54 protein-coding genes and 6 tRNA genes (2 of these 60 only partly in view) are annotated in these 56,505 nt (G+C 61.3%); 17 read left to right on the forward strand and 43 right to left on the reverse strand.

Annotation, left to right across the window (positions count from 1 at the left end):
• From flgK to ACF8Q6_RS01800, 13 genes are all read right to left on the reverse strand, one after another.
• A protein-coding gene (flgK, locus tag ACF8Q6_RS01740; protein ID WP_392491407.1) for a flagellar hook-associated protein FlgK crosses the window boundary here: on the reverse strand, window positions 1-576 show its beginning. The gene continues 1,467 nt to the left of window position 1, outside the view; 576 of the gene's 2,043 nt are visible here — the first part of the coding sequence; the start codon lies at window positions 574-576; its stop codon lies off the left edge, out of view.
• Between the two features lie 12 nt (window positions 577-588).
• Complete coding sequence (flgJ, locus tag ACF8Q6_RS01745; RefSeq protein WP_392491408.1) at window positions 589-1,743, reverse strand: flagellar assembly peptidoglycan hydrolase FlgJ; 1,155 nt, start codon at window positions 1,741-1,743, stop codon at window positions 589-591.
• 11 nt (window positions 1,744-1,754) lie between these two features.
• Window positions 1,755-2,864 carry a flagellar basal body P-ring protein FlgI gene (locus ACF8Q6_RS01750; protein WP_004575771.1) on the reverse strand — a complete coding sequence of 370 codons (1,110 nt, stop codon included), beginning with the start codon at window positions 2,862-2,864 and terminating at the stop codon, window positions 1,755-1,757.
• Between the two features lie 12 nt (window positions 2,865-2,876).
• Entirely contained in the window at window positions 2,877-3,572 is a 696-nt protein-coding gene (gene flgH / locus ACF8Q6_RS01755; protein WP_185279620.1) for a flagellar basal body L-ring protein FlgH, read from the reverse strand.
• A gap of 36 nt (window positions 3,573-3,608) precedes the next feature.
• Complete coding sequence (gene flgG, locus ACF8Q6_RS01760; protein WP_010955100.1) at window positions 3,609-4,394, reverse strand: flagellar basal-body rod protein FlgG; 786 nt, start codon at window positions 4,392-4,394, stop codon at window positions 3,609-3,611.
• 47 nt (window positions 4,395-4,441) lie between these two features.
• A complete protein-coding gene (gene flgF, locus ACF8Q6_RS01765) occupies window positions 4,442-5,182 on the reverse strand; it encodes a flagellar basal-body rod protein FlgF (protein WP_010955101.1) in 741 nt (246 codons plus the stop codon).
• 160 nt (window positions 5,183-5,342) lie between these two features.
• The gene (locus ACF8Q6_RS01770; RefSeq protein ID WP_003254464.1) at window positions 5,343-5,534 is read right to left on the reverse strand and encodes a hypothetical protein; all 192 of its coding nucleotides are present in this window, start codon (window positions 5,532-5,534) and stop codon (window positions 5,343-5,345) included.
• Window positions 5,535-5,604: 70 nt separating this feature from the next.
• Window positions 5,605-6,927, reverse strand: a complete 1,323-nt coding sequence (gene flgE / locus ACF8Q6_RS01775; protein WP_014590122.1) for a flagellar hook protein FlgE — start codon at window positions 6,925-6,927, stop codon at window positions 5,605-5,607.
• Between the two features lie 28 nt (window positions 6,928-6,955).
• Window positions 6,956-7,657: a flagellar hook assembly protein FlgD gene (flgD, locus tag ACF8Q6_RS01780; protein WP_392491409.1), complete on the reverse strand. Its 702-nt coding sequence runs from the start codon at window positions 7,655-7,657 to the stop codon at window positions 6,956-6,958.
• Window positions 7,658-7,669: 12 nt separating this feature from the next.
• Window positions 7,670-8,113, reverse strand: coding sequence for a flagellar basal body rod protein FlgC (gene flgC / locus ACF8Q6_RS01785; RefSeq protein ID WP_003254469.1), 444 nt, complete (start codon window positions 8,111-8,113; stop codon window positions 7,670-7,672).
• A gap of 2 nt (window positions 8,114-8,115) precedes the next feature.
• Window positions 8,116-8,526: a flagellar basal body rod protein FlgB gene (flgB, locus tag ACF8Q6_RS01790; RefSeq protein ID WP_010955103.1), complete on the reverse strand. Its 411-nt coding sequence runs from the start codon at window positions 8,524-8,526 to the stop codon at window positions 8,116-8,118.
• 472 nt (window positions 8,527-8,998) lie between these two features.
• Window positions 8,999-9,826, reverse strand: a complete 828-nt coding sequence (cheR, locus tag ACF8Q6_RS01795) for a protein-glutamate O-methyltransferase CheR (protein ID WP_004575768.1) — start codon at window positions 9,824-9,826, stop codon at window positions 8,999-9,001.
• Between the two features lie 52 nt (window positions 9,827-9,878).
• The gene (locus ACF8Q6_RS01800) at window positions 9,879-10,808 is read right to left on the reverse strand and encodes a chemotaxis protein CheV (RefSeq protein ID WP_010955104.1); all 930 of its coding nucleotides are present in this window, start codon (window positions 10,806-10,808) and stop codon (window positions 9,879-9,881) included.
• Window positions 10,809-10,885: 77 nt separating this feature from the next.
• Here ACF8Q6_RS01800 and flgA point away from each other — a divergent pair, with 77 nt between their 5' ends.
• The 4 genes from flgA to ACF8Q6_RS01820 all read left to right on the forward strand — a co-directional run bounded on the left by flgA (window position 10,886) and on the right by ACF8Q6_RS01820 (window position 13,457).
• Window positions 10,886-11,638: a flagellar basal body P-ring formation chaperone FlgA gene (gene flgA, locus ACF8Q6_RS01805; RefSeq protein WP_392494416.1), complete on the forward strand. Its 753-nt coding sequence runs from the start codon at window positions 10,886-10,888 to the stop codon at window positions 11,636-11,638.
• Between the two features lie 164 nt (window positions 11,639-11,802).
• On the forward strand, window positions 11,803-12,117 hold the full coding sequence (gene flgM / locus ACF8Q6_RS01810; protein ID WP_003254479.1) for a flagellar biosynthesis anti-sigma factor FlgM: 315 nt from the start codon (window positions 11,803-11,805) through the stop codon (window positions 12,115-12,117).
• 49 nt (window positions 12,118-12,166) lie between these two features.
• The gene (locus ACF8Q6_RS01815; protein WP_010955106.1) at window positions 12,167-12,634 is read left to right on the forward strand and encodes a flagella synthesis protein FlgN; all 468 of its coding nucleotides are present in this window, start codon (window positions 12,167-12,169) and stop codon (window positions 12,632-12,634) included.
• 79 nt (window positions 12,635-12,713) lie between these two features.
• A complete protein-coding gene (locus ACF8Q6_RS01820; protein WP_012051591.1) occupies window positions 12,714-13,457 on the forward strand; it encodes a flagellar brake protein in 744 nt (247 codons plus the stop codon).
• 92 nt (window positions 13,458-13,549) lie between these two features.
• On the opposite strand, the gene ACF8Q6_RS01825 is transcribed toward ACF8Q6_RS01820, so the two are convergent.
• The 3 genes from ACF8Q6_RS01825 to bkdR all read right to left on the reverse strand — a co-directional run bounded on the left by ACF8Q6_RS01825 (window position 13,550) and on the right by bkdR (window position 16,981).
• Complete coding sequence (locus ACF8Q6_RS01825; RefSeq protein ID WP_392494412.1) at window positions 13,550-14,890, reverse strand: MFS transporter; 1,341 nt, start codon at window positions 14,888-14,890, stop codon at window positions 13,550-13,552.
• 131 nt (window positions 14,891-15,021) lie between these two features.
• Window positions 15,022-16,263, reverse strand: a complete 1,242-nt coding sequence (locus ACF8Q6_RS01830; RefSeq protein ID WP_392494418.1) for a glutamine synthetase family protein — start codon at window positions 16,261-16,263, stop codon at window positions 15,022-15,024.
• A 232-nt stretch (window positions 16,264-16,495) separates the two neighbouring features.
• Window positions 16,496-16,981: a Bkd operon transcriptional regulator BkdR gene (bkdR, locus tag ACF8Q6_RS01835; protein WP_003254485.1), complete on the reverse strand. Its 486-nt coding sequence runs from the start codon at window positions 16,979-16,981 to the stop codon at window positions 16,496-16,498.
• A 198-nt stretch (window positions 16,982-17,179) separates the two neighbouring features.
• On the opposite strand from bkdR, the gene ACF8Q6_RS01840 reads away from it, so the two are divergent.
• From ACF8Q6_RS01840 to lpdA, 4 genes are read left to right on the forward strand one after another with little or no spacing between them, the layout of a single operon-like run.
• A complete protein-coding gene (locus ACF8Q6_RS01840) occupies window positions 17,180-18,412 on the forward strand; it encodes a 3-methyl-2-oxobutanoate dehydrogenase (2-methylpropanoyl-transferring) subunit alpha (RefSeq protein WP_003254486.1) in 1,233 nt (410 codons plus the stop codon).
• Between the two features lies 1 nt (window position 18,413).
• Window positions 18,414-19,472 (forward strand): alpha-ketoacid dehydrogenase subunit beta, encoded by a 1,059-nt coding sequence (locus tag ACF8Q6_RS01845; protein WP_392494410.1) that lies wholly within the window; start codon window positions 18,414-18,416, stop codon window positions 19,470-19,472.
• Entirely contained in the window at window positions 19,473-20,744 is a 1,272-nt protein-coding gene (locus ACF8Q6_RS01850; RefSeq protein ID WP_392494408.1) for a dihydrolipoamide acetyltransferase family protein, read from the forward strand.
• Between the two features lie 2 nt (window positions 20,745-20,746).
• Entirely contained in the window at window positions 20,747-22,126 is a 1,380-nt protein-coding gene (lpdA, locus tag ACF8Q6_RS01855) for a dihydrolipoyl dehydrogenase (protein WP_003254489.1), read from the forward strand.
• 272 nt (window positions 22,127-22,398) lie between these two features.
• Here lpdA and ACF8Q6_RS01860 read toward each other — a convergent pair whose 3' ends face one another.
• Window positions 22,399-23,397 carry a diguanylate cyclase gene (locus tag ACF8Q6_RS01860; protein WP_161773996.1) on the reverse strand — a complete coding sequence of 333 codons (999 nt, stop codon included), beginning with the start codon at window positions 23,395-23,397 and terminating at the stop codon, window positions 22,399-22,401.
• A gap of 215 nt (window positions 23,398-23,612) precedes the next feature.
• Between ACF8Q6_RS01860 and ACF8Q6_RS01865 the strand changes: the two genes are divergently transcribed.
• Entirely contained in the window at window positions 23,613-24,140 is a 528-nt protein-coding gene (locus ACF8Q6_RS01865; protein WP_392489678.1) for a hypothetical protein, read from the forward strand.
• A gap of 304 nt (window positions 24,141-24,444) precedes the next feature.
• Window positions 24,445-25,827, forward strand: coding sequence for an amino acid permease (locus ACF8Q6_RS01870; RefSeq protein ID WP_392489677.1), 1,383 nt, complete (start codon window positions 24,445-24,447; stop codon window positions 25,825-25,827).
• 82 nt (window positions 25,828-25,909) lie between these two features.
• Here ACF8Q6_RS01870 and ACF8Q6_RS01875 read toward each other — a convergent pair.
• The 3 genes from ACF8Q6_RS01875 to ACF8Q6_RS01885 all read right to left on the reverse strand — a co-directional run bounded on the left by ACF8Q6_RS01875 (window position 25,910) and on the right by ACF8Q6_RS01885 (window position 26,966).
• A tRNA-Arg gene (locus ACF8Q6_RS01875) sits at window positions 25,910-25,986 on the reverse strand.
• Between the two features lie 111 nt (window positions 25,987-26,097).
• Window positions 26,098-26,691 (reverse strand): phosphonate metabolism protein/1,5-bisphosphokinase (PRPP-forming) PhnN, encoded by a 594-nt coding sequence (phnN, locus tag ACF8Q6_RS01880; protein ID WP_392489676.1) that lies wholly within the window; start codon window positions 26,689-26,691, stop codon window positions 26,098-26,100.
• A gap of 71 nt (window positions 26,692-26,762) precedes the next feature.
• The gene (locus ACF8Q6_RS01885; protein ID WP_392498194.1) at window positions 26,763-26,966 is read right to left on the reverse strand and encodes a hypothetical protein; all 204 of its coding nucleotides are present in this window, start codon (window positions 26,964-26,966) and stop codon (window positions 26,763-26,765) included.
• Between the two features lie 69 nt (window positions 26,967-27,035).
• Here ACF8Q6_RS01885 and ACF8Q6_RS01890 point away from each other — a divergent pair, with 69 nt between their 5' ends.
• Window positions 27,036-27,362, forward strand: a complete 327-nt coding sequence (locus tag ACF8Q6_RS01890; protein ID WP_003254499.1) for an Arc family DNA-binding protein — start codon at window positions 27,036-27,038, stop codon at window positions 27,360-27,362.
• 106 nt (window positions 27,363-27,468) lie between these two features.
• Here ACF8Q6_RS01890 and mgtE read toward each other — a convergent pair whose 3' ends face one another.
• The gene (mgtE, locus tag ACF8Q6_RS01895) at window positions 27,469-28,911 is read right to left on the reverse strand and encodes a magnesium transporter (protein ID WP_003254500.1); all 1,443 of its coding nucleotides are present in this window, start codon (window positions 28,909-28,911) and stop codon (window positions 27,469-27,471) included.
• A 193-nt stretch (window positions 28,912-29,104) separates the two neighbouring features.
• Here mgtE and ACF8Q6_RS01900 point away from each other — a divergent pair, with 193 nt between their 5' ends.
• Window positions 29,105-29,299 carry a hypothetical protein gene (locus tag ACF8Q6_RS01900; protein WP_392489675.1) on the forward strand — a complete coding sequence of 65 codons (195 nt, stop codon included), beginning with the start codon at window positions 29,105-29,107 and terminating at the stop codon, window positions 29,297-29,299.
• 7 nt (window positions 29,300-29,306) lie between these two features.
• Here ACF8Q6_RS01900 and ACF8Q6_RS01905 read toward each other — a convergent pair.
• From ACF8Q6_RS01905 to acs, 21 genes are all read right to left on the reverse strand, one after another.
• Window positions 29,307-29,383, reverse strand: a tRNA-Arg gene (locus ACF8Q6_RS01905).
• A 72-nt stretch (window positions 29,384-29,455) separates the two neighbouring features.
• Window positions 29,456-29,532: transfer RNA gene (locus tag ACF8Q6_RS01910), tRNA-Arg, on the reverse strand.
• Window positions 29,533-29,606: 74 nt separating this feature from the next.
• A tRNA-Arg gene (locus tag ACF8Q6_RS01915) sits at window positions 29,607-29,683 on the reverse strand.
• 71 nt (window positions 29,684-29,754) lie between these two features.
• Window positions 29,755-29,831: transfer RNA gene (locus ACF8Q6_RS01920), tRNA-Arg, on the reverse strand.
• Between the two features lie 106 nt (window positions 29,832-29,937).
• Window positions 29,938-30,028: transfer RNA gene (locus ACF8Q6_RS01925), tRNA-Ser, on the reverse strand.
• A 72-nt stretch (window positions 30,029-30,100) separates the two neighbouring features.
• Window positions 30,101-30,289, reverse strand: coding sequence for a carbon storage regulator CsrA (gene csrA / locus ACF8Q6_RS01930; protein ID WP_003254503.1), 189 nt, complete (start codon window positions 30,287-30,289; stop codon window positions 30,101-30,103).
• A 166-nt stretch (window positions 30,290-30,455) separates the two neighbouring features.
• Window positions 30,456-31,691: an aspartate kinase gene (locus ACF8Q6_RS01935; protein ID WP_003254504.1), complete on the reverse strand. Its 1,236-nt coding sequence runs from the start codon at window positions 31,689-31,691 to the stop codon at window positions 30,456-30,458.
• Between the two features lie 102 nt (window positions 31,692-31,793).
• Window positions 31,794-34,418, reverse strand: coding sequence for an alanine--tRNA ligase (gene alaS, locus ACF8Q6_RS01940; RefSeq protein WP_392491351.1), 2,625 nt, complete (start codon window positions 34,416-34,418; stop codon window positions 31,794-31,796).
• A 384-nt stretch (window positions 34,419-34,802) separates the two neighbouring features.
• Entirely contained in the window at window positions 34,803-35,810 is a 1,008-nt protein-coding gene (gene astE / locus ACF8Q6_RS01945) for a succinylglutamate desuccinylase (protein ID WP_392491637.1), read from the reverse strand.
• Window positions 35,811-35,820: 10 nt separating this feature from the next.
• Window positions 35,821-36,111 (reverse strand): topoisomerase II, encoded by a 291-nt coding sequence (locus ACF8Q6_RS01950; protein WP_003254508.1) that lies wholly within the window; start codon window positions 36,109-36,111, stop codon window positions 35,821-35,823.
• Between the two features lie 14 nt (window positions 36,112-36,125).
• On the reverse strand, window positions 36,126-37,475 hold the full coding sequence (gene astB / locus ACF8Q6_RS01955; protein ID WP_004577068.1) for an N-succinylarginine dihydrolase: 1,350 nt from the start codon (window positions 37,473-37,475) through the stop codon (window positions 36,126-36,128).
• Window positions 37,476-37,498: 23 nt separating this feature from the next.
• Window positions 37,499-38,962, reverse strand: coding sequence for a succinylglutamate-semialdehyde dehydrogenase (gene astD / locus ACF8Q6_RS01960; RefSeq protein ID WP_004577069.1), 1,464 nt, complete (start codon window positions 38,960-38,962; stop codon window positions 37,499-37,501).
• Window positions 38,963-39,991 (reverse strand): arginine N-succinyltransferase, encoded by a 1,029-nt coding sequence (astA, locus tag ACF8Q6_RS01965; RefSeq protein WP_003254513.1) that lies wholly within the window; start codon window positions 39,989-39,991, stop codon window positions 38,963-38,965. It lies immediately after the preceding gene.
• A gap of 78 nt (window positions 39,992-40,069) precedes the next feature.
• On the reverse strand, window positions 40,070-41,089 hold the full coding sequence (gene aruF, locus ACF8Q6_RS01970; protein WP_012051578.1) for an arginine/ornithine succinyltransferase subunit alpha: 1,020 nt from the start codon (window positions 41,087-41,089) through the stop codon (window positions 40,070-40,072).
• 147 nt (window positions 41,090-41,236) lie between these two features.
• Entirely contained in the window at window positions 41,237-42,457 is a 1,221-nt protein-coding gene (locus ACF8Q6_RS01975; protein ID WP_392491639.1) for an acetylornithine transaminase, read from the reverse strand.
• Between the two features lie 336 nt (window positions 42,458-42,793).
• Entirely contained in the window at window positions 42,794-43,774 is a 981-nt protein-coding gene (argR, locus tag ACF8Q6_RS01980) for a transcriptional regulator ArgR (protein WP_004576734.1), read from the reverse strand.
• Between the two features lie 98 nt (window positions 43,775-43,872).
• Complete coding sequence (locus ACF8Q6_RS01985; protein ID WP_233691502.1) at window positions 43,873-44,637, reverse strand: ABC transporter ATP-binding protein; 765 nt, start codon at window positions 44,635-44,637, stop codon at window positions 43,873-43,875.
• A 22-nt stretch (window positions 44,638-44,659) separates the two neighbouring features.
• Window positions 44,660-45,358, reverse strand: coding sequence for an ABC transporter permease (locus tag ACF8Q6_RS01990; RefSeq protein WP_003254520.1), 699 nt, complete (start codon window positions 45,356-45,358; stop codon window positions 44,660-44,662).
• A complete protein-coding gene (locus ACF8Q6_RS01995) occupies window positions 45,355-46,044 on the reverse strand; it encodes an ABC transporter permease (protein ID WP_003254523.1) in 690 nt (229 codons plus the stop codon). The genes ACF8Q6_RS01990 and ACF8Q6_RS01995 overlap by 4 nt, the downstream gene beginning before the upstream one ends.
• A gap of 88 nt (window positions 46,045-46,132) precedes the next feature.
• The gene (locus tag ACF8Q6_RS02000; protein WP_012051577.1) at window positions 46,133-46,918 is read right to left on the reverse strand and encodes an ABC transporter substrate-binding protein; all 786 of its coding nucleotides are present in this window, start codon (window positions 46,916-46,918) and stop codon (window positions 46,133-46,135) included.
• A 536-nt stretch (window positions 46,919-47,454) separates the two neighbouring features.
• Window positions 47,455-49,416, reverse strand: coding sequence for an acetate--CoA ligase (acs, locus tag ACF8Q6_RS02005; RefSeq protein ID WP_003254525.1), 1,962 nt, complete (start codon window positions 49,414-49,416; stop codon window positions 47,455-47,457).
• Between the two features lie 397 nt (window positions 49,417-49,813).
• Here acs and ACF8Q6_RS02010 point away from each other — a divergent pair, with 397 nt between their 5' ends.
• A complete protein-coding gene (locus ACF8Q6_RS02010) occupies window positions 49,814-50,068 on the forward strand; it encodes a DUF2790 domain-containing protein (RefSeq protein ID WP_003254526.1) in 255 nt (84 codons plus the stop codon).
• Between the two features lie 153 nt (window positions 50,069-50,221).
• On the opposite strand, the gene ACF8Q6_RS02015 is transcribed toward ACF8Q6_RS02010, so the two are convergent.
• Window positions 50,222-51,781: a sigma-54-dependent transcriptional regulator gene (locus ACF8Q6_RS02015; protein ID WP_392491280.1), complete on the reverse strand. Its 1,560-nt coding sequence runs from the start codon at window positions 51,779-51,781 to the stop codon at window positions 50,222-50,224.
• Between the two features lie 257 nt (window positions 51,782-52,038).
• On the opposite strand from ACF8Q6_RS02015, the gene phhA reads away from it, so the two are divergent.
• From phhA to ACF8Q6_RS02035, 4 genes are all read left to right on the forward strand, one after another.
• Window positions 52,039-52,827, forward strand: coding sequence for a phenylalanine 4-monooxygenase (gene phhA, locus ACF8Q6_RS02020; protein ID WP_392491281.1), 789 nt, complete (start codon window positions 52,039-52,041; stop codon window positions 52,825-52,827).
• Between the two features lie 39 nt (window positions 52,828-52,866).
• Window positions 52,867-53,223, forward strand: coding sequence for a 4a-hydroxytetrahydrobiopterin dehydratase (locus tag ACF8Q6_RS02025; RefSeq protein ID WP_003254532.1), 357 nt, complete (start codon window positions 52,867-52,869; stop codon window positions 53,221-53,223).
• A gap of 189 nt (window positions 53,224-53,412) precedes the next feature.
• Window positions 53,413-53,541 (forward strand): hypothetical protein, encoded by a 129-nt coding sequence (locus ACF8Q6_RS02030; RefSeq protein ID WP_003254533.1) that lies wholly within the window; start codon window positions 53,413-53,415, stop codon window positions 53,539-53,541.
• A gap of 157 nt (window positions 53,542-53,698) precedes the next feature.
• On the forward strand, window positions 53,699-56,505 hold the 5' portion of the coding sequence (locus ACF8Q6_RS02035) for a deaminase domain-containing protein (RefSeq protein ID WP_392491282.1). It continues 1,393 nt past the right edge of the window; only the first 2,807 of its 4,200 coding nucleotides appear in the window; it begins with the start codon at window positions 53,699-53,701; the stop codon falls past the right edge of the window.

Consider the following 56,505-nt stretch of genomic DNA (forward strand, 5'->3'; position numbering starts at 1 on the left):
GGTGTTGCCGGAGGCGCTGGCCGCGGTGATCTGCTTGTTGTACTCGGCAATGTTGGCGGTGAGCTTGTTCACCTGGCCGGCCATGGTGTCGAGCTGGGAGTTGATCGTGGCGTTCTGCTGGGTCAGCTGGGTGCTCACCGCGTTGAAACGGTTGCTCAGGGTTTGCGCCTGGGTCAGCAGCAGCTGACGCGAGGCAACGTCACCCGGCTTCGCCGCTGCAGTCTGCAGCGCCGAAAAGAAGGCGGTTAGGACCGAACTGATACCGGTGTCACGGTCAGCCAGCAGCTTGTCGACGCTGGTGATCTGATCCTGGAACGTCACCGAGTCTGCCTGCAACGAGGTGGCCGTCTGCAGCTGGTTGTCCAGATAGGAGCTGTAGATGCGACGCACATCCGCCAGCGTGGTCCCGGTCCCCAGGAACCCTGCGCCTATGTTGTGCGAAGGCCCCGCCGCCTGAACCGTCTGCTGGCGCGAGTAGCCACTGGTCGCGGCGTTGGCGATGTTGTTACTGGTTACCGACAAGGCCGCCTGGCTGGCACTCAGGCCACTCAGGCCGATGGAAATCAGGCTCGACATGATTTAGTCCTTTTATAAGTTCGTGGTTCTGCCAGCCATGGCGTATTGCGGGGTTGACTGCATTTGCTGGGCGATGCTGATGATCTTCTTCGCATAGCCCGGGTCGGTCGCATAACCTGCTTTTTGCAGCTCTCTTGCAAACTGCTCAGGGTTATCGGCCGCATCCAGCGCACCTTGATAGCGAGCATTGCTCTGCAGCAAGGTAACGAGATCGTGGAAGCTGTCCTGGTAGGAGTCGTAGCTGCGGAACGCCGCGGTTTCCTTGACGAACTGGCCATCGCGGAATTCGCTGGTGATTGCCCGCGCCTGCTCGCCTTGCCAGCTGCCGGTGGCTTTGATGCCGAACAGGTTGTGGCTGCTGCTGCCGTCGCTGTTGCGCATCACCGACTTGCCCCAACCGGTTTCCAGCGCGGCCTGGGCCACCAGGTAGCGTGGGTCGACACCAATGCGCCGGGCGGCCTGTTCGGCCATTGGCAGCATGGTGGCGACGAAGGCGTCGCTGTCGCTGAAAGCCTTGTTCGGCGCCAGCGGTGGCTGGGCCACGGCACGGCCGACAATGCGCAGGCCGTTGTCCGGCACGGCGAAGGCCTTGGCGACTGCCTGACCGTCACGGGCAGGCACGGCGGCGTTATTGGCAGTTTCCGCCGACGGTACGATACCGGCCAACAGGCGGTCGGTGAGCTTGCTGGGCAGGGCCAGGCGCCGCGCGTTCAGTGCAGCAACGTCATTGCGCGTAGCGGACGAGGCCATGGCATGCGCTGGCTCCGCCACCTTGTTGCCCCACAATGCCGGGCCACCGCTATCGACGCGCGGGAACGGGCTGGTATTGATCGACGCACTGCGGCCCTTGGTCAGCTGGCGCACCAGCACGTCCTGCAGGCCGATACCGCCACCTTCGCGAGACATGCTCACGGCCAACTGCTGGTCGTACATGTCGCGGTACTGCTTGACCGTTTCGGTGTTCATCGGGTTGTCGTCGGCCAGCACGTCACTGGCCTTGCGCGAGGCCTTGAGCATTTCGCTGATGAACAGCGACTCGAATTCCTGGGCCACCTTGCGCACATTGGCTTCGCTGTCGCGGTCGCCGTGCTTGAGGGCACTCAGGCGGTTGAGGTCGGTATAGGCGCCGCTGTCGGCACTACCGGATACCTGGCTTTTGATATTCATCCGCGCCGTCCTCAGATCACGATCAGGTCGGCCTGCAAGGCGCCGGCCTGCTTCAAGGCTTCGAGGATCGCCATCAGGTCGCCGGGCGCTGCGCCCACCTGGTTCACCGCGCGGACGATTTCATCCAGCGTGGTGCCCGGGCCGAACTTGAACATCGGCTTGGCTTCCTGCTCGGCATTGACCCGCGAGCGTGGCACCACGGCAGTCTGGCCATTGGAGAAGGCCCCCGGCTGGCTGACGATCGGGTCTTCGGTGATGGTCACGGTCAGGCTGCCGTGGGTCACCGCCGCCGGCGACACCTTGACGTTCTGGCCGATGACGATGGTGCCGGTACGCGAATTGATGATGACCTTGGCCACCGCCTGGCCCGGGTCGATTTCGAGGTTTTCGAGGATCGACAGATAATCCACGCGCTGGCTGGGGTCCATCGGCGCGCTGACCCGTACCGAACCACCATCCACGGCCTGGGCCACGCCAGGGCCGAGCAGGTCGTTGACCTTGTCCACGATGCGCTTGGCGGTCGTGAAGTCGGGGCGGTTGAGGTTCAAGGTCAGGGTATTGCCCTGGTTGAAGCCGCTCGGCACCGCACGCTCGACACTGGCACCACCCGGGATACGGCCAGCCGACGGCACGTTGACAGTGATCTTCGAGCCGTCACGGCCCTCGGCGTCAAAGCCGCCGACGACCAGGTTGCCCTGGGCAATGGCGTAGACGTTGCCGTCGATACCCTTGAGCGGGGTCATCAACAGGCTGCCGCCGCGCAGGCTCTTCGAGTTACCGATCGACGACACGGTGATGTCCACCACCTGGCCCGGCTTGGCGAACGGTGGCAGGTCGGCATGCACCGACACTGCGGCAACGTTCTTCAGCTGCACGTTGCCGGAACCGGCAGGCACCTTGATGCCGAACTGCGACAGCATGTTGTTGAAGGTTTGCAGGGTGAACGGCGTCTGGGTGGTCTGGTCACCCGTGCCATTGAGGCCCACCACCAGGCCGTAACCAATCAACTGGTTGGAACGTACGCCAGAAATGCTGGCAATGTCCTTCAGGCGCTCGGCCTGGGCAGCGAAGGCGCAGGACAAAAGCAGGGTTGTGGCAATCAGCTGCCTCACGTTGAACATGGTCATCCGTACTCAGAAAGGCCAAAGCGGGCTGATGAAGAAGCGGTCCAGCCACCCGGGCTGGCTGGCATCGGCGAACGAACCGGTGCCGGAGTAGGTGATGCGCGCGTCGGCCACACGGGTGGACGGCACGGTGTTGTCGGTGGCGATATCGTCAGCGCGAACCATACCGGCAATGCGCACCAGCTCTTCGCCGGTGTTCAGGGTCAGCCACTTCTCGCCGCGCACGGCGATGATGCCGTTGGGCAGCACCTCGGCCACGGTGACGGTGATCGAACCGGTCAGCGTGTTGCCCTGGGTGGCCTTGCTGTCGCCCTTGGTGGCGCGATCGCCGCTGTAACCGGCCTCCAGCGAAAGGTCGCCGCCACCGAACGGATTATTGGTGTTGGGCGTGGTACCAAACAGCGAAGTCAAGCCGATGTCGGTCTTGCTGGTCTTGGCGATCTGCGAGCCCGCGTTCTTGCTGGCGGACGTGCGCTCATTGAGCGTGATGGTGATGATGTCACCCACCCGGAACGCCTTGCGGTCGCTGTACAGGTTCTGCTCGAAACCGGCCTGGTAGATCGAACCGTTGTTGGCCGCTGCCGGCAACGGGGTGCGCGGCAACACCGGCGCATAGTACGGGTCGTTGGGCTTGGGCGTCGGTGCGACGCAACCTGCCAGCAACACCGCCCCCCCCAGGGCGAAAACGGACAACAGACGATTCATGACACTTACCTCACGGGCGCAGCTGAGTGACAGGGCTTAGAGCTGTTGAGTAACGAACGACAGCATCTGGTCGGCCGTGGAAATGACTTTGGAGTTCATCTCGTAGGCACGCTGGGTGGTGATCATGTTCACCAGCTCTTCCACGGTGCTGACGTTGGAGTTCTCCAGCGTCTGCTGCAGGGTGGTGCCAAAACCGTTCAGGCCTGGAGTGCCGACCTGAGGCGCGCCACTGGCGGCGGTCTCGAGGAACAGGTTGTCACCGATCGCCTGCAGGCCGGCCGGGTTGATGAAGTCGGCGGTCTGGATGTTGCCGATCACCTGTGCAGCCGGGTTGCCGGCGGTGGTGATCGACACGGTGCCGTCCTGGCCAACGGTGAAGGTCTGCGCGTCGTTAGGCACGACAATGGCAGGCTCCAGGGCGTAGCCGTTGTCAGTGACGATCTGGCCGTCGGAGTTCAGGTGGAAGGTACCGTCACGGGTATACGACACGGTGCCGTCCGGCTGCAGGATCTGGAAGAAACCGCGGCCGTTGACTGCCATGTCCAGCGGGTTGTCGGTGGTTTGCAGGCTGCCGGCAACGAAGCTTTTCTGGGTGCCCACGATACGCACACCGGTACCGACCTGCAGGCCCGAGGGCAGCTCGCTGTCCTGGGTCGACTGGGCACCAGGCTGGCGCTTGATCTGGTAGAGCAGGTCTGCGAATTCGGCGCGATCACGCTTGAAGCCGGTGGTCGAGACGTTGGCCAGGTTGTTGGAAATGACCGTCAGGTTGGTGTCCTGAGCGGACAGGCCGGTTTTAGCGACCCAAAGAGCCGGAAGCATGTGAGTTCTCCTCGTGCGCCTGTTTTACGGCACCCGTTCAAAAGTGATTAGCCGATTTGCAAAACCCGAGCCATGGCTTCGTCGCCTTCCTTGGCCGTATTCATCATCTTGACGTGCAGTTCGAACTGGCGGGACAGCGCCAGCACCGAGGTCATTTCCTCGACAGCGTTGACATTGCTGCCTTCCAGGAAGCCAGCCACCACCCGCACGTTGACGTCGGCATCGGCCGGCTGGCCGGAAGTGGTATGGATCAGACCGTCCAGGCCCTTCGTCAGGCCTTTGGTGTCCGGGTTGACCAGTTTGATGCGGTCGACCTCGGCCATCACCCGCGGGTCTTCACCCATGGAGCGGATGCTGATGGTGCCGTCGGCACCCACTTCCACTTTCTGCTCCGGCGGGATGGCGATCGGGCCACCGTTGCCGATCACCGGCATGCCATTGCCGGCACGCAGCACACCGAGGGCATCAATGTTCAGGCTACCGGTACGCACATAGGCTTCGCTGCCGTCCGGCGCCTGCACGGCGATAAAGCCTTTGCCGGTCACCGCGACGTCAAGGTCGCGGCCAGTTTCGACCAACGGGCCTTCACTGAAGTCCGTGGCCGGGCGCTCAGTCATGGCGAAGGCGCGCGCCGGAAAGCTGTCACCGAACACCGGCATCGAGCGGGCCTGCTCCAGGTCGCGCTGAAAACCGTTGGTGGAAATGTTCGCCAGGTTGTTGGCGTGGGCCTTCTGCGCCAGCGCGTTCTGGCTGGCGCCGGTCATGGCCACATAAAGCAACTTGTCCACAGTTTCTCCTCTGCGCGTAGCTGCCGCGCTGTCACTGGGCAGGTTCCAAGCAATAATTGAACCAAGTCTGAAACACCCGGTTTACGGGGCTTTCAGCGCGGCAAGGGGCAATAACCGTCAGTTTGTCGGCGGATGTTTGCCGCCTGCGGCAAGGGCTTGCTCAATGGGCGCGGCAGGCGGCGTTGTTGTAGGGGCCAGAGTGGCGCACCCAGCCTTTGCCCGGGTTGTGGGCCGAACACAGGTAGCGGCCGGTGACCAGGCTTTGCCATTGATAGAACGGGGCGGGGGCAGCGGGGGCCGGCAGAACCAGCACCAGCAAGGGGAACAAGGCCAGTAACGACAGCCGCTTCATTCGCGTGAACCTTCACATTCTTGGGGCCGCTTTGCGGCCCCAATTACAAACACCAAAGCCAATACAATCATCAGGTCATCTGAATGATGGTCTGCATGATGGTGCTTTCAGTGGAAATGGTCTTGGCATTGGCCTGGTAGTTGCTCTGCGCCTTGATCAGGTTTACCAGCTCGCCGGTCAGGTCGACGTTGGAGTCTTCCAGGGCACCACCGGAAATCTGGCCGAGGGTACCGGTGTCCGGAGCGCCGATCACCGGCACGCCCGAGGCGTAGGACTCTTTCCAGTTTGTGCCGCCAATCGGCGTCAGGCCCTGCAGGTTGGCGAAGTTGGCAATCGCCACCTGGCCGATCACCTTGTCCTTGCCGTTGGTGAAGCTGGCAAACAGGTAGCCGTTCTGGTCGATGCTCAGCCCCGACAGCTCACCGGTGGCGAAGCCATCCTGGGTCTTGGCGATTTCTGCGGACGACGCGTTGTACTGGGTGGCACCCAGCATATCCAGCTTCACACCGTCCGCGTTGGCGATGGCGCCGTTGGCCGACCACTCTCCAGCGGCGTTTTTCTGCGCCGGGATCCAGTCGTTGAGCTGGAAGATCTTGTCTTCGCCAATGCTCAGGCCGCCCGCGACATCACCCGCAGTCATTGCATCCTTGTCCAGCGTACCATCGGACTTGAACGGCACGGCATTGACCAGCGGTGTGGTGGAAGCCGGATTGGCAGGGTTGCGGCCATCGATAGTGGTGTGCATGGACCAGGTATTGGTCGCGTCGTCCTTGATGAAGTACTGATTCATCTGGTGTTCATTACCCTGGCTGTCGTACACCGGGGTATTGAACGTGAAGTTGTAGGAACTGGCATTGGTGGGATCGAAGGGCGTCACCGACGGGGAGGTCGCGGCCGAGTTCAGGTTGATTTTCTCGGTGATGAGGCTGGTCGGCTTCGGCGTCAGGTTGGAAGTATCGATCTGCAGGTCAGTCAGGATGCCCTGGATGATCTTGCCATCCTCGCCAACCGCATAACCCTGCAGGTTGGCACCCGAAGCATTCACCACATAACCGGCCTTGTCGCTGTAGAAAGCGCCCGCACGGGTGTAGATCTTCGAGCCGTTGTCGTTCAGGGCAAAGAAGCCGTTGCCATCGATAGCCATGTCCAGCGCCTGGCCGGTGGCGTTGATGTTGCCTGGCGTGAACAGCTGCGAAACCGCGGCGGTCTTTACCCCGGTACCGATCACGGTCTTGCCTGCGCTGGTGCCGCGAATGGAGTTGGAGTACTGGTCGGCAAACTCGGCACGCGACGACTTGAAGCCAGTGGTGGCAACGTTGGCAATGTTGTTGCCGGTAACGTTCAGGGCCTTGTTTGCTGCATAGAGGCCGCTAAGGCCGATATTGAAAGACATGTGTAACTCCTGTCGTTTTGTTCAGGCCCTAGATGCCGATGCTTTGAATTTTGGAAAGCGCAACACTGCCCAGCCCGGCCAGGTTGAGCGTCATCTCCGAACCGTTGCTACCCATGGTCACACTGGTAACCGAGGCCGGCAGGTTGGTGGTCATGGCCGTGGCCTTGCCATCGATCGAGGCGGTGGCCTTGAAGGTGTAGGTCCCGGCGGCCGCGACTTCACCGTCATCGTTCAGGCCATCCCAGGTAAAGTAGATGCTGCCAGCCTTCTGGGTACCGAGCTCGATGGTGCGCACCAGCTTGTCGTCCTTGTCGTAGATCCCCACCGAGGTGGAGGTACTGGACGACGTCAGGTTGACCGAGCCCTTCATGTCCTTGCTGGTATCGACCACAGCCTTGTCGGTCTGGACAATGACGTTGCGCCCTACCAGCGAGGAGGCCTGCAAGGCCTGGGAAGATTGCAGCCCAGCCGCGATGTAGGTCACTGCGTCGTTCAGCGACTGCATGCTTTCCAGGCTGCTGAACTGTGCCAACTGGGCCACGAACTCGCCGTTTTCCTGCGGGTCGAGCGGGTTCTGGTTCTGCATCTGGGTGACCAGCAACTGCAGGAACGCGTCCTTGCCCAGCGCGCTGCCGGCGGCACCGGTAGAGCTGTCAGTCTTGGACGTCTGCTTCTGCAGCGAGCTCAGGTATGCGCTGCCGACGTCTGTAGTGGAATTGGTGGTGGTCATGTCGGCTTCCTATCACTGCCCCAGGGTCAGCACTTTCTGCATCATGTTCTTGGCCGTGTTCATCAGTTCAGCGTTGGTCTGAAACGCGCGACTGGCGGAGATCATGTCCGCCATCTCCTCGACCACATTGACGTTCGGGTAGTAGACGTAGCCGTCCTTGTTCGCCGCAGGATGGTTCGGCTCGTAGCGTGCTTCAAGGGTGCTCTGGTCTTCGACGATGCCTTTTACCTGCACGCCCTGCCCTGCCTCGCCCTGGTCTTCGAACAGCGACTGGCTGCTGCCGGCCTGTGCATTCTGGAAAGTGGTGGCGAACACCGGGTGACGGGCGCGGTACGTCTGGTCGATGCTCGAAGACACGGTCTCGGCGTTGGCGATGTTGGACGCCACGGTGTTCAGACGCGTGTTCTGTGCGCTCATGCCGCTACCGGCAATGTTGAAGACACTGGAAAGGGACATGGTCATTCTCCCCGCAGGGCGGAAACCAGCCCTTTGAATTTACTGTTGAGCAAGGTGAAGCTGGCCTGGAAGCCAATCGCGTTTTCGGTGTAGTTCGATTGCTCGATCTGCGCATCCACGGTGTTCTGGTCAATCGACGGCTGCAGCGGCGTACGGTACTTGAGGGTTTCATCGGCCATGGCCAGGCCCTCAGCTTCGATGTGCCGGCTGTTGGTCCGGTCAAGATTGAAGCGGCCGCCGCTCTGCTGCTTGTCGCTTTCGGCTGCGAGCACCGAGGCGAAGTCCATGTCACGGGCCTTGTAGTTGGGCGTGTCGGCGTTGGCGATGTTGTTGGCCAGCACTTCAGCGCGCTGGGCGCGGAAGCCCAGGGCCTTTTCGTGGATACCAAGCGCCTTGTCGAAACTGATGCTCATGTCGGGGAAACCTTCAGAGGTTGACCGGAATTTCGTTGAGCAAGGTATAGCAAGGGCTGTGCCAACCACTGGAAGGTCCGTATTTATGGGGTTTTGCGGCGCAGTACTGTCAGATTGATGCCAGAAAAGCGGCAAAGGCCTTCCGCCTGAGGTGACAAAAGCGGCAATTGATGGGCGGCAAAAGCGGCAAAACAAAAAATTGACGTCAGTGTTTTCCTGGGCGGGCCTCTTCGCGGGTAAACCCGCTCCTACACGCGGCCTGTGCCCAACCACCGACCGATGTCCACCCCCGATCCGTCGTAGGAGCGGGTTTACCCGCGAATACGGTAGCGCCAGCAACGGTGAACGGCGGGTGGAAATTGGCCAGCAGGGCCGGCCTCTTCGCGGGTAAACCCGCTCCTACGGGGAGCTCGGCAGGAACAGCGGATAGGCAAACAAAAAGGCCGGCATCTCTCGATACCGGCCTTCGTGCTTACTTGGCCTGGTAGATGATCCCCGGGCTGCACTGCACCATCTGGTAATGGTCCGGCAAGCCGTTCAGCGCTTCCGAGGCGCCGAGGAACAGGTAGCCACCTGGCTTGAGGGTACTGTGAATGCGCAGCAGGATGTCCTTCTTCACCTGCGCCGAGAAATAGATCAGCACATTGCGGCAGAACACGATGTCGAACTTGCCCAGACTGGCATAGCTGTCCAGCAGGTTGAACGAGCGGAACTCGACACGGCTGCGAATCGCTGGCTTGACCGCCCAACGCCCCGGCCCCTTGGGGTCGAAGTAGCGCTGCAGGCGCTCCTGCGACAAGCCGCGGGCAATCGCCAGGCTGTCGTATTCGCCGGTCTTGCAGTTGGTCAGCATGGTGCCGGAGAGGTCGGTGGCGACGATCTGCGCCCCCATCTTCAACTGACCGAGGTTGCTGCGCTCGAACTCGTCGATCGCCATCGAGATGGAATACGGCTCCTGCCCCGACGAACAGGCCGCCGACCACATGCGCAGGCGCTGGCCGGGGTTGTTGCGGATGAACTCGGGGATCACCTTGTTCTTCAATACCTCGAAGGGGTAGGTGTCGCGAAACCACAGGGTCTCGTTGGTGGTCATGGCATCGACCACCTGCTCGCGCAAACCGCCGCGCGGCTGGGCCTGAATGCGCTGCACCAGCTCACCCAGGCTCTTGATGCCCTGTTGTTCCATCAGCTTGTTGAGACGGCTGGAAACCAGGTACTGCTTATTCTCGCCCAGCAGGATGCCACAGGCTTTCTCCAGGAAGACCCGGAACTGTTCGAAATCCAAATTACCCGTAGACACTACTGCCGCCTCTTTTCAATCACTGGTGCCGGGGGGCATGCCCCCGGCTGCTTCAATGCGCTGCCTTGATCCGGTCGACCACCCGCTGGGCCAGGTCGTCCGGCTTGAACTTGGCCAGGAAGTCATCGGCACCGACCTTCTTGACCATTGCCTGGTTGAACACCCCGGAAAGCGAAGTATGCAGGCAGATGTGCAATTTTTGCATGCGCGGATCGCTGCGAATCTCCGCCGTTAGCGTATATCCGTCCATTTCCGGCATTTCAATGTCCGAGATCATCATCAGGAACTCTTCTTCCGGCTTTTTGCCCTCATCCACCAGCTGACGCAGGTAGTTGAGCGCCTGACGGCCATCATTGAGCGCCACCACCTCGACCCCTACGGTCTGCAGGCAACGGCTGACCTGCTTGCGCGCCACTGACGAATCGTCAACGGTCAGCACCCGCATCAACACCGCCTTGTCCTGCACTTCGGCATCGATCACACCGGCCGATACCGACTCGGACGACGGCGACACTTCGGCCAGCACCTTCTCCACGTCGATGATCTCGACCATGCGGTTGTCCACCCGGGTGACCGCGGTGAGGTAGTGATCACGGCCGGTACCCTTGGGTGGCGGATGGATCTCTTCCCAGTTCATGTTGACGATGCGCTCCACCGAATGCACCAGGAAACCTTGGGTCTTGGTGTTGTACTCGGTGATGATCACGAAGCTGTTGCGTGTGTCTTCCTGCAGCGGCCGCAACCCGGTGGCCATCGACAGGTCGAGGATCGGGATGGTCGCCCCGCGAATATTGGCAACGCCACGCACCACAGGGTGCGCCTTGGGCAGCAGGGTCAGCGCAGGGCATTGCAGTACTTCCCTGACCTTGAACACATTGATGCCGTAAAGCTGTTCGCCATTGAGGCGGAACAGCAGCAATTCCAGGCGATTCTGCCCCACCAGCTGCGTGCGCTGGTTGACCGAATCCATAACACCCGCCATGCCAGACTCCTTAACGTTTCAGCCTTTCGTTGCAACTCAGGTAGCGAGTCGGCACGGGCTTTGCTTTTTTGAGTGTCATGCACACGAAAACGACATTTTCCCGACGATTGACACGCCTGCTGACTGGCCCGCTGGCCACGCTGTGCCTGCTGATGCCCGGCGTTCGCACGGTGGCGAACGCGTTCACCTTGCCTGAACAGCTTATCGGTGTCACCCAAGGGTTTCTTGAATTCACCGTTGAAGATTATCTGTCCACCACCCAGACTGCCGGCCGCTATGAAATCCAGGTCAACCCACTGGACCCACGCCTGCGCATGCCGTTGTGCAGCCAGCAGCTGGACGCCTCACTGGAAAGCCCGTCCCAGCCGCTGGGCCGGGTGACGGTACGGATACGCTGCAACGGCGCAGCACCGTGGACGGTCTTTGTGCCGGCCACCGTGCGACTTTTCCGCGACGTGGTGGTAGTGACCCGTCCGCTCAAGCGCGACAACACGGTCGGCGAAGGTGACGTGGCCCTGCGCGAGCGCGATGTCGGCACCCTGGGCCAGGGCTTTCTGACCGAGCTGGACCAGGCGGTGGGCATGAAGATGCTGCGCCCCACGGTGATCGACCAGGTGCTCACCCCGCAACACCTGGAACAGGCCGAGGTGGTGCGCAAGGGTGACCAGGTGGTGATCATCGCCCGCAGTGGCAGCCTGAGTGTGCGCATGCCGGGCGAAGCCCTGAGCAAGGGCGGCCTGAGCGAGCAGATCCGGGTACGCAACCTCAATTCAAAACGCGTGGTCAAGGCCAGGGTGACCGGCCCGGGCCAGGTTGAGGTCAGTATGTAGGCTGGCCACCAGATTGCGCTGGCAGTGAGGAACCGCTTTTCCTAAACTGTGTCAGAACACGGGTTCGCGGGCTTGCCGACAGGCGGCAATGCATTTGTGCCTAAAGTTTATATCGGGTTGGCCGAAAACAAGGCAAGCGTCCAAATACCCAGAGGTTTCTGATCATGGTCATCGACTTCAGTCGTTTGAATAACTCTCCGTCCGTCACGGGCGGCGTGCGCGGCAACACCGCGTCCGGCAGCGCCGAAAAACCGGCAGCCAGCCAGGAAGCGGTGAAAGACACCAGCGCCAGCGGAGAGGCGGTACACCTCAGCCAGGAGGCACAGCAGTTGCAGAAGATCAGCGACAAGCTGCGCGACGAGCCCGTGGTCAATAGCGCCCGTGTGGCCCAGTTGAAGCAGGCAATCGCCGACGGCAGCTACCAGGTCGATGCCGGCCGGGTCGCCAGCAAACTGCTCGATTTCGAAGCCCAGCGCTGACCGTACGGCGCGCTGACTTCACGGACGCCAGAAAAGCCAAGAGTTAGCCATGCACGACACCACCTTGCTGCAACTGATCGAAGATGACATTGCCCCGATGCAGGAATTGCTCGACCTTCTGCACAAGGAAGCAATCGCCCTGCATGGCCGCGACATGCCGCTGCTGGAGCAAATCCTGGCGCGCAAGCAGTCGTTGATCATCTTGCTCGAGCAGCATGGCCAGCGCCGCAGCCAATTGCTCGGCAGCCTGGGCCTGAGTGCCGACCGCACCGGTGTGCAGGCTGTAGCCGCGCAGTCACCTCATGGTGATGTGATGCTGCAGCGGCTCGACATGTTGTCGCAACTGATGGACGACTGCCAGCAGGTCAACCAGACCAATGGCCGGATCATCCAGGTGCAGCAACACGTCACCAATAACCAGATCCGCATCCTTCAGGGCGGCGATTCGCCTTCGCTCTACGACAGCCGTGGCAGCACCTCGCCTCTGGCCAAGCCGCGCGCGCTCAGCCAAGTGTGATTTTTCTATCAAGGCACGGAACATAGTGGCAAAATGCCGTTACTTGCGTGTGTCGCTTTTGCCTGGAGAACGATAAGCTGTGTTCAATGAATCCGATGCCCCGCAACCACCCAAGGTGTTGAGCACCCCCTTGGAGATTGCGGCCAACTTGCGGCAGCTGCAGGAAAGCCACGACCCCCTGATCATCACCTTCCATGACCGCAGCCAGCGCTTCCAGAGCTATGTGGTGCACGTGGACCGCGAAAGCAACACCCTGGCACTGGATGAGATGATCCCCCGTGACGGCGAGAAATTCATCGAGAACGGCGAGCACTTCCGTGTCGAAGGCTTCCACGATGGTGTACGCATCGCCTGGGAATGCGATCACGCCCTGAAAATCAGCGAAGTCGACGGCCACCGTTGCTACAGCGGCGCCCTGCCGCAAGAGATGACCTACCACCAGCGCCGCAACGCCTTCCGCGCCGCGCTGAAGCTATCGCAACTGGTCGATATCATCCTCGACGGTGCTCACCTCAAGGGCAACGGCGCCATGCGAGGCAAGCTGCTGGATATCTCGGCCACTGGCTGCAAACTGCGCTTTGAAGGCAATGTCGAAGACCGCCTGCAACTGGGCCAGGTGTATGAGCGTTTCAAGGCGGGCAACCCACTGGGCCTGGTGGACACCATGGTCGAGCTGCGTCATCTGCACTATGAAGAGCGCATCAACACCACCTTTGCCGGCGTACGCTTCCATAACCTGAGCGGCCAGGCGCAGCGCAAGATCGAGAGTTTCGTGTACCAGCTGCAGCGTGAAGCGCGGCGGTTCGACAAGGACGATTATTGATCGTCGGTGGTAAAACAGAAAACGCCACCTGCTGAGGTGGCGTTTTCATTTGTGTTTCTGCTGGGCTGGCCTCTTCGCGGGTAAACCCGCTCCTACACCGACTTGCTGACCTCTTCAGGTTCAGGCGCCTGTTGCTGCGCGCCCTTCTCTTCATCCTCGGTGTCTTCAGCCGCCACCGGCGCCTGCATCACGTCCTGCACCGTCTGCTCATCCACTCGCGGGTCCAGCGCCGCCGACAATGGCGAACCGGCCGCCGGCATCGCCACGTGGCCCAGCGGTGCATCCTGTACCTGATGCAGGCCGGTAACCGCTTTCGGCCGAATGCGCCAGACCAGCACCAGGGCAAAGAATACGAAGAAGGCATACAGCATCTGCGCGCCCAGCACTTTCATCAGAACCCCTGCCGCCAGCGGGCCGACGCATGCACCCACACCGTAGGTCACCAACAGCATCGCCGTCAGCGATACCCGGCGCTCGCTTTCCACGTGGTCATTGGAAAAGGCAACCGCCAGCGGGTACAGGCAGAACTGCAGCAACGAGATCAGGAAGCCGATACCGAACAGCAACTCCAGCGGCACACTGGGCAGTACTGCCAATGGCGCAGCCGCCAGCGCCAGCCCCACTGCCACACTCCGAATCAGCACCGCCCGGTCATAACGGTCAGACAACCAGCCCAGCGGCCACTGCACCAGCAGGCCGGCAAAAATGCAGCTACCCATGAACAGACCGATCTGCTCGGTACTCATCCCCTGGCTTGACGCATATAAAGGCGCCAGACCGTAGAACGAGCCGACAATCAGCCCCGAGCCCAAAACCGTACTGAGCGACTGCGGCACGCGCTTGATGAAGAACTTCGGCTCCATCGGTGCCGGGCGCAGGGGCGCCGGGTGAATACGCCGGGTCATCGCCACGGGCACCAGGCACAGGGCAAAGCACATCGCCACCAGCATCAGCAACTCAGGGCCGAGCTGCGGGTGCACCACCAGAATCAACTGGCCAAGCACCAGGCCCAGGTACGAGGCAATCATGTAGCCGCTGAACACCGCGCCCCGGTGCTTCACATCGGCCTGCTCATTGAGCCAGCTCTCAATGACCATGTATTGGCACATCATCCCCAGGCCGACGATCACGCGCAGCCCGACCCAGGCCGGCAGCCAGCTGGTCAGGCCATGACCGAGCACCGCAGCGCCGACGATACCGGCACAGGTGGCATAGGCGCGTATGTGCCCTACCCGTCCGATCAGCCGGTGGCCAACCTTGCCGCCAACCGCCAGACCAAAGTAGTTGGCCGCCATCAACGCCCCCACCCACAGGCTGTCGACGTGGTCGGCAGCCAGGCGCAGGGCCAGGTAGGTGCTGAGCAGGCCCGAGCCGATCAACATCATCAGCGCGGCGAAATACAACGACTGAAAAGGCTTCCATACATTTCGCATACGTCCCGTGGAGCTCCCTGGTCAGGTGGCAGTTTTGGGTGCTAGCAGCATAAAGGCAAAAACCGCCTGGCGCAGGCCCCCGACAGCTATTTGGCATTGCGGGGGCGTGCCCGGTGCAGGTTGTGTCGCGCTCAGGCCTGTGCCGCCAGGACCCGGCGCTCCCACGGCGTGATCTCGTCGAAGAAATCGCTCAGCTCAAGCGTCTTGCTCGCAATGTAGCCTTCGATGAACTCGCTGCCGAACAGTTCCCGCGCCAGCGTGCTGCGCTTGAGCCTTTCAAGGGCTGCGTGCAGCGTGCACGGCAGGCTCAGGTGCTCGGGCACTTCGAATTCGCCCTGGATGGCTGGCGATGGCTGCAAGCGCTGCTCGATGCCATGCAGCCCGGCGGCCAGGCTGGCAGCAATGGCCAGGTACGGGTTTGCATCGGCCCCAGGCAGGCGGTTTTCCACCCGTCGCGCGACCGGTGCACTGGCCGGAATGCGCAAGCCAGCGGCGCGATTGTCCTCGGACCAGCACGCATTGTTCGGCGAGGCATAGGGGTGGCACAGGCGCTGGTAGGAATTGACGTTGGGCGCGAACAGGGCGGTGAAGTCGGCCATGCACGCCTGCAACCCGCCGATGAAATGGTGGAAGGTGTCTGTCGGCAGGCCCTGCTCGTCACTGAACACGTTACGCCCGCTGCCGGCCTCGACCAGGCTCTGGTGAATGTGCATGGAACTGCCGGGCGTACGCGCCAGCGGCTTGGCCATGCAGACCACATTCAGCCCGTGCTTGAGCGCCACTTCCTTGAGCAGGTGCTTGAACAGGAAGGTCTGGTCGGCCAACAGCAGCGGGTCACCGTGCAGCAGGTTGATCTCGAACTGGCTGACACCCATTTCGTGCATGAAGGTGTCACGTGGCAGGCCGAGCGCGGCCATGCAGTGGTACACCTCCTTGAAGAACGGGCGCAGGCCGTTGTTGGAACTGACACTGAACGCCGAATGGCCCAGCTCGCGGCGGCCATCGCTGCCTACAGGCGGCAGGAACGGTTGCTGCGGGTCGGTGTTGGGGGCGAAGACGAAGAACTCCAGTTCGGTTGCCACTACCGGCGCCAGGCCCAGTGCCGCATAGCGGGCTATCACGGCCTTCAGCTGGCCCCGGGTGGACAGTGCCGAGGGCCGGCCATCCAGCTCGTTGGCATCGCAGATGGCCAAGGCGCGGCCGTCATCGCTCCAGGGCAGGCGGTGGACCTGACTGGGTTCGGCCACCAGTGCCAGGTCGCCGTCATCACTGCCGTAGAATTTCGCTGCTGGGTAGCCGCCCATGATGCACTGCAGCAGCACACCCCGGGCCATCTGCAGACGACGGCCTTCGAGGAAGCCGTCGGCGGTCATCACCTTGCCGCGCGGAACACCGTTGAGGTCGGGGGTGACGCATTCGATTTCATCGATGCCCTGGAGCTGAGCGGTGCTCATGACGCTTGTCCTTGTTGTTGTAGGCTGACATCAACATAGGCTGCGGGTGTTTAAAATATCAAGCAGCCTATATAGGCGCCTGTGTCGGCCTCTTCGCGGGTAAACCCGCGCCTACAGGTGGTGCGACCCGCGAAGAGGCGGGCACAGCCCCCTACTCCCGCAAGGTCATGCCATTGGCCGGCAACGGCAATGCCGTTTTGTAGCGCACCTGCTTCAGGGCAAAACTCGAACGAATATTGGCCACCCCCGGCAAGCGCGTGAGGTAATCGAGAAACCGCTCCAGCGCCTGGATGCTCGGCAGCAGCACCCGCAACAGGTAATCCGGGTCCCCGGTCATCAGGTAGCACTCCATCACCTCGGGCCGCTCGGCGATCTCTTCTTCAAACCGATGCAACGACTGCTCCACCTGTTTTTCCAGGCTGACATGGATAAACACATTCACATCCAGCCCCAGCACCTCAGGCGACAGCAAGGTCACCTGCTGGCGGATTACCCCCAGTTCTTCCATGGCCCGCACCCGGTTGAAACACGGCGTGGGCGACAGGTTCACCGAGCGTGCCAGCTCGGCATTGGTGATGCGGGCGTTCTCTTGCAGGCTGTTGAGAATGCCGATATCAGTACGATCGAGTTTGCGCATAAGACAAAATCACCGGTTTTTTGTGTTTATGCGGAATGTTTATCTGCCTCGCTCGGCAAAGGCAATCAACTTGAGAGAAAAATTCTCCTGCCGGGCCACTAAGATGTAGGTGACGCTGACTTACCAGTCACAAGCCGGTACTCAGCGGCGGCCGCTTCAGAGCTCACAAAAACAAATACCCGAGCGAGCGTAAAAAGCATGAACGAGTACGCCCCCCTGCGTTTGCATGTGCCCGAGCCCACCGGCCGGCCAGGCTGCCAGACCGATTTTTCCTACCTGCGCCTCAATGACGCAGGTCAAGCCCGTAAACCCGCTATCGATGTCGATGCTGCCGACACTGCCGACCTGTCCTACAGCCTGGTCCGCGTGCTTGACGAGCAAGGCGATGCGCAAGGCCCCTGGGCCGAAGACATCGACCCACAGATCCTTCGTCAAGGCATGCGCGCCATGCTCAAGACGCGGATCTTCGACAGCCGCATGGTGGTCGCCCAGCGCCAGAAGAAGATGTCCTTCTACATGCAAAGCCTGGGCGAAGAAGCCATCGGCAGTGGCCAGGCGCTGGCGCTGAACCGCACCGACATGTGCTTCCCGACCTACCGCCAGCAAAGCATCCTGATGGCCCGCGACGTATCGCTGGTCGAGATGATCTGCCAACTGCTGTCCAACGAGCGCGACCCCCTCAAGGGCCGCCAGTTGCCGATCATGTACTCGGTGCGCGAAGCCGGCTTCTTCACCATCAGCGGCAACCTGGCGACCCAGTTCGTGCAGGCAGTCGGCTGGGCCATGGCCTCGGCGATCAAGGGCGATACCAAGATTGCTTCGGCGTGGATCGGTGACGGAGCCACCGCCGAGTCGGACTTCCACACCGCCCTCACCTTTGCCCACGTTTACCGCGCCCCGGTGATCCTCAATGTGGTCAACAACCAGTGGGCGATTTCTACCTTCCAGGCCATCGCCGGTGGCGAGTCGACCACCTTCGCCGGCCGTGGCGTGGGTTGCGGTATTGCTTCGCTGCGGGTTGACGGCAACGACTTCGTCGCCGTGTACGCCGCCTCGCGCTGGGCTGCCGAGCGCGCCCGCCGCGGCCTGGGCCCAAGCCTGATCGAGTGGGTCACCTACCGTGCCGGCCCGCACTCGACGTCGGACGACCCCTCCAAGTACCGCCCTGCCGATGACTGGAGCCACTTCCCGCTGGGTGACCCGATCGCCCGCCTGAAGCAGCACCTGATCAAGATTGGCCACTGGTCCGAAGAAGAACACCAGGCCGTCACGGCCGAGCTCGAAGCTGCGGTGATTGCCGCACAGAAAGAAGCCGAGCAGTACGGCACCCTGGCTAACGGGCACATCCCGAGCGCCGCCTCGATGTTCGAGGATGTGTACAAGGAGATGCCCGAACACCTGCGCCGTCAACGCCAGGAACTGGGGGTTTGAGATGAACGACCACAACAACAGCATCAACCCGGAAACCGCCATGGCCACCACTACCATGACCATGATCCAGGCCCTGCGCTCGGCCATGGATGTCATGCTTGAGCGCGACGACAATGTGGTGGTGTACGGCCAGGACGTCGGTTACTTCGGCGGCGTGTTCCGCTGCACCGAAGGCCTGCAGAACAAGTTCGGCAAATCGCGCGTGTTCGACGCGCCCATCTCCGAGAGCGGCATCGTCGGTACCGCCGTGGGCATGGGCGCCTATGGCCTGCGCCCGGTGGTGGAGATCCAGTTCGCCGACTACTTCTACCCGGCCTCCGACCAGATCGTCTCCGAGCTGGCCCGCCTGCGTTACCGGTCGGCCGGCGAGTTCATTGCCCCGCTGACCCTGCGCATGCCTTGTGGCGGCGGCATCTATGGCGGCCAGACTCACAGCCAGAGCCCTGAAGCGATGTTCACCCAGGTCTGCGGCCTGCGCACCGTGATGCCGTCCAACCCTTATGACGCCAAAGGCCTGCTGATTGCCTCGATCGAATGCGACGACCCGGTAATCTTCCTGGAGCCCAAACGCCTGTACAACGGCCCGTTCGATGGCCACCACGACCGCCCGGTAACCCCATGGTCGAAGCACCCGCACAGCGCCGTGCCCGACGGCTATTACACCGTACCGCTGGACAAGGCCGCCATTACCCGCCCTGGCAATGACGTGACCGTGCTGACCTACGGCACCACGGTGTACGTGGCCCAGGTGGCCGCCGAAGAAAGCGGCGTCGATGCCGAAGTGATCGACCTGCGCAGCCTGTGGCCGCTGGACCTGGACACCATCGTCGAGTCGGTGAAAAAGACCGGCCGTTGCGTGGTGGTGCACGAGGCCACCCGCACCTGCGGCTTCGGTGCCGAGCTGGTGTCGCTGGTGCAGGAGCACTGCTTCCACCACCTGGAGGCGCCGATCGAGCGCGTCACCGGCTGGGACACCCCCTACCCTCACGCACAGGAATGGGCTTACTTCCCCGGCCCTTCGCGGGTAGGTGCGGCACTTAAAAAGGTCATGGAGGTCTGAATGGGCACGCACGTCATCAAGATGCCGGACATTGGCGAAGGCATCGCGCAGGTCGAGTTGGTGGAATGGTTCGTCAAGGTCGGCGACATCATCGCCGAGGACCAGGTGGTGGCCGACGTCATGACCGACAAGGCCACCGTGGAAATCCCCTCGCCGGTCAGCGGCAAGGTGTTGGCCCTGGGTGGCCAGCCCGGGGAAGTGATGGCGGTCGGTAGCGAACTGATCCGCATCGAAGTGGAAGGCAGCGGCAACCATGTGGATGTGCCTCAGCCAAAACCGGTAGAGGCCCCGGCCGCCCCGATTGCAGCCAAGCCGGAACCGCAGAAAGACGTAAAACCCGCCGTGTACCAGGCGCCCGCCAACCACGAAGCTGCAACCATCGTGCCGCGCCAGCCGGGCGACAAGCCGCTGGCCTCGCCAGCTGTGCGCAAACGCGCCCTGGACGCCGGTATCGAACTGCGTTATGTGCATGGTAGCGGCCCGGCCGGGCGCATTCTGCACGAAGACCTCGACGCCTTCATGAGCAAGCCGCAAAGCAATGCCGGGCAAGCACCTGATGGTTATGCCAAGCGCACCGACAGCGAGCAGGTGCCGGTGATTGGCCTGCGCCGCAAGATCGCCCAGCGCATGCAGGACGCCAAACGCCGGGTCGCGCACTTCAGTTATGTCGAGGAAATCGACGTCACCGCCCTGGAAGCCCTGCGCCAGCAACTCAACAGCAAGCACGGCAACAGCCGCGGCAAACTGACCTTGCTGCCATTCCTGGTGCGCGCCCTCGTCGTGGCGCTGCGTGACTTCCCGCAGATCAACGCGACCTACGACGACGAAGCGCAGATCATCACCCGCCATGGCGCGGTCCATGTGGGCATTGCCACCCAAGGTGACAACGGCCTGATGGTACCGGTGCTGCGCCACGCCGAAGCGGGCAGCCTGTGGGCCAATGCCGCCGAGATTTCGCGCCTGGCCAACGCAGCACGTAACAACAAGGCCAGCCGTGAAGAGCTGTCCGGCTCGACCATCACCCTGACCAGCCTTGGCGCCCTGGGTGGCATTGTCAGCACGCCGGTGGTCAACACCCCGGAAGTGGCAATCGTCGGGGTCAACCGCATGGTCGAACGACCGGTGGTGATTGATGGCCAGATCGTCGTGCGCAAGATGATGAACCTGTCCAGCTCGTTCGACCATCGCGTGGTCGATGGCATGGACGCCGCCCTGTTCATCCAGGCCGTGCGTGGCCTGCTCGAACAACCCGCCTGCCTGTTCGTGGAGTGAGCATGCAACAGATTATCCAGACTACCCTGTTGATCATCGGCGGCGGCCCTGGCGGCTATGTAGCAGCCATCCGCGCCGGGCAACTGGGCATTCCTACCGTACTGGTGGAAGGCCAGGCACTGGGCGGCACCTGCCTGAACATCGGCTGCATCCCGTCCAAGGCGCTGATCCACGTGGCCGAGCAGTTTCACCAGGCCTCGCGCTTTACCGAACCCTCGCCGCTGGGCATCAGCGTGGCTTCGCCGCGCCTGGACATCGGCCAGAGCGTCACCTGGAAGGACGGCATTGTCGACCGTCTGACCACCGGTGTTGCCGCCTTGCTGAAAAAGCACGGGGTGAAAGTGATGCATGGCTGGGCCAAGGTACTGGACGGCAAGCAGGTCGAGGTCGATGGCCAGCGTATCCAGTGCGAGCATCTGTTGCTGGCGACCGGTTCCAGCAGTGTCGAACTGCCGATGCTGCCGCTGGGTGGCCCGGTGATTTCCTCGACCGAAGCCCTGGCGCCGAAAGCCCTGCCGCAACACCTGGTGGTGGTCGGCGGTGGCTATATCGGCCTGGAGCTGGGCATTGCCTACCGCAAGCTGGGTGCACAGGTGAGTGTGGTGGAAGCGCGCGAACGCATCCTGCCGACCTACGACAGCGAATTGACCGCCCCGGTGGCCGAGTCGCTGAAGAAACTGGGCATCGCGTTGCACCTGGGCCACAGCGTCGAGGGCTACGAAAATGGCTGCCTGCTGGCCAGCGACGGCAAGGGTGGGCAACTGCGTCTTGAGGCCGATCAGGTGCTGGTGGCCGTGGGCCGCCGGCCACGCACCAAGGGCTTCAACCTGGAATGCCTGGACCTGAAGATGAACGGCGCCGCCATTGCCATCGACGAGCGCTGTCACACCAGCATGCACAACGTCTGGGCCATCGGCGACGTCGCTGGCGAACCGATGCTGGCGCACCGGGCCATGGCCCAGGGCGAGATGGTCGCCGAAATCATCGCCGGCAAGGCCCGACGCTTCGAGCCGGCAGCGATTGCCGCCGTGTGCTTTACCGACCCGGAAGTGGTGGTGGTCGGCAAGACCCCGGAACAAGCCAGCCAGCAGGGCCTGGACTGCATCGTCGCGCAGTTCCCGTTTGCCGCCAATGGCCGGGCCATGAGCCTGGAGTCGAAAAGCGGTTTCGTGCGGGTGGTGGCGCGCCGTGACAACCACCTGATCGTGGGTTGGCAGGCGGTTGGCGTGGCGGTCTCCGAGCTGTCCACCGCGTTTGCCCAATCGCTGGAGATGGGCGCGTGCCTGGAAGATGTGGCCGGCACCATTCATGCCCACCCAACGCTGGGTGAAGCGGTACAGGAAGCCGCACTGCGCGCCCTGGGCCACGCCTTGCATATCTGACACTGAAGCGGCCGAGGCCGATTTGGCCCGCTGCGCCGAGAGGCGCTGCGGGTCTTTTTTCATTCAGGCCATCCAAGCGTCCAGAAAACCGCACGCTCTTTGAGGGGCTAGTGTGGTGTTTTGCAAATACGGCCAATAACTCGCGAGCGCTTTTTGCGCTCAGACAAGGCGTCGCGACGAGTCGTAGCCCAGCTACGGCGAGGAGCGACAACGCCGCATGAGCGCAAAAAGCGCCGCGAGTTATGGTCGTTATTTGTGAAACACCACACTAGCTACTCGGCGATTGCGTTCTTGCCTGTCCCCTTGGCCCTGTAGAGCGCCTTGTCGGCACGCGCCAGCAGCGCGTGCTGGTCCTCCCCTTCCCGCCATTGCACCACGCCATAGCTCATGGTCAGCCGGCAATCACCCACCGGCTCCACCTGCTCCAGCACCTGGCGCAAGCGCGCCGCCACATCCAGCGCCTCCCCCAACGCGGTCTGCGGCAGCACGATGACGAACTCGTCGCCGCCCCAGCGCGCCAGCAGGTCCAGTTCGCGCAAGCAGGTGCGCAGGCTTTCGGCCACCCGAACCAGCGCCGCATCGCCACGGGCGTGACCGTAGCGGTCATTGATCGGTTTGAAATCATCCATGTCCATGGCGATCAGCGACAACGGCTGGCGGAAGCGCTGGGCGCGCTGGCACTCCCGCTGCAACGCGCTCTCCAGCCGGTAACGGTTGGCGACACGGGTCAACGCATCGCGTTCGGCCAATTCACGGTTTTCGTCCAGTTGCCGCTGCAACTGCTGGTTCACCCAGGACAACTCACGGGTGCGTTCGGCCACCTGAAATTCCAGCGACTGGTTCTTCTGCTCCAGTTGAGTCACCAAGCGCTTGCCAGCGTCGATATTGCGATGCGCACCCAGCATGCGTGCCACGGAGCCGTCCTCGTTATGCGCGATGACGTAGCCGCTGTCTTCGATCCAGATATAGCTGCCGTCCTGACAACGGCAACGGTATTCAATGCGGTAGCGCTCGTTGCGCTGATTGATATAGGCCTCGAAATGGGCCATTACCCGGGGGTAGTCTTCGGGATGGATCACGCTTTCCCAGGTAAATACCGAGTTGGCCATGGAGTGGCTGGCATAACCCAGCATGCTGTACCAGCCCGGGTTGCGATAAACGTAGCCGGTATTGGCATTCCAGTCCCAGATGCCATCACTGATCAAATCGAACAAGGTGTGCAATTGCTGTTCACTGAAGCCGGCAGGTACCGGCCGGGTTTCTTGACTCATGGACGCTCTCCCTGATGCCCAGCAACTGCGCTCCGATCAAGGGGCTGCCGACAGTGGTGTTGATTGCCGCGAGCGGCAAGATGATGCCTATCACGGGCAAGCATATGCCCACCCGTGTGCAACCGAAATAGCGCCAACGCCCTGATTTCGACCGGCACAGCGCTGGCATGGCTTTTGCGCTAGGTACCTGCCAACGAGATTTCCAAGGAGGAAACATGATAATCGCCCCTAACGGCGTCAGCTGGCAGCCCACGCTCCACCAGCCTCGGTACACCAGCGATGAGCAGACAGTGGCCCAGATTGCACCGGTCCGCGCGCCAATAACCACCGCCAACACGGCGAGCCAACAACAGAGCGGGGGCAGTACCGCTCAGCAAAACGCTGAGGAGGCTCGTGCAGAAGCCTTTGCCAAATTCAAGGTGATGCTGCAAAACCTGGGTTCTGCGACCACCGAGCCCCTCATCGGAGAACCACTACCGCCCAAGACTGCCCGACAGGAATTTCACGACTTCATGTCCAAGTCGCCCGGCGAGATGATCAAGGAGAAACTGCTGCGTGAAATAGGCCTGACCGAAGAAGAGTACGACGCCCTGCCGCCCGAAATGAAAGCAAAGGTCGACGAGTTGATCGCCCAGCGCATGAAAGAAGACATCAAGCGCAAGATCGAGGAGAAAGCGCAAGAGCAGATCGCCAAAGCGGACGGCGACCTGGATGAAGAGCAACAAGCGGCAAGCCCGATATGAAGCAGTGGAAGCGGCCGGTAAGGAGAGCGCCGCAGTTCGTCCAAGGCGCTTCAGCCTGACCGGTGTCCGGTGGCGTCGATGGTCAGGTGGTGCATGGCTTCGTCAACTGCACCGCTACCGGCGCCATCACCGGTCTCAGGAAAAATCGGCAGGATGTTGTGCAGAGAATTCGTTTGAGGTCCTTGGCCTTATTGTCCAGGGTGGCAGGCTGGTAGCTATTTGCCACGCGTGGACGCAGGCGCATGACGATGCCTGCGTAGGGGAACGATGTCGGATCCCCCCTAAAATAAGAGAGGACAAGGAAATGCAATCACACGATTTGAAGCAAAGCCTCAAGCAGCGGCATATCACCATGATCGCCCTGGGTGGGGTGATCGGTGCAGGGCTGTTCATGGGCTCGGGCTCACTGATCGCATCGGCAGGGCCCGCGGCCATACTGTCGTATTTCATTGGTGGCCTGGTGGTCACCCTGGTCATGTTCATGCTGGGCGAAATGGCCTGCCGCAACCCGGATGCAGGGTCGTTCTCGACCTACGCCAACACCTACCTCGGGGACTGGGCAGGGTTTACGGTCGGCTGGCTGTACTGGTTCAAGTCGATGATGACCATCACCCTGGAAGCGGTACTGCTGGGCGCCATCCTGCATGACTTCCTGCCCTGGCTACCGATCTGGGCAGGCGCCTTCCTGATGCTGGTGACACTCATGGCCAGCAACGCCTACTCGGTGCGTTCGTTTGCCGAAGTCGAGTATTGGCTGGCCGCGATGAAGGTCGCCACCATCCTCATCTTCATGCTGCTGGGCGTGTCGATCCTGCTCGGCCTGCACAGTGAGATTCCCGCCCCCGGCCTGATCAACCTCACCGCCCATGACGGCTTCATGCCCAACGGCCTGTCACCGGTGATGGCCGGCGTTATCGTGGTGATTTTCTCCCTGGGCGGCAGCGAAATTGCCGCCGTGGCCGCGGGTGAATCAGAGAACCCGCGACAGAACGTGATCCGCGCGATCAAGAGCGTGATCCTGCGGGTGATGCTGTTCTACGTAGGTTCTGTGTCGATCCTGATCCTTTGCCTGCCCTGGACCGACAAGGCCAACCTGGCCTCGCCCTATGTTTCATTGTTCAGCCTGGCCGGGTTCGGTGGTGCTGCAGTGGCCATGAAACTGGTGCTGTTCGTCTCGTTCATGTCGGTGATGAACTCGTTCATGTTCTCCAACTCACGCATGCTGTTCTCGCTGAGCCAGCGCGGTCACGCGCCCAAGCTGTTCTCACGCACCAGTGCCAAGGGCGTACCGATCAATGCGCTGCTGCTGAGCCTGTCGATCTGCACGATGATCCTGACCGTGCACTTTGTCAGTGGCGGCGACCTGTTCATGACCTTGGCCAAGAGTACCGGCAGCCTGGTCATGGTCGTATGGATCTTCATCATCATCGCCCACGTGGCCATGCGCAGGAAAACCCGCCACGAAGCGGTCGCCCCAAACGCCTTCCGTGCCTGGCTGTTCCCCTACACCAATATCATTGCGCTGTTCGCCTTGCTGGCAGTCATCGGCACCCAGGCGTTCGACCCGGCATCGCGTTTCCAATTCTGGTTCACGGTGCTGACGGTACTGCTGGTGGTGGCGGGGTACTTCCTGATGCGTCAGCGGCTGGCCCCAAGCGCGGCGTTATGCCACGAACGTGATGCATGACAGCGCTGGCCAAGCGCAGGTGCTGTCAACAGCAGCACGACGGCGACAAAGGCAACGGAGACAATAATGGGAATGACGAGAATGGCGTCCCAGGCAGGAATTGAACCTGCAACCTTCCCCTTAGGAGGGGGATGCTCTATCCAATTGAGCTACTGAGACGCTACGACCGGCAGCGAGCGCTGCACAGCGGGATGGCCAGCATGTTAACCAGCATGCTGGCGTTTGTCATGTCTCAACTGGGCTTTTTCGCGTAATCCTTTTCTGCCGCTGCTATCCCCGTGGTAGCACGCCCTGATGGCGAAGCAGCGAAACGAATGCGGCGACCGCCGCCTCCAGTGTGGAAGAATTATCCAGCACATGTACCGACGGGTCGGCTGCAGCTTGCAAGCGTGCGCTGCGCGCCAGGCGCTGCTCCACTTCTTCTGCGGTTTCCCGGCCCCGGGCCAGCAAGCGCTGGCGCAGCACCTCAGGCTTGACCTCAACCAACACGGCCAACAAATCCGGGTAGCGCTGACGGGCTTCTGGCAGATAAGCCCGAGAGCCATTCACCAGCACTGCCCTGCCCGCCGCCAACCACTGGTCCACCTGCCGGGGTATGCCATAGTCCAGGCCATTGGCCCGCCAGTGCATGGCAAACGCACCCTGCGCGCGCAAGGCATCAAACTGCTCAGGCGTGACCCCTTGGGCAGCTTCGCCTTTGGCTTCGGCCGAACGGGTGATGACCCGGCGGGCAATTTCTACCCCGGCGAGGGCCAGTTGCTCACGCGATGCGTCGATCAGGGAATCTTTCCCGGAACCCGACGGCCCAATCAGAAATATCAACCGGCCTGTCCCTGATCGGCGGTCGCTTGCGTCATGTTGCATAGCCACTATGCTCTATGGAGAGAACCGGCGCATTCTAGGGCTTTTCTGGGCATTTTTCTGCGTTTTACCGATTATTGACGGCAAAAGACTGACGGCCAGGCTAGCCAGAACATGTAAAACTTTTCAAACCAGTGCTCATTTCTGATAATTGGTACTGGCATAAAGCCTTTATCCGGCTCACTATTTGTCACATAATTGACGCCAAGCAAACGGCGACCATGAGGCAAGATGAGCATCCATTTTTCACTGGCGGTTGAACATTTTGTCGTCGCCACGGTCGTACTTCCATCCCGTGCGGCCAATTTGAGAACCGCTTCCCCTGAACCAAACTCTGGTCAATTTATATGCGCCCAATGAAACAGGCTATTTATTCGAGCCGCACCGCTGACAAGTTCGTCGTCCGCCTGCCAGACGGAATGCGTGAGCGCATTGCCGAGGTAGCGCGCAACCACCACCGCAGCATGAACTCCGAGATCATTGCACGCCTGGAGCAGAGCCTTATCCAGGAAGGTGCGCTGGGTGACGAACTGAGCATGCGCCTGGACAGCCCTGAGCTATCCCTGCATGAGCGCGAGTTGCTGCAGCGATTCCGCCAACTGTCCCACCGCCAGCAGAACGCCCTGGTCGCCCTCATCGCTCACGATGTGGAAATGGCCGCAGACGCTTCCTGAGGCCTGCAGCGAACACAAAAAAGCCAGCGTAAGCTGGCTTTTTTGTGGATGACTGATTGGCAGCAAAGGCATTTCCCTGTGGGACGTTCCCACAGGGAGGATCGGCTTACAACAGGAACAGCGTCGCCAGACCAAGGAAGATGAAGAAACCACCGCTGTCGGTCACAGCAGTGATCATCACGCTCGCCCCCATCGCAGGGTCGCGCCCCAGGCGGGCCAAGGTCATCGGGATCAGCACGCCCATCAGCGCGGCCAATAACAGGTTCAAGGTCATCGCTGCGGTCATTACCACCCCCAGCGACCAGCTGCCATACAGCCAGAAAGCCACCGCACCAATCACTCCGCCCCAAACCAGGCCGTTGATCAGCGACACCGCCAACTCCTTGCGCATCAAGCGGCTGGTATTGCCTGGCGACACTTGGTCCAGGGCCATGGCGCGGACGATCATGGTGATGGTCTGGTTACCAGAGTTGCCACCAATACCGGCAACGATCGGCATCAACGCAGCCAACGCCACCAGCTTTTCAATCGAACCTTCGAACAACCCGATCACTCGCGAAGCAACGAACGCGGTAATCAGATTGATGGCCAGCCACGCCCAACGGTTGCGGAACGAACGCCAGACCGAGGCGAAAATATCTTCCTCTTCACGCAGACCCGCCATGTTGAGGACTTCGCTCTCGCTTTCCTCACGAATCAGGTCAACCATTTCGTCGATGGTCAGACGGCCGATCAGGCGTTCGCTCTTGTCGACCACCGGGGCGGATACCAGGTCATAACGCTCGAAAGCCTGCGCTGCATCGTAGGCATCTTCCTCGGGCTGGAAGGAGACAGGGTCGGTCGCCATGACCTCCGCCACCTTCTTCTCCGGGTCGTTGACCAGCAGGCGCTTGATCGGCAATACCCCCTTGAGGATGCCGTCGTAATCGACCACGAACAACTTGTCGGTGTGGTTCGGCAATTCTTTCAGGCGGCGCAGGTAGCGCAGCACCACTTCCAGGCTGACATCTTCGCGGATGGTGACCATCTCGAAGTCCATCAACGCACCGACCTGCTCCTCGTCGTAGCTCAGCGCCGAACGCACTCGCTCGCGTTGCTGGGCATCGAGGGTTTCCATCAGCTCGTGAACAACGTCACGCGGCAGCTCTGGGGCGAGGTCGGCCAGTTCGTCGGCGTCCATCTCCTTGGCGGCAGCCAGCAGCTCGTGATCGTCCATGTCGGCGATCAGCGATTGGCGAACCGAATCGGAAACTTCCAGCAGGATGTCGCCATCGCGCTCCGAGCGCACCAGCTGCCAGACCGTCAGGCGATCTTCCAGGGGCAAGGCTTCGAGGATGTAGGCGATGTCGGCGGGGTGCAGGTCATCGAGCTTGCGCTGCAGCTCGACGAGGTTCTGGCGGTGGACCAGGTTTTCCACCAGGTCATTGTGCGCGCCTTCCTGGCGATGGGTCAGGTCTTCGACCATGCGCTGACGCTGCAGCAGTTCAACCACCTGGGCCAGGCGATCCTGCAGGCTTTCTTGCGCTTTTTTAACTTCTACTTCGGTCATAGGCGAACTCCACTCCCAGCAGCGGAGCACGCCGAGGGAATCAATCGGTCAGATCTTTCTGTATGAATCGTGTTAGCGAGTAACTACTGGGTAAGTCCATGGTGGTTTTCCACAAGCCCCGGCGGGGCTGACGGGCGCAATCATACACTGCTAAAGCTGTCAGATCGCTTAAATTTTTGGCCAGAACAATCGTTTGCGTGATAAAGCTGGGACAACGCTCGAAGCTATCAGTGCGACGGTTGTTGTGGATGAGAAAGCACATTTGATTTTTGAGGCCGCTCAGCGGCTCAAGACTACACCGCAATCATTACAGAAGAGCGTAGATCGACAGGCTCAAGAATTCATTGGCGCACAACAAAAAGCCCGCTCTATTGAGCGGGCTTTCTGATGGGGTATGGCGGACTCAGCAGGATTCGAACCTGCGACCGCTCGGTTCGTAGCCGAGTACTCTATCCAGCTGAGCTATGAGTCCGTGGTGGTAGTTTTAGACCAGATTACCACTGGTTGACTGAAGTAGCTTTGCAAGCAGAACCACTTCAAAAAGTGGCGGACTCAGCAGGATTCGAACCTGCGACCGCTCGGTTCGTAGCCGAGTACTCTATCCAGCTGAGCTATGAGTCCGCGATTGGCAGTTTTAAACCAGATTACCGCTGGTTGACTGAAATGGCTTTGCAAGCAGAACCACTTCAAGAAAGTGGCGGACTCAGCAGGATTCGAACCTGCGACCGCTCGGTTCGTAGCCGAGTACTCTATCCAGCTGAGCTATGAGTCCGCGATTGGCAGTTTTAGACCAGATACCGCTGGTTGATTGAAGCAGCCTTGCAAACAAAGCCACTTCAAAAGTGGCGGACTCAGCAGGATTCGAACCTGCGACCGCTCGGTTCGTAGCCGAGTACTCTATCCAGCTGAGCTATGAGTCCGTGTCTTGCCGCGCATTATAGGTCGCTGAAACATTTTTGCAAGAAGCTTTTCGTTATAAAACAACTACTTAGCGTTCCTACCGTTTACAGCGCCCTACGCAAATAATGGCGGTGAAGGGGGGATTCGAACCCCCGATACCCTTATGAGGTATACTCCCTTAGCAGGGGAGCGCCTTCGGCCACTCGGCCACCTCACCGCAACACGAGGCGAATATTAAAGAACCTCTTTCACCTTTGCAACCCTTTTTTTGAAAAAAACTTCAAAAAAATTAAAGGCTTGGCTCTTCATCCTTCTCCTTCTTGATCCGCAGGTAGATTTCCTCGCGGTGAACTGCCACTTCTTTCGGGGCGCTCACGCCAATACGCACCTGGTTGCCTTTGACGCCAAGCACCGTCACGGTGATCTCGCCGTCTCCAATGATCAGGCTCTCGGCGCACCGACGAGTCAGAATCAACATAGCTTTCTCCTTACGCAAAACATTCAGGGGTAACAGTCTTGGATATCGGGCCGGGTCGCGGACGACGACCATGGCCCCGGTTACTCGCCGCACAGGGCAGGACAGGGCCTGCGCGGCGAGCAGAAACGCGAAGGGCGCGGCAAGCCGCGCCCTTCCAGGCAGCGCCTTACTCGCCCTGTCGGGCAGGAGCATCCAGATCGAACGCGGTATGCAGCGCGCGCACGGCCAGCTCCAGGTACTTCTCTTCGAGCACCACCGAAACCTTGATCTCGGAAGTGGAGATCATCTGGATGTTGATGCTCTCCTTGGCCAGGGCTTCGAACATGCAGCTGGCAACACCGGCGTGCGAACGCATGCCGACACCAACGATCGAGACCTTGGCGATCTTGGTGTCGCCGATCACTTCACGGGCACCGATTTCGCGCGCAGTGTTTTCCAGCACGCTCTGCGCCTTCTCGTACTCATTGCGGTGCACGGTGAAGGTGAAGTCGGTGGTGTTATCGTGAGCAACGTTCTGCACGATCATGTCGACTTCGATGTTCGAAGCGCTGATCGGGCCGAGGATCTTGAAGGCCACGCCCGGGGTATCCGGCACGCCGCGAATGGTCAGCTTTGCTTCATCACGGTTGAAGGCGATACCGGAAATGATCGGCTGTTCCATGGATTCCTCTTCATCAATGGTAATGAGGGTACCCGGACCCTCCTTGAAGCTGTGCAGCACGCGCAGCGGAACGTTGTACTTGCCGGCGAACTCCACCGAACGGATCTGCAGCACCTTGGAACCAAGGCTGGCCATTTCCAGCATCTCTTCGAAGGTGATCTTCTCCAGGCGACGAGCCTGTGGCACGACGCGCGGGTCGGTGGTGTAGACGCCATCAACATCAGTGTAGATCTGGCACTCATCAGCCTTCAGCGCCGCCGCCAGGGCCACGCCGGTGGTATCAGAGCCACCACGACCCAGGGTAGTGATGCTGCCGTGCTCGTCGACACCCTGGAAGCCTGCAACCACGACCACGCGACCTTCCTTGAGGTCGGCACGAATCTTCTGGTCGTCGATTTGCAGAATGCGCGCCTTGTTGTGCGAGCTGTCGGTGAGAATACGCACCTGGTTGCCGGTGTAGGACACCGCTGGCACACCACGCTTGATCAAGGCCATGGTCAGCAGGGCAATGGTGACCTGCTCACCCGTCGACACGATCACGTCCAGTTCACGAGGAACCGGCTGATCGGTGATCTGCTTGGCCAAGTCGATCAGGCGATTGGTTTCACCGCTCATGGCCGACAGCACAACCACCAGGTCGTCGCCCGCTTCACGGTGTTTCTTGACCTTTTCGGCTACCTGCTCGATCCGCTCGATGGAACCGACAGAGGTGCCGCCAAATTTCTGTACGATCAACGCCATTTCAATGGTGCCTCAGCCCATACAGGGCCCCAAAAAACAATCCAACATGAAGGGGTGGACGGGAGTGGCCTGTGTGGCCACTAGACCCTCCACCCCCTCATCTCAAAGTCCCTGCTCTGCGAATGGCACGGCCAGCGCCAGGGCCTGGTCCAGGGCAGCGACGTCGACGCCACCACCCTGGGCCATGTCCGGACGGCCGCCGCCCTTGCCACCCACCGCCGCAGCGGCTTGTTTCATCAGATCGCCAGCCTTGAGTTGGCTGGAGAGGTCCTTGGTCACGCCGGCCACCAGCACAACCTTGCCCTCATGCTCGCTGCCCAGCAGGATCACTGCGTGGCCGAGCTTGTTCTTCAGCTGATCGACCAGGGCCAGCAGGGCCTTGCCATCCTGCCCATCCAGGCGGGCGGCGAGGACCTTGGCACCCTTGACCTCAACGGCCGCGTTGGAGAGATCGTCCCCGGCGGCGCTGGCGGCCTTGGCCTGCAGCTGTTCCAGCTGCTTCTCCAGCTGGCGGTTGCGCTCGAGCACAGCCGACAGCTTGTCGATCAGGTTGTCGCGGTTACCCTTGACCAGTTGTGCGGCTTCCTTGACCTGCTCTTCGGCAGCGTTCAGGTAAGCCAGCGCAGCGGCACCGGTTACGGCTTCGATACGGCGCACACCCGAGGCCACGCCGCCTTCGCTGATGATCTTGAACAGGCTGATGTCACCGGTGCGCTTGGCGTGGATACCGCCGCACAATTCCACCGAAAAATCACCGCCCATGCTCAGCACACGCACGGTGTCGCCGTATTTCTCGCCGAACAGCGCCATTGCGCCTTTGGCCTTGGCAGTTTCGATGTCGGTCAGTTCGGTTTCAACCGGGGTGTTCTTGCGAATCTCGCGGTTGACGATGTCTTCCAGCTGCTTGATCTGCTCCGGCTTCACCGCTTCGAAGTGGCTGAAGTCGAAACGCAGGCGCTGGCTGTCGACCAGCGAGCCCTTCTGCTGTACATGCTCGCCCAGTACCTGGCGCAATGCTTCGTGCAGCAGGTGGGTGGCGGAGTGATTCAACGAGGTGGCGTGCTGTACGTCGGCATCGACCTTGGCCTCGACGGGCGAACCGATCAGCAGCGCACCGCTGGTCACCACGCCGTGGTGCAGGAAGGCGCCGCCGGTCTTGGTGGTATCACGCACGTCGAAGCGTGCAGCACCTGCCTGCAGGAAGCCGCTGTCACCCACCTGACCACCGGACTCGGCGTAGAACGGCGTGCGGTCGAGCACCACAACGCCCTGCTCGCCTTCACCCAGCTGGTCAACGGATTGGCCGTCCTTGTACAGGGCGATGATCTTGCCCTGGCCCTCGGTGGCGTCGTAACCGAGGAACTCGGTGGCGCTGTCGACCTTGACCAGGCTGTTGTAATCCAGGCCGAAGGCGCTGGCGGAACGGGCACGCTCACGCTGGGCGTCCATTTCGCGCTCGAAGCCGGCTTCGTCGATAGTCAGCTCACGCTCACGGGCGATGTCGGCAGTCAGGTCCATCGGGAAGCCATAGGTGTCGTACAGCTTGAACACCACGTCGCCTGGCACCACGTCGCCTTTCAGCTGGGCCAGGTCTTGCTCGAGGATGCGCAGGCCCTGCTCCAGGGTCTTGGCGAACTGCTCTTCTTCGGCCTTGAGCACGCGCTCGATGTGCGCTTGCTGGCTCTTCAGCTCCGGGAAGGCTTCGCCCATTTCAGCGGCCAGCGCGGCAACGATCTGGTAGAAGAAGCTGCCCTTGGCGCCCAGCTTGTTACCGTGACGGCAAGCGCGGCGAATGATGCGGCGCAGCACGTAGCCACGGCCCTCGTTGGACGGCAGCACGCCGTCGGCAATCAGGAAGCCGCACGAACGGATGTGGTCGGCGACCACTTTCAGCGAGGCCTGGCCGTCATTGCTGCAACCGATGGCCTTGGCCGCGGCAGCCAGCAGGTTCTGGAACAGGTCGATCTCGTAGTTCGAATGCACGTGCTGCAGCACGGCGCTGACGCGCTCCAGGCCCATGCCGGTGTCCACCGACGGCGCTGGCAGCGGGTGCAACACACCGTCGGCTGTGCGGTTGAACTGCATGAAGACGTTGTTCCAGATCTCGATGTAGCGGTCACCGTCTTCTTCTGGCGAGCCAGGTGGGCCACCCCAGATATCCGGGCCGTGATCGTAGAAGATCTCGGTGCATGGGCCGCACGGGCCGGTATCGCCCATGGTCCAGAAGTTGTCGGAGGCGTACGGGGCGCCCTTGTTATCGCCGATGCGCACCATGCGCTCGGCCGGCACGCCGACTTCCTTGGTCCAAATGTCGTAGGCTTCGTCGTCGGTGGCGTAGACGGTGACCCAGAGCTTTTCCTTAGGCAGGTTCAGCCACTGCTCAGACGTCAGGAAGGTCCAGGCGAAGGTAATGGCATCGCGCTTGAAATAGTCGCCGAAGCTGAAGTTGCCCAGCATTTCGAAGAAGGTGTGGTGACGCGCGGTGTAACCGACGTTTTCCAGGTCGTTGTGCTTGCCACCGGCACGCACGCACTTCTGGCTGCTGACAGCACGCGTGTAGGCGCGCTTCTCCGCACCGAGGAAGCAGTCCTTGAACTGGTTCATGCCTGCGTTGGTGAACAGCAGGGTCGGGTCGTTGTTCGGGATCAGCGAACTGGAGGCGACTCGGGTATGTCCCTGCTCTTCGAAGAAGCGAAGGAAGGCTTCACGGATTTCTGCGCTTTTCATAGGTTCTTCCACGGAAACGGCGGCCCTGTTGGGCAAACGCGTCGACGAAACGACGGCAAAGGGCCGCATTATATCGGTCCTGCAGTCTTGATGCAGTGTGTTTATACGATAGAAGCCATCGTTTGGACGGTTTTTCGGGCTATGCAAACGAAAACGACATGACCGGATGCTAAATCCTGTGTTTCGCCACTGGCAAGCCAATTACCGCTTAAGGGAGGGGAAAATGGAACAGGCGGTGAATTAAAAGGTTTTCATCATGGATAGGATCCGAAACCGTGTCGCCTGCTTCGCGGGTAAACCCGCTCCTACGGGCACGGCGCCACATTGAAACCTTGCACATATCTCGTAGGAGCGGGTTTACCCGCAAAACAGGCGACACCACTCTCACCCCAGGCGCTGCCCCGAATCCGGCACGATCAGAATGCCGGCGCGCAAGCCGTTCTTGACCTTGGGGTTGGGGAAGATGATGCGCGCACCCTCCTCCTCGACCACCCAGCGCATCTCGGCCAGGTCCTCAGCCAGCAGGTAACCCTTGCTCAGCTCGGAGAAGTTTTCGATGTCCGCCGGCAGGTGCAGGTGGAAGCTGTCGCTGTGCTTGATGATTTCGCGGGAAACACTGAACAGCTGCAGGCCATCCAGCGAACTTTCGTTTTCGGGCTCGGTAGCCTCGATGATGCGGATCAGCCGCTCTTCGAGCTTGTCGAGGTTCACCTGCTCGTTCTGGCCGAACGGACGGGCCTTGCCCAACTCCAGGGTGAAAGCTTCAGCCTCAAGCTGTTCGTAGGTGAAAGCACTGAAGGTGATGGACGACTTGCTTTGCAGCAGCACCGCTTCCATACCTGCCGCCGCCAGGCGCGCCAGCTCACGACGGGAGTGCTTGCGCCCCTCTTTATAAGGGTACAAGGCGAATTGCTCGATCTTCGAACCGCGGATGGCAGTATGCAGGTCGTAATGCAGGCGGTTGCGCCCCGGCCTGCTGAAGAACACCCGGGCGAACTGTTCCAGCTCGGCAGCACGCAGTGCTTCGAACCCGCTGGACAGCTCATGGCGACCATTGAACAAGCGGTTGATGTCCTGTTCGATAAAGCGCTCGCCCTTGCGGATCGCCGCCGGGTTGCCGAACAGGAACAGCACCCGTGCCCTGGGTTTGATCTTGCCGTTGGCCACGCCGTGCAGCAGCCGTTCGAGCAATTCGATCGGCGCTGTTTCGTTGCCATGAATGCCGGCGGACAACAGCAAGTCCAGCCCGCAATCTTCGCTTTCGGCCGGACGCACTTCGAGCGCGCCCTCCCCCAGCCATCGCAAACGCGCGCCCCCGGGTGTCACTTGGGTCTTCTCAGCCGGTTCGTGAGCGGTGAGGGTCAGCTCAAGCAATTTGCCAAGGGCGAGCATAGGTGCTTCCTTAGTGGTGGTGACCGCAGTCAGGGCCATGAACGTGATCGTCGTCTTCGCCAAGTTCTGCCGGTTCCATTTCCAGCTGCAGGCTGACCAGATTGGTGGCCATCGGGCGCAGCAGCAAGTTGGCATACTCGGTGTCGTCTTCCTCGACATCCACGCCGATCAGCAACTGGCCACGGCCATCCTGCTGAATCCACACTTCCTTGCCTTGCCAGACCACAGCAAAGCGGGTGCAGGAAGTTTCCAGCTGGGTGCCGTCTTCATCTTCGAGGATCAGGCGCAAGGCGTCGGTCATTACAGAGTCTCTCTTCAAGGTTGGCGTTGGAACGGATACACCGAGCCCAACTTCAGGATCTGGGTCAATTCGTCCAGTGCCGTACGGCATTCCACCAGCAGTTGCGGGTCAGCCAGGTCTGCTTCGCCAAGGCGATCGCGGTAGTGCCTGTCGACCCACTGCAGCAGCGTGTCATACAGCGGGGCCGTCATGATAACGCCTTGGTTGACGGCTGCCAGTTCCGCTTCTTTCAAAGCCACGCGCAAACGCAGGCAGGCCGGGCCGCCGCCGTTTTGCATGCTTTGCTTGAGGTCGAATACCTTGACCTCCTTCACCGGGCCTCCCTGGCTGGTCAGCTGGCCCAGATAGGCCCAGACCCGCTCGTTGTTGCGGCACTCTTCCGGCACGACCAGCAGCATGGAACCATCGTCGCGGCTGAGCAGCTGGCTGTTGAACAGGTAGGAACGCACCGCGTCCTCCACCGCCACCGCGGCCCTGGGCACGCAGATGGCCTGGAAGTTGCCACCCTTGCTGGCCAGTTTAGCTCGCAGTTGCCCAAGTACCGCGTCGGTCTCGAGAAACGCGTCCTCATGGTAGAACAGCACCTCGCCGTTACCGACCGAAATCACATCATTGTGGAACACACCCTGGTCGATCACCGCCGGGTTCTGTTGAGCGTAGACCACACCGTCATCGCTCAGGCCGTGCAGCCGGGCCACAGCTTGCGAAGCCTCCAGGGTTTGTCGGGCCGGGTACTTCTGTGGCGCGGGGTAACGGCTGTCGAAGGCACTGCGGCCGTAGACAAAAAACTCCACGCCAGCCTCGCCATAGGCGCGGCAGAAGCGTGTGTGGTTGGCCGCGCCCTCGTCACCGAACTGTGCCACGGCAGGCAGCGCAGCGTGGTGGGCAAAGTGTTTCTCGTTGTTGAACATGGCGCCCAGCACGCGGCTGGTGGTCGGGTGTTCGATGCTGCGGTGATATTTGCAGTTGAGGTTGGCGGCAGTGAAGTGCACGCGACCGTCAGCAGTGTCGGCACTCGGGCTGACTGTCGCGGCGTTGGCCACCCACATGCTCGAGGCCGAGCAACTGGCCACCAGCAACGGCATGGCCTCGCGGGCGGCGCGCTGGATAACGTCGGCATCGCTACCACTGAACCCCAGGCGGCGCAGCGCCGCCACGTCCGGGCGCTCTTGTGGCGCCAGAACACCCTGCTTGAAGCCCATGTCGGCCAGCGCTTTCATCTTCGCAAGGCCCTGGCGCGCGGCCTCACGCGGGTTGGACGCCTGCTGGCTGTTGCTCTGCGAAGCCACGTTACCGTAAGACAGGCCGCCATAGTTGTGGGTAGGCCCCACCAGGCCATCAAAATTCACTTCATAGGATTTCATCGGCTAGGCTCCGTGACCTGTTGTTATAGGGTGACGCCCGGCGTCAGGGTCGCCGGCAAGGCAAGGCTGGCGGTCTCCAGCGAAGCCACGGGGTAAGCGCAGTAGTCGGCCGCGTAATAGGCGCTGGCGCGATGGTTGCCACTGGCACCCACACCACCGAACGGCGCGCTGCTGGCAGCCCCCGTCAGCTGTTTGTTCCAGTTGACGATGCCAGCGCGACTGCGCAACCAGAAGTACTGGTAGCGGGCTCGCGAATCAGACAATAAGCCGGCGGCCAGGCCATACTGGGTGTTATTGGCTTCATCGATGGCAGCATCGAAGTCGGCGTAGCGGATCACCTGCAACAGCGGGCCGAAAAACTCTTCGTCCGGGCGGTCAGCCACGGCGGTGACATCGACAATGCCCGGGGTCAGCAGTGCAGCATCGGCCTGCGGCTGAGTCATTTCCAGCAGTTTCACGCCACCTTTGGCGGCCAGTTCAACCTGGGCGGCAAGCAGCGCCCGAGCCGCCTGCAGCGAAATCACCGACCCCATGAAAGGCGCGGGCTGTTCATCGAACGCCCCCACCGTGATGGTTTTGCACACTTCGACCAGGCGCGCGATCAGCGCATCGCCCCAGGCGCCTTGCGGCACCAGCAGGCGCCGCGCGCAGGTGCAACGCTGGCCGGCGGAAATGAACGCCGACTGGACAATGGTATACACCGCCGCATCGAGGTCCTTGACCTCGTCCACCACCAGCGGGTTGTTACCCCCCATTTCCAGGGCCAGAATCTTGTCTGGGCGGCCTGCGAACTGTTGATGCAGCAGGTTGCCGGTGCGGCTGGAGCCGGTGAAGAACAGGCCATCGATACCTGGGTTGGCGGCCAGCGCCACACCGGTTTCACGTGCGCCCTGCACCAGGTTCAGCACACCCGCCGGCAGGCCGGCAGCAATCCAGCAGTTGACGGTAAGCTCAGCGACCTTGGGGGTGAGCTCGCTGGGCTTGAACACCACGCAGTTGCCTGCCAGCAGCGCCGGCACGATATGGCCATTGGGCAGGTGCCCGGGGAAATTGTAAGGGCCGAACACCGCCACGACGCCGTGAGGCTTGTGCCGCAGAACAGCCGTGGCATCGGCCAGCGGACCACTCTTTTCGCCGGTGCGCTCGCGGTAGCTCTGTACTGAAATCGCCACCTTGTTGATCATGCTGGTGACTTCAGTCGCAGATTCCCACAGCGGCTTCCCGGTTTCCTCGCCAATGCACTGGGCCATGGCCTCGGCATGCACTTTCAGCTGCGCGGCAAACTTCTCCAGCACATCGATACGTGCCTCCAGGCTCAATTGCGCCCAGGCCGGAAAGGCCTGCCGCGCGGCCTGCACGGCAGCGTCGACCTGGCTGGCGTCAGCGCCCTGCCCTTGCCAGATCACGGCCTGGGTCACCGGGTTGAGCGACTGCAGGGTTTCGCCCTGGCCGGCCTGCCAATTGCCTGCGATGTAATGCGTGGTCATTTACTGGGCCTCCCGGCTGGCCGACAGCGGCACCGCGCGGACATTGTCGCCGACACCCATGCGCAGGCGCTTGGCGGTCAACGGGTCGACCACCAGGGTGCCGGCGGCCAACCGTGCAGGTGCAGCAGTGATGCGGCAATCGTCGCGCTTGCGGTTGTGGATGATGAAAGGGGTCGCGTCATCGCCTGGCGTACCTACCGCCAGCACCAGGGTCTGGCTCTCGCGCACGGCGCGGATCTTGGCAGTGTCACACTCGATGGCCGGGCCGGCATCGAAGATGTCGACGTAGCCCTGGTAGTTGAAGCCTTCCTGCTTGAGCATGGCCAGCGCCGGCTCGGTGTCTTTGTGCACACGGCCGATCACACTGCGCGCCGCTTCGGACAGGAAGCAGGTGTACAGCGGGAACTTGGGCATCAGTTCGGCGATGAACGACTTGTTGCCCACGCCAGTGAGGTAATCGGCCTGGCTGAACTCCATCTTGAAAAAATGCCGGCCCAGGCTTTCCCAGAACGGCGAACGGCCCTGCTCGTCAGACATGCCGCGCATTTCGGCAATGATCTTCTTGCCGAACAGCTCGGGGAACTCGGCAATGAACAGCATGCGCGCACGCGACAGCAGGCGGCCATTTAGGCCCGAGCGGTAGTCGCTACGCAGGAACAGCGAGCACAGCTCGGAGTTGCCGGTCAGGTCGTTGGCCAGGAACAGCGTCGGGATTTCGCGGTAGATCTTCAGCTCCTGCGAGGCGCTGACAGTCAGGCCGACCCGGTAGTTGTACCAAGGCTCACGCAGGCCGACGGCGCCGGCGATGGCACTGATACCCACCACCAGACCTTCGTCGTTTTCCAGCACGAACAGGTAATCGGTGTCGCCACGCTCGGCTTCGCCACGAAAGCTTTTCTCCGCCCAACCAACGCGATGCCCCAGGCGCTCTTCGTTGGCCGGCAGCGTGGTCAGCCCGGTGGTGCCGGTGCTGCGTGCCAATTCGATCAACGCAGGCAAATCGCTGCTGCGTACAGGACGAACGATCATGCTATCTCCTTGTGCGGCGGCCTCGGCCGGCGCGAAACTCTGCTAACGCATCAATCCCGAAACGTCTGTTGCCAGACCTCAAACCGCGACCAGGCGCACGCTGGCGCCCTCGCCCACGCCCAGCGCGTCGGCTGCTGCCACGCTCAGGCTGACCGGCTTGCCAGGCACCCAGTCCAGGTCCAGCAACACCGCGCGGTAGTCCTGCAACAGGCCATTGCACACCAGGTACGGGCGACCGCCTTTGGCCGGGGCCTCTTCGATCTTCACCGGCACCACCCGGCTCTGGGCGATCGAGCGGATGCCAGAGGTGCGCGCATGCAGGGTCGGGCCGCCGTCGAAGATGTCGATGTAGTGTTCGGTCTCGAAGCCTTCGCGCATGAGTATGTCGAAGGTAATCTGCGCCCGCGGATGTACCTGGCCCATGGCTTCCTGCGCCAGGTCTGGCAACAACGGCACGTAGATCGGGTAGTGGGGCATCAGCTCGGCGAGAAAGGTACGGCTCTTCAGGCCGCACAGGCGCTCGGCGTCGGCATAGTTGAGGTCGAAGAAGTTGCGGCCGATGGCATCCCAGAACGGCGATTCACCCTGCTCGTCGCTGAAGCCGACGATCTCGGTCACCACCGAATCGGCAAAGCGCTCCGGGTGCGCAGCCATGAACAGCAGTCGGCCGCGCGAGTTGAGCTCGGCCCAGCCACTGTTCACCAGCTCCGGCGCCACATAGAAACTGGTCAGCAGGCTGTTGCCGGTCAGATCGTGGCACAGCGACAGCACATGGATCTTGTTGTGTATCTTCAGCTCGCGTGAGGCGTGCACGAATGTTTCGTTACGAAAACTGTAGAACGGCTCGGAGTAGCCGGCCGAAGCGACAATGGCCGAGCAGCCGGCCAACTTGCCTGTTTCACTGTCTTCGAGCACGAAAAAGTAACTCTCTTCACCGTTGAAGCTGACCTCGGCGGCGAAGGATGTCTCAGAGGCGGCAATCTTGTCGCCCAGACGAGCAGTGTCGTCCGGCAGCGAGGTGACACCAATGGGGCTGTCTGCAGCCATGCGCTGCACGTCGTTCAGATCAGCCATTTGCGCGGGGCGCATCACCAGCATGGTGTCACTCCTTTGGAATACGGGCCATTCACGTCGGCACGGAAAAACGGCAGGCACCCAGGCACCTGCACTGGAATCAGGTATCGCCGACCCGGCTCAGCCTCGGGCTGAGGCTGCGCCGGGGCCGGCGAAAGGACCGCTGGCGGATCAGCCTTTGGTCAGTGTGGCCACAGCGCGTTCGAAGCGGTCCAGGCCTTCGTCGATGTCAGCGTCTTCAACCACCAGGCTTGGCGCGAAGCGGACGACATCCGGGCCGGCCTGCAGCACCATCACGCCTTCTTTCTCGGCAGCATTGAGCACGTCCTTGGCCTTGCCTTTCCAAGCCTCGGTCAAGACACAGCCCAGCAGCAAGCCGACGCCACGCACCTGGCTGAACAGGTTGTACTGCTGGCCGATCTGTTCCAGGCGGTTTTTGAAGCGCTCGTGCTTAGCCTTGATACCGGCAAGGGTTTCCGGGGTATTGACCACATCCAGCACCGCGCAGGCAACGGCGCAGCCCAGCGGGTTGCCGCCATAGGTGGTGCCGTGGGTGCCAACGGCCAGGTGCTTGGCCAGCTCGGTGGTGGTCAGCATGGCGCCAATCGGGAAGCCGCCGCCCAGGCTCTTGGCACTGGTCAGAATGTCCGGGGTCACGCCGTAGTGCTGGTAGGCATACAGCGAGCCGGTACGGCCCACGCCAGTCTGCACTTCGTCGAAGATCAGCAGCGCATTGTGCTCGTCACACAGCTTGCGCGCGCCTTCCAGGTAGGCCTTGTCGGCCGGCACCACGCCACTCTCGCCCTGGATCGGCTCGATCACCACGGCGCAGGTCTTGTCGGAAATCTGTGCCTTCAACGCTTCCAGGTCGTTGTACGGCACATGGCTGATACCGGTGATCTTCGGGCCAAAGCCATCGGAGTACTTCGGCTGACCACCCACGCTGACGGTAAACAGGGTGCGACCGTGGAAGCTGTTCACGGTGGCGATGATTTCGTGCTTTTGCGGACCGAAGCGGTCATGCGCCACACGACGGGCCAGCTTGAAAGCGGCCTCGTTGGCTTCGGCACCGGAGTTGCAGAAGAACGCGCGGTCGGCAAAGGTGGCGTCCACCAGCTTGTGGGCCAGGCGCAGGGCCGGCTCGTTGGTGAACACGTTGGAGACGTGCCAGAGGGTGTTGGCCTGTTCAGTCAGGGCCTTGACCAGTGCCGGGTGGCAGTGGCCCAGGGCATTGACCGCGATGCCGCCGGCAAAGTCGATCAACTCGCGACCCGACTGGTCCCAGACGCGGGAACCCTCGCCTCGCACAGGAATGAAGGCCGCCGGAGAATAGTTGGGGACCATCACCTGGTCGAAATCGGCACGTTGCACCGGGGCTTGCTCAACGGACATCTGAGTCTCCTGAAGAGGAACGCTGGCCTGGAAGTGGCGAGCGATGGGGGGATTGTAAGGACTGATCCGCGCCTGTCCTTGCGGCCAAGCGACAACTTGTTACAGCGCAAAACCCAGTTTTGACAAGGCTTTCGGCAATGCGACAAACACTGTCGCAATCGCGCAGTGTACGGGAGAGAGGGAGCTGGGTGAACGGGTGTTCACACAGGATTCTGAGGGGGCAGGATGTACGGCGATGTTGATGTGTTGACGGGGAGATCGAGCGCCGCGTGGGCGGCGATCGATTTGCGCCCCAACACCCCCCCAAAGGCACACACCCCGAACACAACCGAAATCTCAGCCCTTTTCAGCCGGCGCCGAGCTCAGTTCGAACGGGCTGCTGCTGCGACGCTGGTTCCGGTCTTCCCGCGGCGTTGCACCAAAGAAGTTACGGTAGGCACTGGAAAAATGCGGCCCCGAGGAGAAGCCACAGGACAGCCCGATCTGGATGATCGACTTGCTGGTCTGCATCAGCATCTGCCGCGCCTTGTTCAACCGCAACTCCAGGTAGTACTGGCTGGGTACACGGTTCAGGTACTGCTTGAAGATACGCTCCAACTGCCGACGTGACACGCACACATGCTGGGCGATTTCGTCGGTGGTCAGCGGCTCTTCAATGTTGGCTTCCATCAGCAAAACGGCCTGAGTCAGCTTGGGGTGACTCGAGCCCAGGCGGTTCTGCAGCGGAATACGCTGGCGCTCGCCACCCTCGCGGATGCGCTCTACCACCAGCTCTTCCGACACCGCCCCGGCCAGCTCCGCCCCGTGATCGCGCGCCAGCACCGCCAGCAGCAGGTCGGTCACGGCCATACCGCCGCAGGCGGTCAGTCGGTCGCGATCCCAGTCGAACAGATGGCTGGTGGCAATCACCTTGGGGAAGCGTTCGGCAAAGTCATCCTGCCAGCGCCAGTGCACGGCTGCCCGGTAACCATCGAGCAGGCCCAGCATGGCCAGCGGATAGACCCCGGCCGACAGGCCACCGATCAGGCAACCACTGCGCGCCAGTTGCTTGAGCGCCGCTGAAAAGGCAGCCCCCATTGCCGCAGGCGGCTCGTCGGCCAGCAGAAAGAGCTTGTGGCAACCCTCCAGGCGGCCGGTCCACGGCTCGCCCGGCAGCCGCCAGGCACCTTCCTGCGCAGGCTCGGCCTGCAGGAAGACCAACTCGTAGACCACATCCGGATGCACCCGCTGCGCCACCAGCAACACTTCCTCGGCCAACGCCAGGGTCAAAGGCCTGGTGCTGGGCCAGATGAGAAAACCGATTCGCTGGGTGGTCATAGGGTACGGTCCGAAACCTGAGGTCGTTCGAGTCTGTGCGCCGGGTCAGGCTGCGCTCGCCGCGCAGCATGCCCTATTCTGGTGCAAAAATGCAGCTTTTACTTCAGGCTGCCGGAGAGGAACTGCTGCAGGCGCTCCGACTGCGGGTTGGCCAGCACTTCACGTGGGCAGCCGGTTTCTTCTACCAGGCCTTTGTGCAGGAACACCAACTGGTTGGACACCTCGCGGGCAAAGCCCATTTCGTGGGTCACCACCACCATGGTCCGACCTTCCTGGGCCAGCGCCTGCATCACCTTCAGCACATCACCCACCAGCTCAGGGTCGAGCGCCGAGGTCGGCTCATCGAACAGCATGACCTCCGGCTCCATGGCCAACGCCCGGGCAATTGCCACACGCTGCTGCTCCCCCCCCGACATATGCCCGGGGAAGGCATCCTTGCGGTGGGCAACCCCCACCTTGGCCAGGTAATGCTCGGCCTTTTCCAGGGCTTCCTTGCGGTTCACTCCCAGCACGTGCACCGGCGCTTCGATGATGTTCTCAAGCGCAGTCATGTGCGACCACAGGTTGAAGTGCTGGAACACCATCGACAGGCGTGAGCGCATACGCTGCAATTGACGCGGGTCGGCGGCCTTCAACGCACCATCCTTGCCGGCCACCAGCTTCAGCTCTTCGTTGTTGAGCAGGATCTTGCCGGCGTGCGGCTGCTCCAGCAGGTTGATGCAGCGCAGGAAGGTCGACTTGCCCGAACCGCTGGAGCCGATGATGCTGATGACGTCGCCGGCCTTGGCCGCCAGCGACACGCCCTTGAGCACTTCGTGGCTGCCGTAGCGCTTGTGCAGGTCTTGGACTTCGAGTTTGTACATGCTGTCGATTCTCACAAAGCGGTCAGTGCTTGCGCGGCGCCAGGTAGCCGAGCCAGCGGCGTTCGGCCATCTTGAACAGGCGCACCAGGATGAAGGTCAGGCACAGGTAGAACACGCCCGCCGTGATATAGGCCTCGAAAGGCAGGTAGTACTGGGCATTGACCGTGCGCGCAGCACCGGTGATGTCGATCAGGGTGACGATCGACGCCAGGCTGGTGGTCTGCAGCATCATGATCACTTCATTGCTGTACTGCGGCAGTGCCCGACGCAGTGCAGAAGGCAGCAGGATGCGGCGGTACATTTTCATGCGCGACATCCCCATGGCCTTGGCAGCTTCGATCTCGCCATGCGGCGTCGCCTTGAGGCTGCCAGCAATGATTTCGGCGGTGTAGGCACTGGTATTGATGCCGAACGCCAGGCAGGCGCAGAAGGTAGCGCTGGACAGCAGCGGCCAGAAGATACTCTCGCGCACCGCCTCGAACTGGGCCAGGCCGTAGTAGATCAGGAACAGCTGCACCAGCATCGGCGTGCCACGGATGACGTAGGTGTACAGCCATGCAGCAAGGTTGACCACCGGCTGCCTGGATACCCGCATCAGGCCCAGCGGAATGGCTGCCAACAGGCCGAAGAAAAGCGAAATCGCCAGCAGTTTCAGGGTGGTCAGCAAACCGCCGAAGTACATCGGCAGCGCTTCCCAGACGACGTTGTAGTCGAAGATCATAGTTCAGCCACCTTGACGCCCACCGAGTAGCGGCGCTCCAGATACTTCAGGGCCAGCAGCGAAACACTGGTCAGCACCAGGTACAGCGCCGCCACTGCCAGGAAGAAGGTGAAGGGTTCGCGGGTGGCGTCAGCCGCCTGCTTGGCCTTGAACATCATGTCCTGCAGGCCGACGACCGAAATCAGCGCAGTGGCCTTGGTCAGCACCAGCCAGTTGTTGGTGAAGCCCGGAATGGCCAGGCGAATCATTTGCGGCACCTGGATGCGGAAGAACACCTGGCGGGGGCTCATGCCATAGGCCACGCCCGCCTCGGCCTGGCCTTTGGGAATGCCCAGGAAGGCCCCGCGGAAGGTTTCCGAGAGGTAGGCGCCAAAGATGAAGCCCAGGGTACCGATACCCGCAATCAGCGGATTCAGATCGATATAGTCTTCGTAGCCGAGCAGCGGCGCCACCCGGTTGATGATGTCTTGCCCGCCGTAGAAGATCAGCAGGATCAGGACCAGGTCCGGAATACCACGGATCACCGTGGAATACAGATCGCCCAGCCAGGCCAGCCAGCGCACTGGTGACAAACGCAGCGCCACACCGATCAGGCCGAGCACGATGGCCAGGGCCATCGACGACAGGGCGAGCTGTAGCGTCAGCCACGCCCCGTCGAGGATGACTGCCCCGTAGCCTTTCAACATGATGAGGTCCTCGACCTAGAGAATGAAAAATGGTGCAAACCTCAGAGCCTCTGCTGTTTGCACCATTGCACAGGTGAAACCCGACGTCTTACTTCGAGTCTGGCCCGTAGATGTCGAAATTGAAGTACTTGCTTTCGATTTCTTTGTACTTGCCGTTGGCACGGATGGCATCGATCGCCGCGTTGATGCGGTCGACATTGGCCTTGTCACCCTTGCGTACGGCAATACCGATACCGTCACCGAAGTACTTGGCGTCGGTGAAGGCCGGGCCTACGAACGCGAAGCCCTTGCCGGCGTCAGTCTTGAGGAAGCCGTCTTCCAGCAGGGTGGCATCCGCCACGGTGCCGTCGAGGCGGCCAGCTGCGACGTCCAGGTAGATTTCGTTCTGGGTGCCGTAAGGCACCACGGTGGCACCCTTGGCGCCCAGCACTTCCTTGGCGAAGCGGTCGTGAATGGAGCCGCGCTGCACGCCGATCTTCTTGCCTTTCAGTTCGTCCAGGCTGTCGCTGACGGTGGTGCCGTCCTTCATGACCAGGCGCGCCGGAGTCAGGTAGTAGCGCTTGGTGAAGTCGACCGACTTCTTGCGGTCATCGGTGATCGACATGGACGACAGGATGGCATCGATCTTGCGCACTTTCAGCGCCGGGATCAGGCCGTCGAACTCCTGCTCGACCCAGGTACACTTGGTTTTCATCTCTTCGCACAGCGCGTTGCCGATATCGTAGTCAAAGCCGGCGATGCTGCCGTCAGGTTGCTTGAAGGCGAAGGGTGGGTAGGCCGCTTCGATGCCGATTTTCAGCGGTTTTTCATCAGCCTGCGACACCAGGGAAAACACAGACAGCGCCAGGGCGCCAAGCAGTGCGAGCTTCTTCATCAGGTAACTCCATCGGTACGGGGCAATACAAGGCAGGTAACGGCTGCCCGATATGCGAATGAGTACAACGCGAGCCGCGCAGGGTTCGACCAAGGCCGCATACCACGAGCGAGTGAGTGGCATTTTAACGACAGCCCGGTAGTCGATATTTCTTCAAAGCGACAACTACTTATAGAAGCGCTTGAAACCGCCGCGGGCGATGTTGACAGCCAGTGCAGAATATGCAATGGCGCAAGAAATAGAACCTATAGACCTAGCAATTCCTGGGCCTATTATTGGCAAAGCCTTGTACGACGGCAAGTGCAGCGTGCCCTGATGCATAAAATGCTGACTCCGATGCACCGAAACGGGCCGGAATTGTTTCCTGACGCCCCGAACGTGTGCGAGACCGGTGACAGATCAGTTACCGATGATTGTCGGGTGACAATGCAAGAGCGGGCTTGCCCGCGAATGCATGAGGTCAGGAGACAGCTTAGCCTGAACTGACGCATTCGCGGGCAAGCCCGCTCCTACAGGGGGTATTGCCGGGGAGGGAATTAGGCCGAAGCCAGGTTCATCGCCTTGTGGGTATCGATCAGGTGCTGCACCACACCTGGGTCGGCCAAGGTCGAGATATCGCCCAGGGCGTCGTATTCACCGGTGGCAATCTTGCGCAGGATGCGGCGCATGATCTTGCCCGAGCGGGTCTTCGGCAGCCCCGGCGCCCACTGGATCACATCCGGCGAAGCAATCGGGCCAATCTCCTTGCGTACCCAGTTCTTCAGCTCCAGGCGCAATTGCTCGCTGGCCTCGATGCCGGCATTGAGGGTGACATACACATAAATACCCTGCCCTTTGATGTCATGCGGCACGCCAACCACTGCGGCCTCGGCAACCTTCGAATGCGCAACCATGGCGCTTTCGATCTCGGCAGTACCCATGCGGTGGCCGGACACGTTGAGCACGTCATCCACACGGCCGGTGATCCAGTAGTAGCCGTCCTCGTCCCGGCGCGCACCGTCGCCGGTGAAGTACATGCCACGGAAGGTCTTGAAGTAGGTGTCGACGAAGCGGTCATGGTCGCCGTACAGCGAACGCGACTGACCCGGCCAGGAGTCGAGGATTACCAGGTTGCCTTCGGCAGCACCGTCGATCAGGTTGCCCAGGTTATCGACCAGGGCAGGCACCACACCGAAGAACGGACGGGTTGCCGAACCCGGCTTGAGGCCGGTGGCGCCAGGCAGCGGACTGATCAGGATGCCGCCGGTCTCGGTCTGCCACCAGGTGTCGACGATCGGGCAACGCTCCTTGCCGACGGTCTTGTAGTACCAGTTCCAGGCCTCAGGGTTGATCGGCTCACCCACCGACCCCAGCAGACGCAGGCTGGAACCGTCGGCGCCCTCAACAGCTGCCTGCCCTTCAGCCATCATGGCGCGAATGGCAGTTGGCGCGGTGTAGAGGATGTTGACCTTGTGCTTGTCGACGATCTTCGATACGCGGGTAATGTCCGGGTAGTTCGGCACGCCCTCGAACAGCAAGGTGGTAGCGCCGTTGGCCAGCGGGCCGTAGACGATGTAGCTGTGGCCTGTGACCCAACCGACGTCGGCGGTGCACCAGTACACCTCGCCCGGGCGGTAATCGAACACGCGTTCATGGGTCAGCGCGGCGTAAACCAGGTAACCGCCCGTGGTGTGCAGCACGCCCTTCGGCTTGCCGGTGGAGCCGGAGGTATAAAGGATGAACAGCGCCTCTTCAGCGCCCATTTCCTTGGGTGCGCAGTGGCTGGAGGCGACTTTCATCAGGTCTTCGTACCAGATGTCGCGGTGCTGGTGCCAGGCAATGTCGCCACCGGTGCGCTTGCACACGATGATTTTCTGCACGCTGCTGGTTTCAGGGTTGGTCAGCGCCAGGTCGACGTTGGCCTTGAGCGGTGTGCGGCGGCCACCACGCACGCCTTCGTCGGCCGTGATCACCACCTTGGACTTGCAGTCGATGATACGGCCAGCCAGCGCCTCGGGCGAGAAGCCGCCGAACACCACCGAGTGAATCGCACCAATGCGTGCACAGGCCAGCATGGCGACCACCGCTTCGGGGATCATCGGCATATAGATGGTGACCACGTCACCGCGGTGCACATCCTGGCCACGCAGGGCGTTGGCGAACTTGCAGACCTGCTCGTGCAACTCGCGGTAAGTGATGTTGCGGTGCTCGGAAGGGTCGTCACCTTCCCAGATGATGGCCAACTGGTCACCGCGCTCTTCAAGGTGGCGGTCCAGGCAGTTGGAGGAAACGTTCAGAGTGCCGTCGGCGAACCATTTGATATCGACATGGTGGTCGTCGAAGGAGGTCTGCTTGACCTTGGTGAACGGCTTGATCCAGTCGATACGCTGGGCCTGCTCGCGCCAGAAGCCGTCCGGGTTGATCACCGATTGCTGGTACATGGCCTTGTAGGTGGCCTCGTCGGTCAGGGTAGTGGCCGCAACCTCGGGACGAACGGGATACAGTGGAGCCGCACTCATCTGTGTTACCTCGGTGTAATAGTTGTTTTTGTATGGAACCGTTTGTAACTGTACCAGAGCGACAAAAGCCATTCGACGTTGGTAGTAATTTGGTACACCCGCTCCGGCAAAACGCTCTGGCGCGGGCATTACAGCCTTGCCGACGAAAAAACGAGGGGGTTGCCACAGGATTGTTACAGATTCTGTCAAAACACTTTATCAAAACACCCACTGTTTCAGCATTGGCCACCGCCATAAAATTCACCTCGCCAGCAACGGCAAGGCGATTAACAACTGGAAACAGCCCCCACGAAGGCAAACGTTAATCCCCCTCTAATCCCGATAGTTAACACTCGCTGTACTCGCGGCGCCATAAGCGCCGCGTGCCCCCTCACGACCTTAGACAGGTAAATAGAAAATGAAAGCTTTACTGGTATTGGTACTTGGCAGTCTTTGCGGCGCGGCAATGGCCGGCGAAGCCAAAGATGCCGAGCAGATTCCGGTTGAACAGTACAGTTACTCGCAGCACCTGGACATTGCTCGCGTCATTTCCATGAGCGAAGTGCCCAATGTGTGCGAAGTCGTGCCCGCCCGCATGACCTACGAGGACTCCCAGGGCCAGAAGCACATTCTCGAATACCGCGTGATGGGGAACGGCTGCTCTAACGGCTGATACCTTGTGAATTGGGGGCCCTGCGGGCCCCTTTCGCGACACAAGGCCGCTCCCACAGGTAATGCGCTCAGCCAGAGCACAGCGTATTACCTGTGGGAGCGGCCTTGTGTCGCGAAAGGACTGCAACGCAGTCCCAGGTTCTTTGACCAACAACTAATCCGCCGACTTGTTAAGCGAGTAATCCCTCAACTTGTTGGCAATTGTCGTGTGCGAAACACCCAATCTTTTCCCCAAGGACCGACTACTCGAAAACTCCCCCATCAAACTTTCCAGCACCGCCTTTTCAAAGCGCCCTACTATTTGCGAAAGATCCCCTTCCAGCGAAAACTCGCCTAACGGTTGCCGCACGCCATAATCCGGCAAGCGGATATGCTCGCTTTTAACCACGCCGCCGTCACATAACGAAACCGCCTGGAACAAAACGTTTTCCAACTGCCTTACATTACCTGGCCAGTGGTACTGCCCAAGTTTGTCCATTGCCGCCGGTGCCAGGCGCGGCATGGCGCAGCCAATCTGTCGGCTGGCCTGATCGAGAAAATGCTGCACCAACCCCTCCAGACCATCCATGCATTCGCGCAAAGGCGGAATGTGCAGCGACAGTACATTGAGCCGGTGATACAGGTCCTGGCGAAACTCGCCACGGGCACACAACTCGGACAAATCCACCTGGGTTGCACAAATCACCCGCACATCCAGGTAGACCTCTTCATCGCTACCCACCCGACGGAAGCAGCCGTCCTGCAGAAAGCGCAGCAGCTTTACCTGCAGGCGCGGGCTCATCTCCCCTACCCCGTCAAGGAACAGCGTGCCGCCTGCAGTCAACTCCAGCAGCCCCAGCTTGCCTTCGGCCCGTGCCCCTTCGAATGCCCCAGGGCCGTAACCGAACAGCTCGGTCTCGGCCATCGACTCGGGCAACCCGGCGCAGTTGAGCGCCATCAGCGGCGACTGTCCACGCGGGCTGGCCAGGTGGCAGGCGCGCGCCAGCAACTCCTTGCCGGTACCGGTTTCGCCCTCGATCAGCAACGGTGCATCCAGCGGCGCCATACGCCGCGCTTCACGCACCACGGCAGCCATCACCCGCGAGCTCTGGAAGATACTGTCGAAGCCACGCAGCTCTTGCTTGCGCACATTGTAGATACGCTCGCCGATTCGGTCGGCGCGGTGCAGGGTAAGCACCGCGCCGGCCAGCGCCTCGCTGTCATCATGCTCGGACTGCAGCGGTGCGATATCGGCCAGGAACACATCGCCTTTGACTTTGATGCGCAAGCCGTTGATGCGCGACTTGTTGGCCCGCACCAGCTCCGGTAGATCGAAGTCTTCTACGTAGCGCGCCAGCGGCATGCCCGGCACCTCGTCAACCCGCACGCCAAGCAGCTGCGCGGCTGCCCGGTTGGCGGCAACGATGCTGCCGCCCATGTCGATCGACAACACCGGGAAGTCCAGCGCCCCCAGCAACGCATTCAGCTCCATGTGCCGGCGTTCGCTGGGCATCAGGCCCACACGCTTTACGCCGAACACCCCGGCAATCGCCTCGAACTTCGGCCGCAGGGCCTGAAATTGCAGATTGATCAGGTTGGGGCAGTGCAGGTAGATGGCGTTGCCATGGTCACCGCCCACCTCACCGCGCAGCACGTTGATGCCGTACTCAACCAGCAGGTTGAGGATGTCGCGCAGGATGCCAATGCGGTTCTGGCAATGGACTTTGATACGCATGAGGGCTCTCAAAGCGCTGATGTTTTTCAACACCGCGCGGAAAAGTCGTAAAGATAAGCTGACAAAAACCGGGTTTCGATCAACCAGATGCCTCGAATTTTCCGACACTTGCCGAGTTTTGTAAAATTATCGTTACGAAAACCCACATCAGCACCCTTCGCGGCCGAGCCCCACCCCCGTGCAAAACCGCTGGCGAAGGGATATTCCTTTAGGCATGTCCTGCACATAACAAGAAAAGCCCTCACCAGGAGAGCCTCATGAAACAGACGCAATACGTGGCACGCGAGCCCGATGCGCATGGTTTTATCGATTACCCGCAGCAAGAGCATGCGGTGTGGAACACCCTGATCACCCGCCAGCTGAAAGTGATCGAAGGCCGTGCGTGCCAGGAATACCTGGACGGCATCGACCAGCTGAAATTGCCGCATGACCGCATTCCGCAATTGGGCGAGATCAACAAGGTGCTGGGTGCGACTACCGGCTGGCAGGTTGCCCGGGTACCGGCGCTGATCCCCTTCCAGACCTTCTTCGAATTGCTGGCCAGCAAGCGCTTTCCGGTCGCCACTTTCATCCGCACCCCGGAAGAGCTGGACTACCTGCAAGAGCCGGATATTTTCCACGAGATCTTCGGCCACTGCCCGCTGCTGACCAATCCCTGGTTCGCCGAGTTCACCCACACCTACGGCAAGCTCGGCCTCGCCGCGACCAAGGAACAACGTGTGTACCTGGCGCGCTTGTACTGGATGACCATCGAGTTTGGCCTGATGGAAACCGCGCAAGGCCGCAAAATCTATGGTGGCGGCATCCTCTCGTCGCCGAAAGAGACCGTCTACAGTCTGTCTGACGAGCCTGAGCACCAAGCCTTCGAACCGATCGAGGCCATGCGTACGCCCTACCGCATCGACATTCTGCAACCGGTGTATTTCGTGCTGCCGAACATGAAGCGCCTGTTCGACCTGGCCCACGAGGACATCATGGGCATGGTCCACAAAGCCATGCAGCTGGGTCTGCACGCACCGAAATTTCCACCCAAGGTCGCTGCCTGAGCGACCTTGCCGATAACAACTCGAACCGGAAAACACCTCATGAATGCCTTGAACCAAGCCCATTGCGAAGCCTGCCGCGCCGATGCACCGAAGGTCACCGACGAAGAGCTGGCCGAGCTGATCCGCGAAATCCCGGACTGGAACATTGAAGTACGTGACGGCCACATGGAGCTGGAGCGCGTGTTCCTGTTCAAGAACTTCAAGCACGCCCTGGCGTTCACCAATGCCGTGGGCGAAATCGCCGAGGCCGAAGGCCACCACCCAGGGCTGCTGACCGAATGGGGCAAGGTCACCGTGACCTGGTGGAGCCACTCGATCAAAGGCCTGCACCGCAACGACTTCATCATGTGCGCACGCACTGACAAGGTGGCGGAAACGGCTGAAGGCCGGAAGTAATCACCAGAAAGAAGGGGCCAGAGGCCCCTTTTTTCATGGGGCATATGTGCGCTGTTCGCCCGCAAAACCGACAAACGACCGGGAAAAAAACCAAACTGTCATCCAGACTTGTGTATCCTGCCCCAGCTTTTTGAAGCTACAAACGCGCCTGGCGCAGACTTTTCACTCACACTTGCGAGGAACGACGAGATGCATGAAATCCCGAATCTTCCCTTCCCAAGCCTGAACCCAGAAGAGCCATCCGTGACCGTTCACGCCGAACCGGCAGCTGCCGCCGAGCAGGATGGTGACGATCAATCCAGCGCTGACCAGGAATAACTGCGCATCCCCGACTGTGTGAAAACGGCTGACCTGCGGGCTACCCCCGTCATCACGTTTTCACACCGTCTAAAATCAACGTTGTAACAACCCACTACCACCTGCCCCGCCCCTGCCCTACACAGACTCGTGCCTCCTACCGCAAAGAGGCAGAGCCATGTCATCCATCACTGACGCCGCCGACCTACTCGCCCGGATAGACACCCTGGACGCCGAAAGCGTGCGCCTGCACAGCGACCTGTCCGGTCCAATGGACCTGGCCACATCGCTGCACGAACATTTCAACCAGGCACTGGGCTTCACAGACCTTTTCCCCGTCGACCTGAGCGATCATGACCTGCGCCAGCAGCTGACCGAAGCTTTCGCCCGTGAACCGGCGCATGAGCACTTCAACCGTATCCTGCGACGCCCCGTCGGCAGTCAAGTGGAGGCGAACCTGGTGGCGACCTTGCAGGCAAAACTGGCCCATATCGTGATCACGGCAACCGATGCCTCACTGATCGCCGGGTTGAACGAAGGCCTGCCGTATCCATGGCCCTACGCCAGTTGCAGCCTTGCCCAGGCACTCTGGGCTCGCCGGGTATGCCTGACCCAGCGTGACTGCTTCGTAGCGGCCGCCTTGCTGCTGTACCCCAGTTTGCCAACTACCCCCCAGCGCCCACGATCGCCATCCCGTCCACTGGTGCTGGACAACTACCTGGACCTCCCCACACTGGCCAGCCACCTGCTGAAGCCTCCAGCCGGTGTTCACCTTGCCGTCCACCTGTTCAACGCCCTCGGTGCGACAGTCTATGCACAAGGCAGGCGTTACCGCCCGCCCACTGCCCGCGAACGAGCGTCGGGTGTAACACCAGATCAGCATGGAAAGGCGTTTCTCCCTGGCCCGGCATTGAATGTGCCAGCTGCTCAAGCGCTCGACGCCTTGCTGCATTCGTCCCTGTTCACCCGATGGGCCGGCGAACTGGCCGCCTCGGCAGAATGGGACGCCAGCTCCGATCACTTGGCCTTGGCTGAACAAACCTTGATCGACGTGTTGTACCCACCCGATGACCGCCAGCCGGGGCTGATCATGGCATTCGATCTGTTCAGCCCGGACAATGCCACGCTCCCTGTGGAGGAAATCTGCCTTGACCTGATCAACAGCGTGCAAATCCGCCTCGCCTGCACTCCGGCGATTGCGCAACTGGCCGGTGAACTGCTGATGCGCCGCTTCGCACCCGAACTACTGCTCAGTGGCTACCCGGCCGATTTCAGCTTCGAGCCCGACCTGCGCTGGGCCAGCATCCGCCAGGGCGCCCTGATACTCAGCGCCCGCCAGCAACCGATGACCTTCGACAACGCAGAACAGGTCATGCGCCAGGCCCTGCACGAGGATGACCCTGTTCCCGAAGAAGCACTGCGCCAGACGCTGGCGGTGTGGGCCCCCTTGCGCGGATCATTCGAACTCCCCCCGCCCTGGTCGCACCAGCAATGGCAATTGGCATTGCATCGCTACCTGGCGGTCAGGGACGTTGAAAGCCTCAACGATCTCCCGGACCGCTTCGAGGAGGCGCGTCGTCAGTTGCTCCAGAGCCGGATAGCGCCAGAGTCGCGCAATGCGGATGGCCAGGTGCACCTGCTGATGTACCTTGACCATGGCGCAGGCTACCGAGGCAATCCCCGCTTGCCGGACGTGACCGCCTGGTATGAAGTGGCCTTCGGCGCTTGGGAACAGCGTGCCATCAACGTCTATCAAGCTATCCTGCACCGCTGCTTGAGCCACCTGCCGGAAGATATCAAGGACCGCCTGCGTGATGGCCCCTGGACCGCCTATGCCGTTACCTGGCCGATCTACGTGGGCCCCGATAACCGACCTGAGTACGGCTCCAGCCCCAGAGCGGACTGGCACATGCAGACGGCCACCCAGGGTTTCGTCGTACATGCCCCGGACACAGAGGGCGATTGGCTTTACGAGCTGTTCCCCGAACGGCTGCACTGGCAAGCCCACTTCGTTACCCACACAGCGCCGACGCGCCTGGCCGAGCAATTGACGCTGCTCTACAGCGAATACAACCAATCACGACTGCCGTGGATCGCTGCCGACTTTCCCGCCTTGCGACAAGTGCTCATCGCCCCCACGCAAGATCGCCTCGATTCACTGGCCAGGCATTACGCCAGCGATATCGCCCTGGGCAATCGGGATGCTTTGCATGCACTGGGCAAAGGCGCTACCCCGCATGAACAATTTCTGACCAGGCGCCAGTCCGTGAGCACTGGGCGCTACTTGCAACGGTTGTTTTCCAACCTGATACCGGGCTTGAGTTGCCTGAACCCAGAGGATGGCAACGATGCACTGGCTTGTGTCCTGGACATCGCCGCGCTGAAAGGCGCGGCAGTCACGCTTGGTGGACGGGCCTTCAAACCATTGGCCAAGCTTCCCGGCGTGCTGGGCCAAAGCGCCAACACCGCACGCCTGAACGCCGCGCGCGCCGCCCGACGCTGGAGCAGCATCCCCGTCACGCCCGACTTCAGCGAGCGCCTTACCCCGCCCAAGCGCTGGCGCAGCGCGCCCGAACTGACGACGGTCGCCCCCGAATCCCGGGAACTCATGACGCAGCGAAGGGTACTGCCGGGCCAGACGCCCGATGCCCTGCTACTTGACCAGATACCTGGCAGCCATGGTCCGGTGCCACGCGAGCTACCCGAAACAGCCACACTGATCCCCCGCGACAATGCCACGGTCGATGCAATCATTCATGGCGCCGCCTATCGCCTTCAAACACCGAACACCTCGGGGCTCGTACGTCGGGTTGCCCATGAGCCGCTACTCGGCCAGCCACCCACCGAGGTGCCGCCGCCTTACACCGGCGGCGAAGCGCGAATGGCCTTGAGCTTCTCGCCCTTGCCCAATGACGCCGGCACACCCGTATTCGGACAACACGTCAGTCACGCCTTCCAAACCGTGCGGATCGAGCCGGTACCGAT

The organism is Pseudomonas sp. GLN_2 (assembly GCF_043106005.1).
GTDB classification, from domain to species: Bacteria; Pseudomonadota; Gammaproteobacteria; order Pseudomonadales; family Pseudomonadaceae; genus Aquipseudomonas; species Aquipseudomonas alloputida.

Coding starts and splice junctions, on each gene's coding strand:
- flgJ (WP_392491408.1), bottom strand. CDS start 1,743: ATGAATATCAAAAGCCAGGTATCCGGTAGTGCCGACAGCGGCGCCTAT.
- ACF8Q6_RS01750 (WP_004575771.1), bottom strand. CDS start 2,864: ATGTTCAACGTGAGGCAGCTGATTGCCACAACCCTGCTTTTGTCCTGC.
- flgH (WP_185279620.1), bottom strand. CDS start 3,572: ATGAATCGTCTGTTGTCCGTTTTCGCCCTGGGGGGGGCGGTGTTGCTG.
- flgG (WP_010955100.1), bottom strand. CDS start 4,394: ATGCTTCCGGCTCTTTGGGTCGCTAAAACCGGCCTGTCCGCTCAGGAC.
- ACF8Q6_RS01770 (WP_003254464.1), bottom strand. CDS start 5,534: ATGAAGCGGCTGTCGTTACTGGCCTTGTTCCCCTTGCTGGTGCTGGTT.
- flgE (WP_014590122.1), bottom strand. CDS start 6,927: ATGTCTTTCAATATCGGCCTTAGCGGCCTCTATGCAGCAAACAAGGCC.
- flgD (WP_392491409.1), bottom strand. CDS start 7,657: ATGACCACCACCAATTCCACTACAGACGTCGGCAGCGCATACCTGAGC.
- flgC (WP_003254469.1), bottom strand. CDS start 8,113: ATGTCCCTTTCCAGTGTCTTCAACATTGCCGGTAGCGGCATGAGCGCA.
- flgB (WP_010955103.1), bottom strand. CDS start 8,526: ATGAGCATCAGTTTCGACAAGGCGCTTGGTATCCACGAAAAGGCCCTG.
- ACF8Q6_RS01800 (WP_010955104.1), bottom strand. CDS start 10,808: ATGGCGGGTGTTATGGATTCGGTCAACCAGCGCACGCAGCTGGTGGGG.
- flgA (WP_392494416.1), top strand. CDS start 10,886: ATGCACACGAAAACGACATTTTCCCGACGATTGACACGCCTGCTGACT.
- flgM (WP_003254479.1), top strand. CDS start 11,803: ATGGTCATCGACTTCAGTCGTTTGAATAACTCTCCGTCCGTCACGGGC.
- ACF8Q6_RS01815 (WP_010955106.1), top strand. CDS start 12,167: ATGCACGACACCACCTTGCTGCAACTGATCGAAGATGACATTGCCCCG.
- ACF8Q6_RS01825 (WP_392494412.1), bottom strand. CDS start 14,890: ATGCGAAATGTATGGAAGCCTTTTCAGTCGTTGTATTTCGCCGCGCTG.
- ACF8Q6_RS01830 (WP_392494418.1), bottom strand. CDS start 16,263: ATGACCGCCGACGGCTTCCTCGAAGGCCGTCGTCTGCAGATGGCCCGG.
- bkdR (WP_003254485.1), bottom strand. CDS start 16,981: ATGCGCAAACTCGATCGTACTGATATCGGCATTCTCAACAGCCTGCAA.
- ACF8Q6_RS01840 (WP_003254486.1), top strand. CDS start 17,180: ATGAACGAGTACGCCCCCCTGCGTTTGCATGTGCCCGAGCCCACCGGC.
- ACF8Q6_RS01845 (WP_392494410.1), top strand. CDS start 18,414: ATGAACGACCACAACAACAGCATCAACCCGGAAACCGCCATGGCCACC.
- ACF8Q6_RS01850 (WP_392494408.1), top strand. CDS start 19,473: ATGGGCACGCACGTCATCAAGATGCCGGACATTGGCGAAGGCATCGCG.
- lpdA (WP_003254489.1), top strand. CDS start 20,747: ATGCAACAGATTATCCAGACTACCCTGTTGATCATCGGCGGCGGCCCT.
- ACF8Q6_RS01860 (WP_161773996.1), bottom strand. CDS start 23,397: ATGAGTCAAGAAACCCGGCCGGTACCTGCCGGCTTCAGTGAACAGCAA.
- ACF8Q6_RS01865 (WP_392489678.1), top strand. CDS start 23,613: ATGATAATCGCCCCTAACGGCGTCAGCTGGCAGCCCACGCTCCACCAG.
- ACF8Q6_RS01870 (WP_392489677.1), top strand. CDS start 24,445: ATGCAATCACACGATTTGAAGCAAAGCCTCAAGCAGCGGCATATCACC.
- phnN (WP_392489676.1), bottom strand. CDS start 26,691: ATGCAACATGACGCAAGCGACCGCCGATCAGGGACAGGCCGGTTGATA.
- ACF8Q6_RS01890 (WP_003254499.1), top strand. CDS start 27,036: ATGCGCCCAATGAAACAGGCTATTTATTCGAGCCGCACCGCTGACAAG.
- mgtE (WP_003254500.1), bottom strand. CDS start 28,911: ATGACCGAAGTAGAAGTTAAAAAAGCGCAAGAAAGCCTGCAGGATCGC.
- csrA (WP_003254503.1), bottom strand. CDS start 30,289: ATGTTGATTCTGACTCGTCGGTGCGCCGAGAGCCTGATCATTGGAGAC.
- ACF8Q6_RS01935 (WP_003254504.1), bottom strand. CDS start 31,691: ATGGCGTTGATCGTACAGAAATTTGGCGGCACCTCTGTCGGTTCCATC.
- alaS (WP_392491351.1), bottom strand. CDS start 34,418: ATGAAAAGCGCAGAAATCCGTGAAGCCTTCCTTCGCTTCTTCGAAGAG.
- astE (WP_392491637.1), bottom strand. CDS start 35,810: ATGCTCGCCCTTGGCAAATTGCTTGAGCTGACCCTCACCGCTCACGAA.
- ACF8Q6_RS01950 (WP_003254508.1), bottom strand. CDS start 36,111: ATGACCGACGCCTTGCGCCTGATCCTCGAAGATGAAGACGGCACCCAG.
- astB (WP_004577068.1), bottom strand. CDS start 37,475: ATGAAATCCTATGAAGTGAATTTTGATGGCCTGGTGGGGCCTACCCAC.
- astD (WP_004577069.1), bottom strand. CDS start 38,962: ATGACCACGCATTACATCGCAGGCAATTGGCAGGCCGGCCAGGGCGAA.
- astA (WP_003254513.1), bottom strand. CDS start 39,991: ATGATCGTTCGTCCTGTACGCAGCAGCGATTTGCCTGCGTTGATCGAA.
- aruF (WP_012051578.1), bottom strand. CDS start 41,089: ATGCTGGTGATGCGCCCCGCGCAAATGGCTGATCTGAACGACGTGCAG.
- ACF8Q6_RS01975 (WP_392491639.1), bottom strand. CDS start 42,457: ATGTCCGTTGAGCAAGCCCCGGTGCAACGTGCCGATTTCGACCAGGTG.
- argR (WP_004576734.1), bottom strand. CDS start 43,774: ATGACCACCCAGCGAATCGGTTTTCTCATCTGGCCCAGCACCAGGCCT.
- ACF8Q6_RS01985 (WP_233691502.1), bottom strand. CDS start 44,637: ATGTACAAACTCGAAGTCCAAGACCTGCACAAGCGCTACGGCAGCCAC.
- ACF8Q6_RS01990 (WP_003254520.1), bottom strand. CDS start 45,358: ATGATCTTCGACTACAACGTCGTCTGGGAAGCGCTGCCGATGTACTTC.
- ACF8Q6_RS01995 (WP_003254523.1), bottom strand. CDS start 46,044: ATGTTGAAAGGCTACGGGGCAGTCATCCTCGACGGGGCGTGGCTGACG.
- ACF8Q6_RS02000 (WP_012051577.1), bottom strand. CDS start 46,918: ATGAAGAAGCTCGCACTGCTTGGCGCCCTGGCGCTGTCTGTGTTTTCC.
- acs (WP_003254525.1), bottom strand. CDS start 49,416: ATGAGTGCGGCTCCACTGTATCCCGTTCGTCCCGAGGTTGCGGCCACT.
- ACF8Q6_RS02010 (WP_003254526.1), top strand. CDS start 49,814: ATGAAAGCTTTACTGGTATTGGTACTTGGCAGTCTTTGCGGCGCGGCA.
- ACF8Q6_RS02015 (WP_392491280.1), bottom strand. CDS start 51,781: ATGCGTATCAAAGTCCATTGCCAGAACCGCATTGGCATCCTGCGCGAC.
- phhA (WP_392491281.1), top strand. CDS start 52,039: ATGAAACAGACGCAATACGTGGCACGCGAGCCCGATGCGCATGGTTTT.
- ACF8Q6_RS02025 (WP_003254532.1), top strand. CDS start 52,867: ATGAATGCCTTGAACCAAGCCCATTGCGAAGCCTGCCGCGCCGATGCA.
- ACF8Q6_RS02030 (WP_003254533.1), top strand. CDS start 53,413: ATGCATGAAATCCCGAATCTTCCCTTCCCAAGCCTGAACCCAGAAGAG.